Below are 53,292 nucleotides of genomic sequence, written 5' to 3'. Positions count from 1 at the left end.
GCAGACGGCCGACGAACACGCCGTCCACGGCTTTCAGCGCATGGCCCGGATCGGCCCGGTTGGCGACGACCTGCCGGCTCTGCGGATCCACGAACATCATCGGCCCGCACAGCGAAACGCCCCAGAGCCGCGCACCGTCGGCCCGGCACAAGGCATCCGCCTCGGCGAAATAGGCCCGTGCCGCCGCGGGCGGAATGGCCGTGGCCGCCCGCACTGGCGAGGCAAGGGCGGCGGCGCCCAGGAGCGGCAGCGCGGCGAGTGGCAGACGCATCGGGAATCCTCCGGCGGAACGGTTCCGCATGCGATGTTGTCCTGCCCGATGCCTGGTTTCATCCCTGACTGATAGCAGGGGACTCCGGCGCCGCCGCGGGTCGCGCAGTCCCGGCGAGCGGACCCGCGATGGAGTGGGGACGCGGCATGAATGGCGGGGCGGGGCCGCCGGCCGACCGGGTTGGAATCCGGGCACGGGGCCCTATCTTTTCAGTATCTTGCCTTTCAATATCTTGATGACCTGATCGACAGGCGTGGAGGTTTTCATGGCTACGGGTTGGGCAGGCGATGGCGCTGTGCAGGACCAGATCGATGCCACCGTCAGCGATGCGGTCAAGCGGGCGCGCCGGCAGTTGCGGCAGGGCCCGGGCCTGACGCACTGCGAGGAATGCGGCGAGGCGATACCGGAGGCGCGGCGCCAGGCCGTGGCGGGCGTGCGCCTGTGCGTGACTTGCCAGGAAGCGCACGACCAGGAACGGCAGGCCAGCCTGTACAACCGGCGCGGCAGCAAGGACAGCCAGTTGCGCTGATCCGTGCCGGCCTGATTCGTACCGGCCCGTTCGGCGGCCGTTCGCTTGAGCGTGTGGCTTGGGCAAGGTGTGCCTGGAGCGGAGGATGGAACGCCCGCCTGCGGCAGCATCGGCTGCCGCAGGCGGTTTTTCATGGCGCGCCAGGTGCGGCGGTGCGCGCCTATCGCCCGTCGGCGAAGCCGATCCGCGTCAGCCCCTGCGACCTGGCCTGCGCCAGCACCCGCGCGACGGCCTGGTAGGGCACGCCGTCCGCCGCTGCGATGGCAAGTTCCGGCGGATTCCCGCGCGAGGCGACCACGGCCAACTGGGCCTGCAATGCCGGCTCGTCGACGGGTGTGCCGTTCCATGACATCGCGCCATCGGCGCGGATCGCCAGGCGGATCGGCTCGATGGAGGGCGGGGGCGTGCCGCTGGAGGATTGCGGCAGGTCGATCTTCAGTTTGTGGGTGAGTACGGGCGCCGTGATCATGAAGATCACCAGCAGTACGAGAAGAACATCCACCAGTGGCGTGACGTTGATGTGCGCGATGGCGTCGCCGGACGTGCGTGCAGAGAAAGCCATGGTTCTTCCTCCTGGTGCAGCAGGTTGTCGATGTCGGATTGCCTGGCGTGGATCGGGGAAGCCGAGGCAGGGCCAGCATACTCGCGCCCGGCGCCACTGGCACGGCGGATACGAGCCACGCACCATCGCAGGAAAGATGGCGCCATGCCCTAGCCCTTAGCGAAGAACGCCCAGGCCGGATCTGCAGGCCGCGACGGACGGGCCGAAGCGCGACCGGGATCTGCACGGCGGGGCGCCGGCAGGCGCAAGATGCGCGACGGATCCATGACCGAGGGGGTTTGCCGATGACCGCATTGCTCAGCGCCGAACTGGCCTGGTACGTCACCGGGCGCTTTTACCGCGCCAACGACGGATCGCTGGCCGACTACGGCTATTTCCTCCATCTCGCCGGCATCGAGGCGGACCTGTTCGACGGCCGGAGGCACAGCGCGGCGACGGCGCATTTCACCTTCGCCGCGAGACCCTTCGTCGCGCATACCCACGCCAACGGCGCGCTGTGCCTGGCGTTCGACGCGGACGGCGATTTCTCGGTGTACCTGCAACGCGCGCCGGCCGGCAACTTCGACGATCCGGCATCGTTCGCCGCCGGCGAGCGCATCGCCACGTTCCGCCGCGTCGGCGTGGTCGTGGGCACCACGGTGGAAGCCGGCACGGCGGAGCAGCCGCTGGTTTCCTCGAATGTCTTCTCGGCGCGGCTGGTGGACAGCGTGCCGTTCGAATTCGCGGGCCGGCGGTACGACCTCGCCCGGATCCTCGGCCGCGGCGTCACCCAGTTCGGCACCGCGGCCACCACGCCGGTCGTGCCCGCGCCGCCGGGCTACCAGCTCGTCGTGCCGTTCGCGGGCTCGGCGGTCGCGCTGGGCGGCGCCTGAGACGGGGCCGCGCTCAGCGCGGCAGCCCCTGCCGGATCGCGTGGAGCAACTCGCCCTGCGGATCCTGCGACTGCTCCCAGTACATGATGCCGCCGAGCCGCTGCGCCCTGACGTAGGCGGCCTTGGCGGCGAGCGACTGCGGGTCGTCGTAGCTGATGAAGCGTCGCGTCTGCGCATTCCACAGCCACGGCGCCTGCGCGTCGGCGTCCCAGTAGCGCACGTAGCCCTGCTTGCCGATGAAGTCGGCCTTGAGCTGGGGCCACAGGTGCTCGCCCTGGTACTTGCCGTAGCGCTGGTACAGGCCGTGCCCCACCGGCTGCACGTCGGCGAATTCGCGGCCGTAGAAGGCGGCGCCGATCACCAGCTTGCGCGCGGGCGCGCCCGCGGCGAGGAACTGCCGCACGGCGCGGTCGACGGTGCGCGCATCGGCCGGCGCCGACGCGGCCGGATGCAGGCCGGTGTGGTGCCCGGTGGTCGGCGTCATGCCGTTGACGAAGTCGTAGGTCATCAGGTTGAACCAGTCCAGCAGCGGCGCCACCGCGGCGATGTCGATGCCGCTGGCGAAGGGGCCGTCGGCGGCGGCGATGCTGAGCGTGTAGCGGCCGGCGCCGCTGCGCGCGTGCAGGGCGCCGACCCGGTCGAGGCTGGCGCGCACGGCCTGCAGCAGCAGGGTGAAGTTGGCGCGGTCCTGCGGGCTGGAGCGGATGCCGGATTCGCCGTGGCCCGGGTATTCCCAGTCCACGTCGAAGCCGTCCGCGCCCTGCGCCGCGACCAGCTCGGCGGCGCTGTCGGCGAAGCGGCGGCGCCCTTCCGCACTGCCGGCCGCTTCGGAGAAACCGCCGACGCCCCAGCCGCCCACCGAGATCGCCACCTTCAGCCGCGGGTTGACCGCCTTCAGCGCGATCAGCCTGCGCAGCTTTCCGGCGCCGGCCTCGTCGAGGACGACGCGCCCATCGACCAGCCGGGCGAAGGCGAAGATCAGCGTGTCGATCTGGCGAACCTGCCCGTCCTGCGCCGCGTTCCAGCCGGTGGCGTAGCCGATGACGCGGTAGTCTGCCGGGGCCGGGCGGGTGTTCGCCGTGCAGGCGGCGAGCAGGCCGGCGGCGAGCAGCACGGCGGCCTGGAGCAGGAAAGGCAGGCGGGAGCCTCGCATCGTCGTTCTTCCTGTGGGTGCATGGGGTGGGGAGCCCCGATCATTGCAGGTGCCGCGGATGCCGCCAATGCGCCGCCGGATCGCGGTGCGTTCGCCGGCCGGCGGCCGGAGCGGGGTCTTATACTCTGCGCCCCTATGCATTGGCTGGATCGACCCATGTCCGACATCCCCGCTTGTCCCGTGTGCGCGATGGAGAACACCTACCCGGACGGCGACAACTACGTGTGCGCCGACTGCGGCCACGAATGGCCGATCGCCGCCGCGGAAACGGCGGAGGCCGCCCTGGTGGTGCGCGACGTCAACGGCAACGTGCTCAACGGCGGCGACACGGTGACCGTGATCAAGGACCTGAAGGTGAAGGGTTCTTCCATCCCGCTGAAGCAGGGCACGGTGATCCGCAACATCCGCCTGGTCGATGGCGACGACGAGCACATCGAAGGCAACTCGGACAAGATCAAGGGACTGGTGCTGAAGGTGTGCTTCTTGAAGAAAGCCTGAGGGCCCGCCGTCACCGGTTTCGTCATTCCAGCGGGCCCCGGAAAGAGAGGCGCGCGCTGGGATTCGAACCCGTCATTCCAGCGAAAGCTGGAATCCAGCGACTTTGCTGTGCCTGGAACCCCAAGGCACTGGATCCCGGCTTTCGCCGGGATGACGGCGGGGCGGGTGGTGACGGCGAGGAATGGGGAGAGCGGAAGGCGAAGTGATGATGAGCCATAGGCGTGGCGGCCCGCTTCCATCTTCATGGCATCTTGCACCNNNTGCCTCGCACCCGTCATTCCAGCGAAAGCTGGAATCCAGCGACTTTGCTGTGTCGGAACCCCAGGGCACTGGATCCCGGCTTTCGCCGGGATGACGGTGGGGCGAGTGGTGACGGTGAGAATGAGGGGGCGGCGAGAAATGGGGAGAGCGGAAGGCGAAGTGACGGTGAGTCGTGGGTACGGCGGTCCGCTTCCGCTTCACGGCACCTTGCCCTNNNNTGCCTCGCACCCGTCATTCCAGCGAAAGCTGGAATCCAGCGACTTTGCTGTGTCGGAACCCCAAGGCACTGGATCCCGGCTTTCGCCGGGATGACGGTGGGGCGGGTGGTGACGGCGAGGGATAGGGGAGGCGGTCCACGTTTCCGGGTTTGCGTTGCTGCTGCGAACCGCATGCGCGATGGATATGGCAGCCATGCACAACCATGGCCTTCGCATCACCGGATGAACCATCGCGTCCATGCCGAGTCAGTAATAGACCGGAACGCGAAAGGGCGGTGCAGTGAGCAAGAAGCAATCCTCGATCGGAGCGTGGCTGGTGGCGGTCGTCGTGGTGCTGGCGGCGGTTGCGGCCGGTGTCTTCATCTGGCGCAAGGCGACGCACGAAGGCGTCTCCGCACCCGCATCCACGGCCAGTGCACCGGCAACGGCGGCGACGGCCTCGCCGTCGTCCGAACCTGCGGTGAAACATCCGATTTCCCAGGCGGCGGGCGAACCGTCGGAAGCCGGCAGTGCGCCGTTGCCGGCGCTGGAGGCCAGCGACGACGGCGTGGCGGCGGCGCTGCTGCGCCTGGCCGGCACCGACGAGCTGCGCGGCCTGCTGCTGTCCGATCAGGTGATCCCGCGCATCGTGGCTACCGTCGATGCCTTGCCGCGGGAAAGCGTCGGCACGCGCATCCTGCCGCTGCGCACGCCCAAGGGGGCATTCCTCGTCGAGGAGCGGGACGGCCGTACCGTTGCCAGCCCGCGCAACACGGAGCGCTACGTGCCGTACATGCGCATCGTGGAGAGGGCCGATCCGCAAGCCCTGGTGGCGTGGTACGCACGTGCGTACCCGCTGTTCCAGCAGGCCTACCAGGAGCTGGGCTATCCGAAGGGCTACTTCAACGACCGCCTGCTCGTCGCCATCGACGACATGCTGGCCGCGCCGGTGCTGCCGGCGCCGGCGGCCCTGGTCCAGCCCAAGGTGTTCTACCAGTACGCCGATCCCAACCTGCAGTCGCTGTCGGCGGGGCAGAAGCTGATGCTGCGCGTCGGCCCGGACAACGAGGCGAAGCTCAAGGCAAGGCTGCGCGCGATCCGTGCGGCACTGACCGGGACCAGGCTGCCTGCGGCGTCGGCGTCAACGGCCCGCTGAACCGGCGTACGGGACGGCTCCCAGGCGGGTATCGGTAAGAGTCATGCGCGGCCCGGTGCGCCACGCCAAACGAGCCGCCCAAGGTTGCCCGCCACGTCGGCGTCGGCAGCCTGTTGAACCGGCGTACGGGGCTTCCGGGCAGTATGCCGGTGTGCCGCGTGCGACCCGATGCCCACACCGAGCGGGTTGGCACCAGGTTGCCTGCTACGTCGGGCGTCAGCGGCCCGCTGAACCGGTATATGGGACTCCCGGGCAGTATGCCGACGTGCCGCATGCGACCCGGCGTCCCGCGCCAGGCGGGAGAGTGGCCTGCCGCGCCAGGCCGTGCGGGCAGCACGGCAGGACAGGCGGGGGCGCACAGGCCGGACCGTGGCAGGACAGCGGTTGGCGAGACAGGGGATAGCGTTTAGAGTCGCCTGCTTTCCATCCGACGTGCGCCCATGTCTGCCGGCCATCGCTTCCTCAAGTTCGCCCGCCAGCTCCACCTGTACCTCGGGGTGTTCACGGCGCCGATGCTGCTGTTCTTCGCCGTCACCGGCGGCCTGCAGACCTTCAGCCTGCACGAGACCACCCGCGGCAGCAGCTACGCGCCGCCGGCCTGGCTGGCGAGCATGGCGCAACTGCACAAGAAGCAGACCACGGTGGTGCCGGCGCGCAAGCTGCGCCCGCCGGAGCGGGCCGCGGGTACGGAGCCGCGCGTGGCGAGGAGCGCGTCGGTCGCGCCGCCGCCGGGCGATATCGCTCCCGCCGCGCGAGCCGCGACGGATCGGGGCGATACGGCGCGTCCGCGCAAGAACCTGTGGCCGATGAAGGTTTTCTTCGGCCTGGTCGCACTGGGCCTGTTGCTGTCGGTGCTCACCGGCTTGTACATGGCCTACCGCTACAGCCGCAAGCCGGTGCTGGTCAGCGCCGTCCTGCTGGCCGGCATCCTCGTGCCGCTCCTGCTCCTGCTGTTCTGACGCTCGCGGCCCCGCCGCCGCGCCGTCGGTTTCCAAGGAAGCGACTTCCGCGGCACAGCGACGACGAAAAAGCCGGGACCATGGGCATGCCCCACGGTCCCGGCCGCGAGACCTGCGCCGTCAGTTCGCCTTGCCCGGCTTCACGTCGGCGGGTTCGCCGCCGCCCGGCACCACGGTGATGACGATCTGCGACGGATGCGCCTTGTCGTGGTGCACGGCATTGTGCGCGACCACGCCCTTCGTTTCGTCGTAGTTGTTGCCGCCGGTGTTGAGGTTGCGGTCGAAGCGCGGGAAGTTGCTGCTGGAGATCGCCACGCGCAGCCTGTGGCCGGCCTCGAAGTAGTTGCTGGTGTCGATCGGCTGGAAGGCGACCTTGTACACCTTGTCCTTCTCCATCCACACCGGCGGCTTGTCGTAGCCCTCGCGGTAGCGCATGCGCTGGATGTTCTCGGTGAGGTTGAACGCCTTGCCGTCGGGATGCACGTCCATCACCTTGAAGGTGAAGTCGGTGTCCTTCGCATCCGAGGACACGTACAGCGTCACCGTGATCGGGCCGCTGACCTCGGTGCCCTGGGCGAACGGCTCGGAGTCGTAGACCAGCACGTCGTTGCGGCTCTCCTCGGGGCGCTGGTCGTACGAGCCGAACTTCACCGCGCTGCCCTGGCAGCAACCGCCGCCGCCGAAGGTAGGCACCGGGTTGGCCGGGTCGTAGACGAAGGCATCGGGACGGTCGGCCTCGTCGGGCTTCGTGGTCAGCCGGCCGTCGCCGTACATCGTGTTGGCCTTGCCGCCGCTGCTGAAGTAGAAGCTCCGCGTGGTGGCGCCGGCCGGCGGCCAGGTGGACGACTGCCGCCACTTGTTCTCGCCCATCACGTAGTAGAGCACCCTGGGCTGCCTGCGCAGGAGGCCGTTGTCCTCGCCCTTGAGGAAATGGTCGAACCAGCCGTAGACCAGGCTGTCGTAGTCGAGCCGCGCGTCGCCCACGTCGAGGTCGCCGATCGTGGTGTGCTCGGTGGCGCGCTTGTAGGCGCAGTGCAGCACCGGCGCGATCACCGCGTACTGCTGGTCGGCGACGGCCTTGGGCGCGGTCTGCCGCACGTGGTTGTAGGCGGCCAGGTTGGGCGACACCGACACGTCGAACCAGCTCATCAGCCACAGGCCGGGCTTGCGGATCTTCATGTCCTCGTGCCACAGCCCGCCCTTGGACCAGGCCGGGTCGCCGGGCGTGCGCGCGATCATGTTGCCGCCGGTGGCGACCGGCATGCGCGTCTCGAAGATGCCCGGCGGACCGCCCACGGCCTTGATGATGTCCTTCTCCGGCAGGTGCCAGAACGCCTTGTTCCAGTCCACCGGGGGCATCTGCGGTGCCAGGTCGAAGTAGCGCGAGGCGCGCACCAGGTCCGCCTGCGGCGTATCGGCGGGGAACATCGGCCGCACCTGGTTCTGGATGCCATAGTCGTAGATCCAGGAGATGAACAGCATCTGCACCGCGCCGCCGCGATACCAGTTGCCTTGCTCCCAGTAGGGGCCGACCTTGCCCACGCCGGCGCCGAAGCCCTGCACGTTGAACGTGGCCAGGCCCGGGTCGTCCTCGGCGGCCACCGCCAGTTGCCATTCGGCGGTGGACGAGCAGCCGGTGGTGCCCACCTTGCCGTTCGACCATGGCTGCGAGGCCAGCCACTTGATCGCGTCGGAGCCGTCGGTGAGCGGCGGGCCGAGGATGTCGTAGTTGCCCTGCGAGAAGAAGTGCCCGCGCTCGTTCATCTCGACCAGGGCGTAGCCGCGCTTCACCGCCTCCAGCACGCTGCTCATGTCGCGCGGCGCGCCGAGCTTCACGTCCCAGTAGTTGAAGTTGTACGGCGTGCGCGAAAAGATCACCGGCACCTTGCCCTTGGCGTCCTTCGGACGGTAGACGTCGGCGGCCATCAGCTTGCCGTCGCGCATCTTCACCATCACCTTGCGGTCGATGACGGCGACCTGCTCCAACTGTTTCTCGATGTCGTTGCGCTTGGCGACCAGTTCCGCCTGCGGGTCCTTGCGCTGGGCATGGGCCGGATCGGCGAGCAGGAGGGAAAGACCGAACGGGACGGCCATGCCGGCGAAGGCGAGGCGCAGGGACGGGGATCGCATGCGGGAATCTCCTGGCGTGGTCCGCCCGAGTATGCCGCACCCGCGCCGCGCACGGGCGAGACCGGCGGCACATGCCGGCCGCGTTCCCGGCATCGATCCGCGCGCCGGCCTTGAACTGCGCGGACGTGCCTCCACGTCAACCCGGTTGAACCATCCGGCCGCGCGGCCGGGCAGGCTGCGGCCGCGCGCAAGCACCACCCGACCAGGAGCGACGATGAAGCCCACGACGAGCATGTTCCCGTGCGCCGCAGGACGGCGCGCATGACGGCGGCGGACGGCGCGGCCGACGTGCGGCCGGGCGCGGACCCGGTGATTTCCGTGCGCGGGCTGGACAAGGTCTACGCCTCCGGTTTCCACGCGTTGAAGAACATCGACCTGGAGATCCGCCGCGGCGAGATATTCGCGCTGCTCGGCCCCAACGGCGCTGGCAAGACCACCCTGATCAGCATCGTCTGCGGCATCGTCAACCCCGGCGGCGGCAGCATCACCGCCGACGGCCACGACGTCGTGCGCGATTTCCGCGCCGCGCGCTCGATCATCGGGCTGGTGCCGCAGGAGCTGACCACCGACGCGTTCGAGACGGTGTGGAACACGGTGAGCTTCAGCCGCGGGCTGTTCGGCAAGGCGCCCGATCCCGCGCACATCGAGAAGGTGCTGAAGGACCTCTCGCTGTGGGACAAGCGCAACAACCGGATCATGACGCTGTCCGGCGGCATGAAGCGGCGCGTGATGATCGCCAAGGCGCTGTCGCACGAGCCGTCCATCCTGTTCCTCGACGAGCCCACCGCCGGCGTCGACGTAGAGCTGCGCCGCGACATGTGGGAGATGGTGCGGCGGCTGCGCGCCAGCGGCGTCACCATCATCCTCACCACGCACTATATCGAGGAGGCCGAGGAAATGGCCGACCGCATCGGCGTGATCAACAAGGGCGAGATCATCCTGGTCGAGGAGAAGACCGCGCTGATGCAGCAGCTCGGCAAGAAGCAGTTGACGCTGCAACTGCACGAGCCGCTGGCGGCGGTGCCGGCCTCGCTCGCCGGCTACCGGCTGGAGCTGGGCGGCGACGGCACCGAGCTGGTCTACACCTACGACACGCAGGGCGAGCGCACCGGCATCACCGCGCTGCTGCACGACCTCGGCGAGGCCGGCATCCGCTTCAGGGACCTCAGCACGCAGCAGAACACGCTGGAGGAGATCTTCGTGAACCTGGTGAGGACGGGCGCATGAATTTCCACGCGATCCGCGCGATCTACCGTTTCGAGATGGCGCGCACCTGGCGCACCCTGATGCAGAGCATCGCCTCGCCGGTGCTGTCCACCTCGCTGTACTTCGTGGTGTTCGGCTCGGCGATCGGCTCGCGCATCACCGAGGTCGACGGCATCAGCTACGGCGCCTTCATCGTGCCGGGCCTCATCATGCTGTCCCTGCTGACGCAGAGCATCGCCAACGCCTCGTTCGGCATCTACTTTCCCAAGTTCACCGGCACCATCTACGAGATCCATTCGGCGCCGGTTTCCTACATCGAGATCGTGATGAGCTACGTCGGCGCGGCGGCGACCAAGTCGGTCATCGTCGGCACGATCATCCTCGCCACGGCGCGATTGTTCGTGGACTTCGGCATCGCCCATCCGCTGTGGATGGTGGCGTTCCTGGTGCTCACCGCGGTCACCTTCAGCCTGTTCGGCTTCATCATCGGCATCTGGGCGGACAACTTCGAGAAGCTGCAGGTGATCCCGCTGCTGGTGATCACGCCGCTGACCTTCCTCGGCGGCAGCTTCTACTCCATCCACATGCTGCCGCCGTTCTGGCAGAAGGTGACCCTGTTCAACCCGGTGGTGTACCTGATCAGCGGCTTCCGCTGGAGCTTCTACGGCATGTCGGACGTGGGCGTGGGGGTGAGCCTGGGGGCGACCGTGGGCTTCCTCGCCGCCTGCCTCGCCGCGGTGTGGTGGATCTTCCGTACTGGCTACCGGCTGAAGTCGTAGGGCGCCGGCGCGGCGGATGCCGCCGTCAGGCCGGGTCCGGGTCCAGCAGGCGCGGTCCGGAGCCTTGCTGCGCCAGCCGGTCGTGCGGGTTGCGCAGCGGGCAGGCCGCCATCGACAGGCAGCCGCAGCCGATGCAGTCCTGCAACTGGTCGCGCAGGCGGACCAGCCGCTCGATGCGGCCGTCCAGCTCGGCCCGCCAGGCGGCGGACAGGCGCTTCCAGTCTCCGGCGTCGGGCGTGCGCCGGGCCGGCAGCGCCTCGAACGCGGCGTGGATCGAGGCCAGCGGGATGCCGACGTGCTGGGCCGCCTTGATGACCGCGATCCGGCGCAGCATGCCGCGCGCATAGCGCCGCTGGTTGCCGGCGTTGCGCGTGCTTTGGATCAGCCCCTTCGCTTCGTAGAAATGCAGCGCGGACACCGCCACGCCGCTGCGTGCGGCGACCTCGCCCACGCTCAGCAGCCGGTGGATCGGATCGGGCCCTGCGACCTTGGTCTTGCCCATGATGGCCTCTTGACCTCAAGTTAAGTCGAGGTTTTACCCTGGGCCGGTCCGATTCTCAACCGCAGGATGAAGCATGCCGACACGCAGCAAGATCAACGTGGCCCTGATCTATGGCAGCACGCGCGAAGGGCGCCTGTGCGACAAGGTGGCCGGCTGGGCCAGCCGGCAGGTCGCCCAGCACGGCGACTTCGCGCTCGACGCGATCGATCCGGCGGCGCTGTCGCTGCCCTCGCGGCACGAGGTGCGCGAGGCGCCCGAGCTGGCGCGGCTGCGCCAGCGGCTCGCCTGGGCCGATGCCTTCGTGATCGTGACGCCCGAGTACAACCACGGCTATCCGGCGTCGCTGAAGTTCCTGATCGATTCGGTGTACGGCCCGTGGCAGGCCAAGCCGGTCGCCTTCGTCGCCTACGGCGGCGCTTCCGGCGGATTGCGCGCGGTGGAGCAACTGCGGCCGGTATTCGCCGAGCTGCACGCGGTGACCATCCGCGACGTGGTCAGCTTCGCGCAGGCCTGGCAGCGCTTCGACGCCGACGGCAACCTGTCGGGGCAGGCGCGGGCGCACGAGGCGATGGCCGCCATGCTGGCACAGTTGCGCTGGTGGGCCGTGGCGCTGCGGACGGCGCGCCTCGCCGTGCCCTACATGCAGGCGGCCTGAAACCACGTTCGCCGATGGTTGCCGGAGGTATGGCCCCGGATCGTCGGTGGTTGCCGATGGCTTCCCGGCTTCCGCGCCGTTCGCGGCCGCGACTGCGTGCACCTGCCCCGCAAAGGCGGGTGCCGGCGGCGATCCACGCTAGCGTTCGCGCGAGGGCACCAGCCTCAGGTGGCTGCGGCGCGCTTCTCTCGCCAGGCTGTGGCGCCATTGCCTGGCCGATGCATCGAAGAACACCCAATGGTCGGGCGCGGGGCCATGCTCGGACACGCCGGCTCGGGCCAGCGCGGCCGCAGCCTGTTCTTCCAGCACGTCGGGCGGAAGCCCGTTGATCCGGCCCAGCGCGCCGGCATGGCCGCGGCCGCCCGACCGCTCCCATTCCGATGCGATGAAATCCATGATCCCGGGAGGAAAGTGGAAGGTGACCGGCGGCGCCACCTCGCCGTCCAAGGCGAACCGGCACGGCACCAGCCACGCGGACAGGTCGCCCGATGACCCGCACGCAAGCCTGCCGTCCGCCAGCGCGCCGAAACCGAACACCAGCGAGCAGTCCAGCCGGCCGTGCCGCTCGCGTGCGAATGCCAGCAGGTCGAACCCGGCGAGCGGGCACAGGCGCAGGTGGTCGCCGCAGACGGCGACGTGGTGCTGCCGGTACATCGCCGCGTCCAGCGCGCAGGCGAAGACCGCCAGGCCGCTTGCTCCGTGGGGGCCGATTTGCACGGCGCTCGCATGCCATGGATGGCCAGATGCGGCCTCGTCGCGGTCGACGAGCACCGTCAGCGGGAACGGCGAGATGTAGTCAGTGCTGCTGGCGGCAGGCGGGGTGGTTGCCATCGAGCCTTCTCCCTGGCGTGAAGCGATGCGGTGCGCATTCCTGCGCTGGCGCGCGGCCAGCCGGCTATACCTTGATAAAAGTTTGACTTACAGTCAATACAAAGTTTAACTTTCATTTCAGGGATGGCACATGACACTGCGCAGAGGCGGCCCCATCAGGCTGGGCGACAGGACTACGGGCGGCGGCGTGGTCTGCACCGTGCGCGACGGCAGCATCACGATCCTGGGCCTTCCGCCCGCCGCGCGCGGCGACATGGCGACGTGCCCCAGGCATGGCGGCGTGCAGCCCTTCGTGGAGTCGTGCAGCGGGCACGACACCTTCGGCGCGGGCGTGGTGCTGGAGGGACACAAGCTCGCCTGCGGCTGCCACGCGATCAGCAGTTGCGCGACGATGCATTGGATGGAGGACGTGATGCCGCAGGGCCTGGGCGAGGCGCTCGACCGGCACCGGCAGGCCGATGCGGCGCCCGCGCAAGCCACACCGGCGCTACGGCCTGAAAGCGAAACCGATCCCGGCGCGCCGGCGCATACGCTGCTGCAGTTGCGCATCGGCCTGTTCTTCGACGGCACCGCGAACAACGCCAACAACACCCGGCTCGGCGAGCAGTGCCGCGCGCGGCCCGCGAGCGAGGCGGAGCGGCAGGCCTTGCTGGCGTGCAAGCCGTACATGGCGGCGGACCGCAGCTATCTCGGGGGCGAGACGAATATCGGGAGGTTGTTCAAGCTGTATCCGGACAACGTCTCCAATCCGGATGAACCCTTGACGGATCGGTTCTTTATCGCGCGCTATATCGACGGCTCGGGCACCACAAGCGGCGAGCCGGACTCCGATCTCTACGGCATGGCCCAGGGCACCGGCGCCACCGGCATCGCAAGCCGAGTCGAGCACGAACTCACGATAGGCCTTCGCGAAGCCTTCAACACTTTCCAGGCCGGGCACGCAGACGCATGGATCACCGGCATCCGGTTCGACGTGTTCGGCTTCTCGCGTGGCGCCGCCGCCGCGCGCCACGCCATCCACCAGATCAACCTGCGCCAGCGCGGTCCCCTGGCCTACGCCATCGCGCCGAGCCGGCTCAGGCTGGCGCCGGATTTCGACTGGCAGGCGCACGTCAAGGTCGCTTTCGCCGGGCTCTACGACAGCGTCGCCATGCTGGGCGGCGGCCCGCGCACCGGCGAAACGTGGCGCTCGGAGGTATCCGGCGTCAGCCTGCACCTGCCCGCCGGCTGCGCCGACACCGTGGTGCGCCTGACTGCGCGTGACGAGAAGCGCATCAACTTCCCGCTCACCTCCGCCGCGCCGCCGTGGCGGGACATCCCGCTGCCCGGTGTGCACGCCGACGTGGGCGGCGGCTACCACATGGACATGGTGGAGGACGTCCTGGTGACCGAGCCGGCCATATCCGGCGAGACGGCCAGCACCCCGCTGCGGAAAAGCACCGCCTGGCGCCAGGCCAGCCGGCAGTTGGCCGAGGCCCGCGCCCGCTTCCCCGACCTGGCCGACAAGCTTGACGTGCACGCGTGGGTCGTGCCCGGTGGGGCGAACGACTCCGCCATGGCCCTATGGCTGCGCGGACCGATGCAGACCGTGGGCGCCGCGGTGCGGCTGCGCCATCGGGTGAGTGGCGCGTATCAATTGGTGACGTTACGCGTCATGCATGCGTTGGCAAAGCAGGCGCAGGTTCCATGGAGGCAGTCGCCGGATGACGTTCCTGCACTGTCTTTGCCCGGCGAACTGCTGCCCGTTTTTACACAATTGATGGCATATGCAAGAGGCGCTGCCGGCGACCGCTTGCAATTTGAGCTGGAGTGCCTGCTTCGCCAACGTTACCTGCACCACTCGGAAAACTGGAACATGATCGGCGATAGCGTCAGCCGGTTGGATGTGCTCCATATCAACCGTCCAACAGACGATGGAAGGCGGCAAGTGTTTCCCAATGAATCGGGAGTCACGTAATGCGGTTGCATGGATTGACACTATGGCTGGGCTTATCGATGTTTTGTCTTGCGGCCTGTGCACCATCGGATATGCGATTGCCTTATCCAGCATGGAAAATCGGCTTCTTCGCACCGTACAACATGGAAGTCTGGACCGAGGCAGTCAGTGTCGAGGACATGAGCGGACACCTGTTTTCTGGCATGGAGCCAGGTGTCGTATCGATGGCCTATCCGCGAGACAGCGCCGCCTGGCCAAAGAGCATCCCTATCGGAAAAGGACGCGAGGTCACTGGAGCTGCGCTGCCTAAGCGGGTTTACGTACGCTGGCAGTCGCTGGTGGAACCGCAGACCTACAGCGTCGTGCTGGAAATACCGGAGCGGGCGAGGCGGCTGATGCTCGGACCGCCAGTGCGGGACATGCCAGGAGCCGGTCCAGACGGCGACAAGTATTACTACAACGATCTGAGCATCGGCCTGGCTCCAGGCGGCATCGTGCGGGTGTGGGTCAATGGCATCGCGCGAAGACCGCAGCCGGTGCTTTGCGTCAAGGCGCAAGTAGAGCCGAAGGGGCCGGATCAAGGCAGATACGGCGGACGGTACGTGACGTTGCCTGCGGAGAGCCAGGCTTATCTACGGCATCACTCTATCCCTTATGGCAGTTGGGGATGCTGACGAACGAAGCGACTGCTCCGACGCTGCCGGCATCCAACGGCGAGCGGACGACGGTGCAGGCCGGTCGGGCGTGCGCGGAACGGCCAGCGGCTCAGGCGGGATCGCCGTAGGGCGTGCCGTCCTTGTGCACGTAGCGGCCGCCCGGCGGCAGGTGCAGGTCGATGTCCACGTAGCTGCAGGTGTCGTCGTCGTGGCGGCTGCCGATGTCCAGGTAGACGGCCGTTTCCGTGCCTCGGTTGACCAGGTGGTGGCCGTCGGCCAGGTTCTTCGGGAAGGCCGCGCAGTCGCCCGCGCGCAGCAGTCGTTCGCCGGCGTCGGTGACCAGCACCAGCTCGCCCGACAGCACGTAGGTGAATTCGTCCTCGCGGGTGTGCCAGTGCCGCTGACTGGACCACGCGCCCGGCGGCAGGTGCATCAGGTTGACGCCGAAGTCGGTGAGGCCGCCGGCATCGCCCAGGGCCTGACGGATGCGTGCGCGGACGGGCTCGTCGAACGGTGCCGGATAGCCCGAGCCCTTGCGCTCGGGAACCTGGGCGGGATCGATCTTGGGCATGGCGTGCTCGTTGGCGAGGAAGTGGGGCGTTTCAACCGGCCATGGCAAGTCTATCCGCGGTGGCGGCGACCGGGCCGAGCCGGTCGGCGAACAGCGTGGCGGCCCAGTCCGCGAATACGCGCAGGCGCATGCTCAGGTGGCGGTTGAACGGGTAGGCGAGGTGGACGGGCTGCGGCTCGGGCTGCCAGTCGGCGAGCACCGGCACCAGCTCGCCGCTCTCGACATGCGACTGCACCATGAAGCGGAAGGTCTGGATCAGCCCCACGCCGGCGATGCCGGCGGCGACGTGGGCGTTGCTGTCGTTCACCGCCAGCACGCTCGGCGGCGCGATCTCGATGCACTCGCCGTTGCGCAGGAAGCGCAGCGGCACCCGCCGGCCGTTGCGCGGCGAGAAGTAGCTGACGATGCAATAGCCGCCGGCCAGGTCGCGCGGGTGCTGCGGCATGCCGCGCCGCGCCAGGTAGCCGGGCGTGGCGCAGGTGATCCACGGCAGCTCGGCGATGCGCCGCGCGACCAGGCTGTCGTCCTGCAGCGGGCCGCCGCGGATCACGCAGTCGACGTTGTCGCCGATCAGGTCGACCGGCCGGTCCGACACGCCCAGGTCGATCCGCACCTCGGGGTAGCGCGCGTAGAAATCCCGCAGCGCGGGGATCAGCACGTGGCGGGCCATCGACGCGCCCACGTCCACGCGCAGGCGGCCGCGCGGGCTCGCCTGCTCGCCGCCGAGGCTGGTTTCCACGTCGGCGAGCTGGTTGAGCAGGCGCTGGGTCTGCTCGTAGTAGGCGGCGCCGTCGGCGGTCACCGCGACGCGCCGGGTCGTGCGCTGCAGCAGCTTCACCCGCAGGTGCGCCTCCAGCGTCTGCACCAGCTTGGTCACGGTGGCCTTGGGCATCTGCAGCGAGTCGGCGGCGCGGGTGAAGCTGCCGGTCTCGACGACCCGGCCGAACACGCGGATGGCCTGCAGGTGGTTCATGGGAGGGGCTCCGGGAAGCGCGTGCAATTATTCACAAGAGTAAACAAAGAACTCGCAAGAATCGTATTTATCCATGGAGAGACGCCAATTATCGTGCCGCCCATTCCGGCCCGCCACTCCTGTGCGGGTTGTCCCGACACAGGCAGAGGAGCGCAACGATGGACAAGGCATTGGCCGGCAAGGTGGCCCTGGTGACCGGCGGCTCGCGCGGCATCGGCGCGGCGATCGCGCAGCGGCTGGCGCGGGACGGCGCGGCGGTGGCGATCAGCTATGCCGCCTCGGCGGAGCGTGCCGAGCAGGTGGTCGCCGCGATCGCCGCGCAGGGCGGGCGCGCCGCCGCCTTCCGCGCCGACCAGGCGGATGCGGCCCAGGTGGAGGCGATGGTGCAGGCGGTGGTCGCGCAGTTCGGCCGGCTCGACATCCTGGTGAACAATGCCGGCGTGTTCGCGCTCGGCACGGTGGACGGCGACGCCGACGCCACGGAGCTGGCCCGGCAGTACGCGGTCAACGTGAGCGGCGTGGTGGCGGCCACGCGCGCGGCGGCGCCGCTGCTGGGCGAGGGTGGTCGCGTGATAACCATCGGCTCCACCCTGGGCAGCCGCACGCCGTGGCCGGGCATGGCCGATTATTCGGCGACCAAGGCGGCGGTGGCCGCGTATGCGCGCGGCTGGGCGCGCGACCTGGCGCCGCGCGGCATCACCGTCAACGCCATCGGCACCGGCTCGATCGATACCGAGATGAACCCCGCCGACGGCGAGCACGCGGACGTCCAGCGCGCCGGCGCCGCGCTGGGCCGCTACGGGCGGCCGGAGGAAGTGGCGGCGGTGGTGGCCTTCCTGGCCGGGCCGGAGGCTTCGTTCGTCACCGGCGCGACCATTCCGGTGGACGGCGGCTTCAACGCCTGACCGCGGTGCCTGCGCGAGGCGTTCCGCCGGTGGCTGCGCAATCAGGCCGGCGGCGCTTGTCGATTCCCGCGCTTCCCGCTCGTCGGTAAGGTGCCACGGTATTCCGGCCGCGGCTTATCTCCAATCCAAGGGTCGAGACAAAAATGAGCAAGCTGATCTTCGTCAACCTGCCGGTGACGGACCTGGCGCGATCGAAGGCGTTCTACGAGGCCATCGGCGCGGTCAACAACCCCGCGTTCACCGACGACACCGCGGCGTGCATGGTGTTTTCCGACACGATCCACGCCATGCTCCTCACGCACGACAAGTGGCGCCAGTTCACCGGCAAGCGGATCGTCGACGCGCATGCGGACGCGCAGGTGATGCTGTGCCTGTCGGCCGACGACCGCGACGAGGTGTCCGGGCTGGTCGACAAGGCCACCGCCGCCGGCGGCAAGGCGGACCCCACGCCCGTGCAGGACTACGGCTTCATGTACGGCCGCAGCTTCGAGGACCCCGACGGCCATATCTGGGAAGTGATGTGGATGGACCCCGGCGCCATCCCGCCGCACGGCTGAGCCTTCCTCCGGGAGCGGTCCCTTGCCGCTGCCGGAACCGATCGCCGCTCCCCCGCGATGCAGGGGAGCGGCCCGGCGGCCGCCTACGCCACGCGCAGGGACTGCTCGTACGCCATCACCTCGCGCGCCTTGTCGGCCCACTGCACGTCGGCGCCGGTCGGCGGGACGTCGCTCTGCATGGTCAGGCTCGCATCGACCTGGTCCTGGAACGTGCCCTTCCAGACCTGCGGGTTCTCAGGCAGCGCGTTGCCGAGCACGATGTTCAGGTTCTTGATCGAGTGCCGCGACAGCTCGTGCGGATACCACTCGCCCTGCACATAGAAGGCGGTGCGGAAGCCGGCGCCGACCGGCAGGTAGCCGAAGTCCGACGGCGGCAGCGCAGGCACGTAGTCCCAGTAGTTGTAGCAGCGCACGCTGGCGTCGGCGGCGATCAGGTTCTGGTAGGCCGTCTGCCAGTCGGCGGTACCGACCATCGGGCTGGCGAAGTTGATGTTCTGCGTCGCCATCGAGGCGGAGGGCCGGGACACCGCCAGGTCCAGCGAGAACAACTGGCTGAGCGCGGCGCCCAGGCTGTGGCCGGTGACGTACAGCGTGGTCGGGCTGTACTTCTGGATCAGCGCGAACAACTGGCCGCGCATCGACGCCGTCATCGAGCCGCCGAGGCTGTCGTAGATGCCGTAGAAGCCGCCGGCCACGCGCGGCGTGGGCGAGATCGGCTGGTTGTCGCTCGGCACGAAGTCCACGGTCTCGAAATGGACGTCCTCGTAGATGTCCATGTCCGAGTCGGTGCCGCGGAAGGCGAAGATGAAGGTGCCCGGCTGCGCCGTGGACTGGAACACCAGGCCGAACAGCTCTTCGGTGCCGGTGACGAGGAAGGCGTCCCAGCCGGTCCACTGGTCGACGCAGGCGTAGCCCGTGGGCGGCGTGTAGCTTTCGTTCTTGTACGCCGCGTAGGCGGCGATCGAGGCCTCGGCCAGGGCCACGGTGATCGTGGTGTCGAGCGTGGGCTGCGAGTTGCTTGAAGAAGAAGTGCTCATCGGTTCCCCCTGTGGGTAGAGATGGCGGCGACGGTCCAGTCGCCGCGGGCGAGAAAGTCCGTGGTGCCGGACGCCGCGGGGCATGGACCATGGGCCGCGCGGCGAACCGGCCACGCATCGTAAGCCCGGGGCGGGGCAGGGCATCGACAACCAGTGCGCAGATTCCCGGCGCGGCCGGCGGCGTCCGCAGGCCGGCATGGCAGGCGGGAGCGTGCGACTCCAGGCGGGCCGCGGTGGACCGTGGCGGGCAGGCTGCCTACTATGGTCCGATTTCCCCGCCGCACAGGTGTCCGCACGTGAAACGACGACCGCTCGCATCCTCTCTTTCCCTGCTGTTGGCCTCGACCCTGCTGGCATCGGCGGCGATCGCCGACGACGCGCCGAAGGCACCCACGTTCGACCCGCACCGCCTGTCCGAGGAAGTGAAGACGCTGTCCTCCGACGCCTTCGAGGGGCGCGGCCCGGCCACCGAGGGCGAGGCCAAGACCGTTGCCTACGTGGTCGAACAGATGAAGGCCGCCGGCCTGCAGCCCGGCGGCGCCATCGAGAACGGCAAGCGCACCTGGACCCAACCGGTGCCGCTGGGCCGGTTCGAGATCAGCGGCACGCCGTCGTTCGCGCTGAACGCGAACGGCAAGGCGCAGGCACTGACCCAGGGCAAGGAGATCGCGGTGCGCGCGTCGATGGACGGCTCGCGCAGCGTGGACATCGAGGGCGCGCCGCTGGTCTTCGTCGGCTACGGCGTGAAGGCGCCGGAGCGCAACTGGGACGACTTCAAGGGCGTCGACCTCAAGGGCAAGATCGCCGTGGTGCTGGTCAACGACCCGGACTTCGAGACCGGCAAGGGCGACTTCGGCGGCAAGGCGATGACCTACTACGGCCGCTGGACCTACAAGTACGAGGAAGCCGCGCGGCAGGGCGCGCTGGGCGTGCTGGTGGTGCACGAGACGGCGCCGGCCTCGTACGGCTGGAACACGGTGAAGAACTCCAACACCAACACCATGTTCGACATCGTGCGCGACAAGCCCTCCGAGGTGCACACGCGGCTGGAAGGCTGGATCCAGCGCGACCTGGCCGTCTCGATGTTCAAGCGCGCCGGGCTCGACTTCGACGCGCTGAAGAAGCAGGCGCAGACGCGCGCGTTCAAGCCGGTGGCGCTGAAGGGCGAGACGCTGTCGGCGAAGTTCGACGTGGACGCCAAGGTGATCACCTCGCGCAACATCGTCGGCCTGGTCGAGGGCAGCAAGCGCCCGGACGAGACGGTGATCTACAGCGCGCACTGGGACCACCTCGGCATTGGCGAGCCGGACGCGAAGGGCGACCGCATCTACAACGGCGCCGTGGACAACGCTACCGGCACGGCGGCGCTGATCGAGATGGGCCGCGCCTTCGCGCACGGGCCGAAGCCGGAGCGCTCGGTGGTGTTCCTCAACGTCACCGCGGAAGAGAAGGGCCTGCTCGGCTCGGAGTACTACGCCACCCATCCGCTGTACCCGGCGGGCAAGACCGTGGGCGTGATCAACATGGACGCGCTCGACCCGAACGGCCAGGCGCGCAACTTCACCACCTCGGGCAGCGCGAAGCTCGAGCTGCTCGACCAGTTGGTGGCGGTGGCGAAGACCTACGGCCTGAGCTACGAGAACGACCCGCATCCGGAGGCCGGCAGCTTCTTCCGCTCCGACCATTTCTCCTTCGCCAAGCAGGGCGTGCCGGCGTTCTCGTACGAGTCGGGCAACGACCTGGTCGTCGGCGGCAAGGCCGCCGGCGAGGCCGCGGGCAAGGTCTACAACAAGGAGCACTACCACCAGCCGTCCGACGAGTGGAAGGCGAGCTGGACCTTCGCCGGCCTGGCGCACGACCTGCCGATGCTCTACACGCTGGGCGCGCAGCTCGCCAACTCGGACCGGTGGCCGAACTGGGGCAAGGACTCGGAGTTCCGCGCGATCCGCGACAAGACCGCCGACCAGCGCAAGTAGGCGGCGGCACGCGGCACCCGACGAGCCGGCACCGTGCCGGCTCGTCGCTTTTCCGGGGCGCCATGGCCCCGGTCGTACGAGGAGAACCGCCATGCCCGCCGATACGCCGCAACTGGACCTGCTCGGCGGCGATCCCGCGAGGCCGGCCGAGGTGCACAACCTGTTCTTCGCGCTGCTCGCCGACGACGACGTGCGCGTACGGATCGCGCGGGTGGCCGATGCGCTCAAGGCGGATGGGCGGCTGCGCGGCCAGTGGGTGAAGCCGGCGAACTACCACGTCACGCTGCATTTCCTGGGCGGGCATGCCGACCTGCGCCCGGCGATGGTTGACGCTGCATCGCAGGCGGCCGCCGGCGTGCGCTGCGCGCCGTTCGAACTGGTGCTGGACCGGCTGACCGGCTTCCGCGGCAGGCGGCCGCCGTGCGTGCTGGGCTGCCTCGACACGCCCGCCGGCCTCGCCGCGCTGTGGGAAGCGTTGCGCGACCGGCTGATCCGGCACGGGCTGGGCGGCGGCCTGTCGCGCAGCTTCACGCCGCACGCCACGCTGGCCTACGCCGACCGCCTGCTCGACGCGCCGCCGCCGTTCGCCCCGGTGCACTGGCCGGTGCGCGACTTCGCGCTGGTGCACAACAAGGTCGGCAGCGGTGCCTACCGCGTCCTCGGGCGCTGGCCGCTGACCGCCGGGCCGTAGGCCGCAGCCGCCTTCCATGGCGCGGCGCGGGCGGCGCATGGCGCGGAAACCCCGCGCGGCCGGCCGGGGTGGCGATGCCCGAAAACGGCGAGTGGTCTGCGCTGGGCGTGCCTACGCTGGACCACGGGCCGCCGCCCCCATGCGGCGCGCGCCCGGACCCGCGGGCGCCCGGCGCCGGGTTGTTCCCCCGCGCGTGCGGCATGAAGGCGGCGGTCCGTTCGCATCGGCGCGGCCGCGTGGCGGATGGCGTTGCCGGGCCCGCACCGTAGGCCCGGCTGCCTGCCGGGTTCAGTGCGCCGGCTTGCGGAAGCGGTACATGAACTGGTCGGTGTGGCCGCGGATCGACTTGTCGAACACCTTGATGTCGTGCGGGTCGGCCGGGTTGCGCAGGGCATCGCTCTCGCCGTCGAACACGAAGCCGGCCGCCTGGGCCTGCCGCTTCACGATGGCCGGATCGATGCGGTGCAGGGTGTCGGTGTCGCGCAGCCCGGAGCCGGCCTGCGCGACGTGGTCGATCACCACGAACACGCCGCCGGGCTTCAGCGCCGCGAACACCTGCTTGTCGAGCACGGCCGGATCGACGCTGCCCATGAACTTGTCCGGATAGTCGTGGTAGTTCTGCGAGGTGAACACCACGTCCACCGACTCGGGCGCGCTGAGCTGCGCGGCCGGCTGGGTCAGCACGCTGACGTTGGCGTAGTGCGGGTCGCTGGCCAGCCGGCGCGAACCGGCCACGTCCGATTCCGCCTCCTTGGCGTATTCGTTCGGCCACAGCACGTAGACGTGTCCCTTCGGGCCGACGATGGCGCTGAACACGCGGGTGAAGTAGCCGCTGCCCGGGATCAGCTCCAGCACCTTCTGTCCGGGCCTGGCCCCGGCGAAGGCCATGACGTCGGCGATCTTGCGCCGCGCATCGTTGCCCGCGTCGGCCTGGCGCGCCGGATCGTGCAGGGCCGCGCCGAGATAGGCCGGCGGTTGCGGATGGGATTGGCCGGATGCGGCGGCGACCGCGCTCAGGGGAAGGGCGACGGCGATCAGTGCGGCAAGCAGGGAAGTGCGCATGACGGACTCCGTGGCGGGCATGGGTGGCGCGATTGTGCGCCCAAACCGCAGCGACGGCGCGATGACCTTCGGCATGTCCGCTGTCTTGTCCGCACGAGGCCGGCCGCTGGCCGGCGTGCCTGGCCCTTCGCGGGCCAGGCACATGCGTACCGGGGTCGTCAGTGGCTTGGCGAGCTGCTGCTGGCCGGCGGCGAGGTGGGCGGCGGCATCGTGGTGGCGGTACTCGAAGTCGCCGGCATGGTGGCGGTGCTGCCGGGGGCCGGCGTGGTTTCCGGCGCGGTCGCCGGTGGCGTGCTGGCTTCGGGCGGCGGACTAGGTTCCTTGTCGCGGTTGCACGCGGCCAGGGTCAGCGACGAGGCCAGCAACAGGCCCAACAGCAGGGGACGAAGGGATAAGGGGGCGTTCTTCATGGGGCAGTCTCCTTTTCGCATGGTGGAGAATCGAAATGGGGTGGGGCTGCCAAAGCCGGCAATTCCGCGGATTCCCGCAGACTTCGGCAGGATTCGATGTTCCGCGCCGGTGGGCTAAGGCGATGTGGCCGGCGAATGAAAACAACGTGTTCTGCGCGGCGCGCTTACGTGAGGATCTTCAGCGTATCGAACGGCAGCGGCGTGGCGCCGGCCTGCACGACCGGGGCTTCCACGCGGGCGAGCGCGTCCTTGTCGCCGTCGATCACCAGCAGGATGCGGCCAGCATCGATCTCGCTCTTGAACTTGCGCCGCACCGGATCGGGAACCGCCGCGCCTTCCATCGCGCCGGACCAGCCGCCGACCAGGGCGCTGGCCAGGGTGATGCCGGCGACGCCGGCGAAGGTGAGGCCCAGCGGCGGAATCGCGACGGCGATCAGCCCGGCCAGCAGGCCGGTGGCGCCGCCGCCGACCAGGCCGCGCAGGGCCGCCGGGTAGAAGTCGCCACCGGCCTCCTTGTGCCGATGCTCGGGCATGGTTTCCAGCTCGATGTCCGAGCGGGCGATCAGCGAAAGGTCGTCCGGATCGATGCCCGCGGCGCGGGCGGCCTGCATCGCCGCCTTGGCCGTATCCAGGTCCGGGGTGCTGAAGACGTGCCGGGTTTTCATCGGTTCCTCCCGTCGGCTGGCCCGAGTCGCCGGTGCATGGCGGTGCGCAACCATCGTGCTATGCCGCGGATAAGCGCCGCGTCGGCGCGAGGTGTCGGGGGCGTGACAGGTGCTTCCCGGTGCCGTTGCCGCGGGCTTTCCGGGGGCGCGACGGGATGCGGTAACCTGCGGTGGTCCGATGCCCTGCCGTGCCGCTGCGCCATGTCCTTGCCGAACGATCCCCTGCCGCAGCCGCCGCCCGAGCCCGATCCAGGGGATTGCTGCGGGGAAGGCTGCGTGCGCTGCATCTACGACGTGTACGAGGAGGCGCTGGAGCGCTACCGCGACGCGCTGGCGGCATGGCAGGCGCGCCACCCGGACGACCCCGCCAGCCCTCCGGCATCCTCTTCTTCCAGGGAGCCCGCATGAACCTCGCCGTCCACGCATCGTCGAACCGCCGCGGCGGTGTCGCATGCTGAGCGCGGACGATCACGACCGCCTGGCGCGTACCTGCGGCTCGGCGGCAACGGCGGGCATCGTGCTTTTCGCATTGGCCTGCGGCGCGGTGCAGTTCCTGCGCCCGGACCTGGACTGGCTGCGCGCGCCGCTGAGCTTCTACCTGCTGGGCCGTTGCGGGGCCGTGGTGCAGTCCGTGTACGTGGCGCTTGCGGCGGCGCTGGTGCTGCTCGGCACGGGCTATTACCGCGCCTTGCCGCGCACCGCGCGCAGCGCCGCGCCACTGCTGCTGTTCGCGGTCGGCGCGGTCGCGTTGTGCGTCACCGCGTTCGAGCACAGCAACCTGCCCCAGGGAGTGCCCACGCTGGAAGGCTACGTGCACGGCGTGGCCGCGCAGACGGCGTTCCTGTGCACGGGCACCGCGATGCTGCTGCAGGCGTGGCGGCTGCGCGCCGATCCGCGCTGGCGGCCGCGCTTCGCGTTCGCCTTCGGCTATGCGGCGCTGTGCTTCGCCGCGCTGTGGGTGCAGGCCGGATGGCACGGCGCGCCGCGCGGGTTGACCCAGAAGCTGCTGATCGCACTGATCCTGGGCTGGTTGCTGCTGGCCGCGCGCTGGCTGCGGCGCGGCCCTCCCGCGATGGCCGGAAGCGGGGCATGAACCTGCGCGGCGATCCCCGGGCGGCCTTGCCGCCGGCGATGTGGCAGGCGCTGGAGGCGGCCTATGCCACGCCGAAGCGCGCCTACCACCACATCGGGCACGTGAACGAGGTATTGCGCCATGCCGCCGACGTCGACGACGGCCCGGGCTGGCGGCAGCCGGCCGAGGTGCGACTGGCCGCGCTTTACCACGATGCGGTGTACGAGGCCGGGCGGCGCGACAACGAGGCGCGCTCGGCGGCGCTGGCGCTGGAGCACATCGCGCGCTGGCTGCCGCAGGCCGGGGTGGATGCGGCGCGCGTGGCCGCACTGATCGAAGCCACGGCGCGGCACGGGCGCATCGACGCCGGGGAGATCGCACGCGATCCGCAGCCGGCGGACCTGGCGCATTTCCTCGATGCGGACATGGCGATCCTGGGGGCGCCGCCGGCCGCGTTCGACGCCTATCATCGAGGCATCGCGATGGAATACCGCGGGCGGGTGCCGGCGGCGCTGTTCCGGCTCAACCGGCGGCGCTTCCTGAAGGCGCTGCTGGCGCGCGAGCGCATCTTCCACAGCGCGTTCTTCCACGAGCGCTACGATGCGAAGGCGCGCCACAACCTGCGCCGCGCGATCACCGAGAAGCGCTGAGCGCCGGCCCGAGACGGGGCAGTACACGGACAGGACAGGAAGGAACGACGGATGAGCGGATCGCAACCGACCGACGGCACGCCGCCCGCGGCGGACTTCGCGCGCCTGCGCTGGCTGGGGCGGCTGCGCCGGCATCCGTCGGCGATCCTGCTACTGGTGCAATTGGGCGGCTTGCTGCTGTACCCGTTCATCGAGGAGGCGCCGGCCGGCCGCATGCTGTTCGGCGCCTTCAGCGTGCTGGTGCTGGGCCTGGCGATCTCGATGGTGCGCCGTACGCCCGGCCGCGCATGGATCAGCGCCTGCCTCGCGGTGCCGGCGGTGCTGCTCAACGCGCTCGACGTGGCGTACGGCTGGAGCGCGCTGCTGCCGTGGTCGGCGGCGCTGGAGGCGCTGTTCTACTTCTACGCGGCCGGCTGCCTGATCGCCTACATGCTGGCCGACCGGCGCGCCACCACCGACGAGCTGTTCGCCGCGGGCGCCACCTTCACCCTGCTGGTATGGGCGTTCACCTACGTGCTGCTGCTGTGCCAGGCGCTGCAGCCGGGCAGCTTCACCGCCGCGGTGCATCCGGAGGCGCCGCGGCGCTGGACCGAGCTGCTGTTCCTGAGCTTCGCGCTGTTCTCCAGCACCGGCATCGGCGACGTCATCCCGGTCACCGTGCACGCGCGCTCGGTGGCGAGCCTGGAGATGTTCACCGGGGTGATGTACCTGGCCCTGGTCGTGTCGCGGCTGATCGGGTTGACGCTGACGCGGCGCGACGACTGATCGCGCCCGCGCGACCGGCGCGATCCGCTATGGATGGCCGGCGATTCGGAAGTCCAGGCGTCCAAATGCGCGGCGCCATGCGCCGACCGGTTCGCAGTTGGGGCATCCGGCGATTGATCGCGCGGCGCCGCGCCTGTAGATTGCAGTCCATTTGCCGGGGGGATATCCGAATGACGAAGCGTTCATGGGCAGCGGCCGCGGCCGCGTTGCTGCTGGCGGCCTGCGGCGGGGAGCAGGTGCGCACGCCGGTGGCGCTCGGCCATCTGGTGGCGCCGGTGTCGGCGCCGTGGCTGACGGTGGAGCAGTCCACCTTCGACCTGGCAGTGCGCGGCACGGACGAGCCGGTGCTGCTGGACCCGCAGCCATCGGTGCCCGCCGTGCTGCAATCGACGCTGCGCCACGAGGTGCAGCCGCTGTACTTCACCGACCTGATCGTCGGCTGCAACAACGTGGGCGCGGAGGTGCGCGTGCGGACCGAGGACGACGCGCCGAGCCGGGTTGGCCTGGACCTGTCGCTGCGTTGCCGGATCGACGCACGCGGCCTGATCTCCAGCCACGACTACCGCGTGCGCCCGGACATGCCGGTGCCGGCGGACGGGGACTACGCCAAGGCGTTCGCCTCGCTGCTCGACGGCGGCTCGCACGACATCGCGCGCCAACTGGCCGCCGACGTGGCTGCGAGCGCCAGGCGGCCCTGACGCGCGGAGCGTCGGCCCGGGATGCCGGGCCGGCTGTGCGGGCTCAGTTGCCCATGCCGAAATGGCGGCGCAGATCCTGCTGGCAGCGCTGGACCAGGGGCGCCGCGAAGCAGTCCGGCCAATGGCCGCTGACTTCCGCGTTGCCCAACGGCGAGGCGCGTTCGGCCAGCAATTGCCGCATCGCCAGCACGTCGGCGACGAGCAGGGCCTTGCCCAGTTGCGACAAAGCGTCGTCGCCGCCGGCGGCGCGCTCGTCGAGCGCGCGGATCACGTTGGCCGGCAGTTCCCAGTGCACCGCCGCGCGCGCCGAAAGCTGCGCGCCCAGCCGCAGGCAGTCGCGCAGGAAATCCATGGAGTAGTCCAGCGAGGGCGGCGCCTCCTGGTCGAGCAGCCGCACCACCGCGCCGGTGCCGGTATGGCAGACCATGCCGGCGAGGTAGGCCTCGAACCCGTCGCAGCCGTTGTTGCGGCCGAGGTACGCGCTGGCGTGCGCGCAGCGTTCCGCATGGTCCCACAGGTGCTGGCCGGCCATGTGGCCGTGCATGCCAGCGCTGGCCTGCAGGATCGGCTTCATCACGTGCTGGGTGGCGACCCGGCGCAGGCCTTCCTGGCCGAGCAGCACCACCGCCTGCTGCAGGCTGTGCACGGGCTGGGCGGTGCGGTAGTGCGCGCTGCCGGTGACCCGCATCACCTCGCCCACCAGCACCGGGTCGCGGCCGACCAGCTCGGCCAGTTGCGAGCCGGCGAGGTTGTCGTTCTTCAGCGAGCGCAGCAACTGCGGCAGCACCGTGGGCAGCCGTGGCAGGCTCTGCACGTCGAAGCGTTCGCCGATCGCCTCCAGCCGCCGGAGCGTGGCCAGTTCGGCGGCGCTGGCGGCGGCCGTCTCGCTATCCGGCAGGCCGAGCACGAGGCGGCGGAAGCGGTCCTCGATCAGCTCCACCGCGGCAGGGTCGCCGACGGCCTCGACGGGGACGGGCGGTTCGGCCGGCACGGCGAAGGCTGCCGGGAGATCGGCCATCCTCAGCATGGCCGGCTGCGCCGTCGGCCTACGGCTGGCGAAGAGACGCCCCCATATGCGTTGCATCGTTCCCGTCGTCCCCTGGAGCCGCATTGTCCATCGACCGTATCGGCCGCCGGCCGGGAAAATGTAGGCCCGGTCGGCCGACCTAGATGCGTTCGTGCGGGCCCAGGTAGCGCCACTGGCCGGGCGCCAGGCGGGCCATCGGCACCCGGCCCAGCCGGATGCGCCGGATCGCCTGCGCCTGGAGCCCCACCGCCGCGCAGATCCGCGCGAGCTGGTCCGGCTGCACGCGCTTCATCGCGAAGCGCAGGCGTTGTTCGCTCTGCCAGCTCGCCTTGATCGGCGGCAGCGCATAACTGCCGAATCGCAGGCCATGGCCGAGCCGGTCCAGGCCGTCGGGCGCGAGGGTGCCGGCGACGTCGACCACGCATTCCTGCTCGATCCGGTCGGCGTCCTCGGTGAGCCGGCGCTTCACCCGCCAGTCCTGGGTGAACACCACCAGGCCGCTGGCCTCGTCCGGCAGTGGCAGCGGCGCTTCCAGCCGCGCGAAGTGGCGCTTCAGCAGGCGCACGCCGGAAGGATCGTCGGGCGCGCGGGTGGCGGCGCCGATTAATGCGCGCGCGGCCGCCATCGTCATCCCGGCCGGCTTGTGCAGCACCAGGGTGGCCGGCTCGACCGGCACCGGCACGGCGCCCGGGTCCAGCGAGACCTGCTGGCCGGCGACCATGAACTGCGGCTCGTCGACGGTTTCGCCGTCCACCCTCACCCAGCCGCCCTCGATGTACAGCTCGGCTTCGCGGCGGGAGCAGCCGGTGAGCGCGACGACGCGCTTGGCGAGGCGGACGGGTTCGGTCATCGACGGGGCCGGCAGGGGAATGGCGGCCATTGTAGGCGCTGCGGCGGCTGGCAATCGGCCGATCCGTCCCCAACTGAGGGAGTCGGCGCTTTGCAGAGACTCCCCATGATCCCGTTTTCCATCCTCGACCTGGCCCCGGTGACCGAGGGCAGCGACACCACCCAGGCCTTCCGCAACACGCTCGACCTGGCGCAACTGGGCGAACGGCTGGGCTACACGCGCTACTGGCTGGCCGAGCACCACAACATGCCCGGCATCGCCAGCGCGGCGACCGCAGTGCTGATCGGCCACGTCGCCGGCGGCACCTCGACCATCCGCGTCGGCGCCGGCGGCATCATGCTGCCCAACCACGCGCCGCTGCAGGTGGCCGAGCAGTTCGGCACGCTGGCGTCGCTGTATCCGGGACGCATCGACCTGGGCCTGGGCCGCGCGCCCGGCACCGACCAGCCCACGGCGCGCGCGCTGCGCCGCTACTTCGACAGCGCCGACGCGTTCCCGAACGACGTGCGCGAGCTGCTCGGCTATTTCGAGCCGGCCCGGCCCGGCCAGGCGGTGCGTGCGGTGCCGGGCGCGGGCATCGAGGTGCCGGTGTGGCTGCTCGGCTCCAGCCTGTTCAGCGCGCGCCTGTCTGCCGAGCTGGGCCTGCCGTTCGCGTTCGCCTCGCACTTCGCGCCGGATGCGATGGACGAGGCGCTGGCGTTGTACCGCCGCGACTTCCGCCCGTCGGCACGGCTGGCCGCGCCCTACGCGATGCTCGGCATCAACGTGGTCGCCGCCGACAGCGACGCCAAGGCGCGCCGGCTGTTCACCACCCAGCAGCAGAGCTTCATCAACCTGCGCCGCGGCCGGCCGGGGCTGATCCCGCCGCCGATCGACGACATCGAGACGTACTGGACTCCGGTGGAGAAGTTCGGCGTGGAGCAGGCGCTGGCCTGCGCCGTGGTGGGCGGCCCGGCGACGGTGCGGGACGGGCTGGCCGCGTTCGTCGCGCGGCACCGGCCGGACGAGCTGATGATTACCGCGAACGTGTTCGACCATGCGGCGCGCCGGTATTCGTTCGAGCTGGCGATGGCCGCGCGCGCCGCGTTGTCCGGCGCCTGAGCCCCGGCCGGCGCGCACGGGGAATTCCTTGCGCGCGCCGCACGGGCGACTGGAGGTGGCTCGCCCTTGGAGCCTGTTCAAAGTCTTCCTGTCGGACTGGAATACCCTCACGCCCCCCGCTCGTCATTCCTGCGAACCCCGAAAAGGGGCAAGAGCAGGAATCCAGCGACTTTTCCTTCCCCAAATCCAGAGGCGCTGGATGACCAGCCCTTCGGCTGTTGAAAAGCACCTCCAGCTTGACCGGCCCTTCGGCCGTTGAGAGCCGCTGGGATGACGCTTCGTAGGAATGCCCGGGAGACTTTGAACAGGTTTTTAGTGCGGCGTCGCGTCCAGCAGTTCCACCTCGAACACCAGCGCGGCGTTCGGCGGGATGTCGCGGCCGGCGCCGCGCGCGCCGTAGCCCAGCTCCGACGGGATCAGCAGGGTTCGCCTGCCGCCCACGCGCATGCCGGCCACGCCTTCGTCCCAGCCCTGGATCACCCGGCCCTGGCCCAGCGTGAAGGCGAACGGCGCGCCATGGTCGTGGGAGCTGTCGAACTTCGCGCCGCGCTTGTCCGCCGCCTTCTGCTCGTACAGCCAGCCGGTGTAGTCCACCAGCACCTGCATGCCGGGCCTGGCTTCGGCGCCGGTGCCGATCTTCTGGTCGATCTTGGTCAGCCGGTCGACCTTGCCGCCTTCGTACGGCTTGGGCGCACCGCCGCAGGCGGCCAGCGCGAGCAGGGCGAACAGGGGAAGCAGCCAGCGCATACGCAACTCCGGATGTCGGGGAATTCCGCGAGGGGAAGAAGAAGGGAATACACCGGTGCGCGCGGGCATGGCCGGTGCGTGGTGGGACTTCATGCGGGGGACGCGTTCGCCGTCCGCACGCATCGTCGTCGCGTAGCGGTGTCGGCTATGCCGGAATCCGGTCGGGACGCGGCGGACGAATCCGCTTCCACGAGGAACACGGACTCAGGCGACCGCATACTCGCCCATGCGTGCGCGCGGACGGATCGCCAGCGTGGTGTCGCCGGCGATCAACTGCACCTCGCCGTCCTGGATCAGGCATTGCAGGCGCATGCCGCGGTCGCACAGGGAGGCAAGCGCACGCACGCTGGCCTCGTCGATGTCCAGCACGCTGAGGTTGTCGTTGCGGGTGAGCGCATTGCCGGCCTTGTCCCACCAGATGTCCGCCGCGCGGCCGCCGTAGGTGAACACCACCACCTGCCGCGCGCGGCCGCAGGCCTTTCGGATGCGCGCCTCGTCCGGCTGGCCCAGCTCGATCCACAGCTCGATCTCGTCGGTATAGGCCTTGCGCCACAGCGCCGGCTCGTCCTCGTCGCTGATGCCCTTGCCGAATTCCAGCCGCTCGTCGGCGTACAGCGCGAAGGCGAGCAGGCGCACCATCAGCCGCTCCTCGGTTTCCGACGGATGCCGCGCCAGGGTCAGCGCATGGGTGGCGTAGTAGTGCCGGTCCATGTCGCTGACCGAAAGCTCGGCCTTGTGGATCGTGGCGTTGAGGGCCATGTGCGGTTTTCCGTAGGACAATCGCGCATTCTACGGCGGGCGGCGGCCGCCATGGGGTTAAGCTGCCGCCTCGCCGTGCAGGACTCCCGATGACGCCAGCCACCGCCGCCAGCACCGTACACCTGCCGCCCGGGCCGTGGACCACCGTGCTCGACGCCCTGTGCGCGCGGTTTCCCGCGATCGACCGCACGCAATGGCTGGACCGGATGGCGCGCGGCCGCGTGCTGGACGCCGAAGGGTGCGCCATCGCGGCCGACGCGCCGTATCGCATCGGCCTGCGCGTGCACTACTTCCGCGAACTGGCGGCGGAGGTGCCGATACCGTTCGAGGAAAACGTGCTGCATGCCGACGAGCACCTGGTGGTGGCGGACAAGCCGCATTTCCTGCCGGTGGTGCCGGCCGGCAGCTACGTGCGCGAGACCCTGCTGGCGCGGCTGATCCGCCGGCTCGGCAACCCGCAACTGGTGCCTCTGCACCGGATCGACCGCGCCACCGCCGGGCTGGTGATGTTCTCCGCCAACCCGGCGACCCGCGGCGCCTACCAGGCGCTGTTCCCGCAGCGGCGCATCGCCAAGCGCTACGAGGCGCTGGCGCCGGCCATGCCGCACGGCGCCTTTCCGCTGGTGCGCCGCAGCCGGCTGGTGCCGGGAGAGCCGTTCTTCCGCATGCGCGAAGCCCCCGGCGGGCCGAACAGCGAGACGCGCATCGAGGTAGTGCGGCGCGGCGACGCGTATTGGCGCTACGCGCTGCATCCGGTTACCGGCCGCAAGCACCAGTTGCGCGTGCACATGGCGGCGCTGGGCGCGCCCATCCTCAACGACCGCTTCTATCCGGACCTGCAGGCCGAGGCGGACGACGACCATGCGCGGCCGCTGAAGCTGCTCGCGCGCGGGCTGGCCTTCGTCGATCCGGTCAATGGCGAGGCGCGCGAGTTCGTCAGCAGGCTCGACCTGTAGGCTTGGGGGCGATTCCCTTGATCGGCGCTGGCCGGCATTTCGGCCGGCTACGGACCAGGCCGCGTCTGCCATGGAGACATGGTGCATGGCAGTCGTGTCGTGTCGTGCGGCAGTTTTGCAAACGCCGACAGCCTTTGCGCGATTGCCACAGCAACTGACCTGGGTCGCCAGCGAAATCGACCGCGGCCGACGGCTAATCGGCCCAACATCGCCGGCGAGTTGGCTGCTGCCGCGATCGTGCCTGGCCACCATCGCCGCGGGAGTACCGGGCCCGCCAGCAGCGACGGCCCGAGGAATCGACTGGCCGGTTTCGGCAAGAGCGGCCTGCCGCCGATGTCCGCTTTCCGGGTAAGCGAAGCTTCAAAGTCGATGGTCTTGATGACGATCTTCCGGTCGATGCGAAAGGCCGCCAGATCCTCCCGGCTCCGGCCGTTTGGCTTGGCGGTCAACTCACCATATCGAGTATCGTTGGGGAGGTTCTCGCTTGACGCGCAGTTCGCCTCGTCGTCCATTGTCCGCGTAATGGACTTCGCACTGGAAGCGATAAGAGGAGAAAAAATCTTCAAATGCATCGTGCAATTCACGAGCCCACGTAAGCCTGTTTGCATCGGGATCGAAGAAGCGTCGGATTGCCTCAGGGTCTTTCCGGAGATGAAACGTCTTGTTCCGGAACTCCCGAAGCGGATTGCGGTGCCTTTTGATCAGTTTTCCCACGGCATCGCTCTTTGGAATCAATTCTTCAAAGGCTGCCGGACGACTATCGTGCAGGAGAAGGTGCATTCCGAGATTCTCGAAACCTTCGCATGTCACGGCAAGGAAGCCTAGCCAGGAGGACATGTAGATTCGCAGTTCGACGACCTTCCGATGACTCAAGGAATTGTTCTTCTTCCATTTTCGGTAGAGGTTGTCGTAGTTCTCGAGCATCAGCTCGGCAGCCTGGAAATAATGGCTATGAAGTACCAGCACGATGTCCAGATTGCGGGCAGGGAGATTGTCGCCAGGCAAGCTGCTGTCGATGTCAATGGCAAGTGCGCGCGCAAGGTTCGCGACGTAGAAGAGAGAATCGTCCGAGTGAACCAGATGCCCTTCAGAGACTGCCGCCTCGAAGCATCTCTCGAGAGTATCTCGGCTCTCGAAGCCGTATGTCGACAATTTTTCGCCGGCAAAGTGGGACAGACGCCATGCGTCGAATCCATTGATCTCTCCGAGCCTTCCGAAATCAAAATCGACCTCTCCATCGGGGAGATAGACCGTGCATCCGATGCCATGCTTGACGTACGCAATGTCGCCATCAAGCAGGCCGTTTTGCGGGATGCCGTTTTTAATCCATCGCAGGTTTGAAGCCGGCATCCGGATACCGGACCGATGCATGAGTACCAAGGCCTCATGGACCTTCGCCTGGTAATCGCTAATCAGGTCGGCCAGCTGTTTGTTCACGGAGCCATTGGCCTATGTTGTTCCCATCGGGGGCGTCGAACCGACCGCGGCCGGATGTCGAGCCGGGTTGGAAGAGCGTCGAAGCGTCGTTATTACCCCCGCTCCCACGATGCCACCGGGCCGGGTTCGGGAACGAACAGGGGATGGCAGACGGGGACGAGGTCGCGGTGGCTGGCATACAGCAGGGGACTGCGGCGGGCCAGTTTCTGCAGCAGGTGATTCCACTCGTGCTCGATCTGGCCGGTGGCGACGGCGATGGGGACAACCGGCTGCACCGGGCCGATCTTGGAGCGGTCGAACGCATAGCCGCGGGCCACGGCCTCGTCGTGGACGCCGGCGAGATAGGCATTGATGGCGAGGCGGGGAGACCCGTGCGCCTTGAAGCGTTCCAGTTGCGGATGCCGCTGGTAGCCCACCGTCTTGCCCCGAAGCACGGCGCGGGCCAGCAGCGCTTCGCGCCAAAGCGCGACCAGGCCTTGGGGGTCCAGGTACTTGGGGTGCAGGGTCCAGAGTCGCATGCGGTCCGGCGTGGGGGGAGTGGATGTCCAGGGCAGCCTATCAGGCGTCTTCGCGGGTGGGGCAGGTCGAAGGCGTGCATCGGCTTCAGGGGCCGGAGGCGTTTTCCGGCAGCGTCACCGCACAGTGTCCCTGTCCTCGGCCAGCCCACTCCCGGCCCATGGCCCGTAGCGGTTCCGTTCCGGTGGTCGGCGCTCGTCCCTTGCAGTACGTAGACGATGCCCGCTCGGTCCTTGTGGTCGTGCACCGGGCCGAAAACGCCGCCAGGCCCGATGGCGACCGTGTGCATACGGAGCCGGCGCCCTGCCATGCCCGTTTCGTTTGAACGAACCGTCAAGCACCCGGCGGCTGCAGGAGCCGAAACATGACATAGGCATCGACCAGGCCGAGTTTCCGGTGCCGGAAGGCCTTGGGCAGCGTGCCGACGATTGCGAAGCCAAGCTTCTTGTACAGCTCGACGGCCGGTGCATTCGTGCTCACCACGTAGTTGAACTGCATCGCCATGAAACCGGCATCCCGGGCCAGGGCAAGGCTGTGATTCACAAGCTCGCGGCCGATGCCTTTCCCTTGCGCCGCGGGGCTCACCACGTAAGTGGCACTCGCCACGTGGGAACCGAGGCCTGGATAGTTGGCCCCGATCTTGTACATGCCGGCAACGCCGGCTTCCGTCACGGCCACCTGCGCCGTCTGCGTGCCGAACCAGTGCTCGCGGAATGTCTCCCGGCTGAAATCGTCCGGGAAGGGCAGGGCGTCTCCGGTCGCCACGACCGACCGGAAGATGCTCCACATTGCCTCGAGATCGTCGGGAGTGGCCTGTCGAATATGCATGGAGATTTGCGGATGGCCGACGTTGAAGCCGGGTGGCGGCGGGATCGTCCGCCTTGAACGAGCAGCCGGGCGCCGCCGCACCGGGATGGGAGTAAGTGGGTTGCGCGGAAAATCAACTGCCAGCGTTTGCGATGGATGCCTCTGCGCTCGGCCAAACGATGGCTTGCGCCAAGATGACATCGCTGCCGTTGAATGTGCAGGACGGCGATCCGAACAATTTGTATCCGAGAGCCAGGGCATCGCTGACACGATGACAGAAGGCTGCATCGTCTGGGCCGGTGAGGACTCGGTAGATCGGCAGGTTGTCGGGTGGTTTCGTCATGATCTCGCATACTTGTTGGCCGAAGTCCAACGCTTGAGTTGAATGGCAGCGAAGCGGCCTGCCTTGAGCGGGGCTGCCTGCCGAGGCCGAGCAATTTCAGGCGCCACTCTGAGTTGCTCCGGCAGGAAAGGCAATGGTCTTCGAGGCTCCCCAGGCGATGGAGGGCGAACGGCTAGTTCACTCGCGCAACTCTGCCTCCATGCCGACCGTATCGAGCTCGAACACATGGTTGTCGAAGTCCTGGAAATAGAGCGCGGTGTCCGATCTGGCCAGGTGGTACTCGTGCCCCATCGCCTCCAGCTTCTTCGCTGTTTCGGCCAGTGCGGGCCGCGATACGAGAAAAGCGATGTGATCGCCCGTTATAGGACGCTCCACGTCGGCCTCGACGAGCACGAACCACGTATCGCCAAGCTGCACGTGACTTTCGTCATGCCCGTCCTCGTCGGTGCGTCGAACGGTCCTTGCGCGGAAGACTTCCGCAAACAGCGATGCCGTGCGGGACGGATCGCGGACAATCAGGGCGATGTGGCTGAGCTTGCCGAGTGTGTTCATAGGGAAATCCCGCGCTGGAGTTGGGCGGCGGCGCAGCCGTCCGCCTTGAACGAATTGCCAGGGCTTGTGCAGGCTGGGCCTGGATGGATCGTTGGAGGGCGGCCAGCGATCAATCAATGACCGCGATCGCATCAACCTCGATCAGGTAGCCTGGAGAAAGCGAGGCTACGCCGAGCACTACGTCTGCCGGTTTGTGATCCCCGAACAGCGTTTTCCGGGCCGCTTCGATAATCGGCAAGCACTTGTCCCGTTCGTAATCGACGACGTAGATGGTGATCTTGGCGACCTGTTCCGGTCCGGCGCCGGCAGCGGCAAGTGCGCGACCGAGGTTGGCGTACACCTGCCGTGCCTGGGCCGCAAGATCGCCATGCCCAACGAGATTGCCGTTGATGTCTTCGGGCTCCTGGCCCGACACAAACACCCATCGGCTACCCGTCGCGACGACGACCTGAGTGTAGGTTTGCTGAGGCGGTAGATCGCTGGGATTGATGCGCGTAAGGGTCATTGATGCCTTCTCCTTCGACTTGCCTCGAAACCGACAAGGCGCCAAGGGCTTGGCGCCGAAATTGAGCGTCCGTGCTGCCGCCCGCCTCGAACGATCCGTTAGGCAGGCGGGGCGGCCTTGCGAAATCGACGCTCGAAAAACAGATCATGCTGCAACATCGAACCCCGCCTGACCCTTGAACCAATCCTTGCCGCGCGGCATCGGCATGAATGGATTGTCAGGCGACACTGTCTTGACCGCGTTGCGCTGACACAAGCAGAAAATAAGGCCGATTCCGCTCAAGGCTCCATTCGGGGTGTTCCATGATCTGCGCTTGCGACGGCCCCCACTCTTCTAGTGCGCGCAACAGATAACCGCTGCCTATGAGCAGATTCAAGTAGGAGGCGACTGTCCGGTGTTCCTTGACGACACCGTTCACCAGCCAGTTCACTGTGCGCGGCCCTTCGTCCAGGTACCCGTCCAGCGGCCAGATCGTGGAGCCCGATTCCAGCTTCTTCCATCCCGGGTCACTCGGGGCGAGAAGAATGGGGTGCTCGACAGAGAAGACGAGGCGGCCGTTTCCGCGCAGGCTGCGATGGATCTTATTGAAAAGCGATGCGAGATCTTTCACGTAATGGAGCGCCAACGAGCTGAACACAAGATCGAACCTGTCTGGGGCGAGTTCGATGGAGTCAAGGTCGGCCTTGAGGTACTCGATACTCCCGTCGCTTTCCTCCGATCTTGCCCGCGACAGCATCCTCTCCGACAGATCGACGCCGAGGACCGATGCCGCGCCGGCATCTGCGGCCCAGCGGCTGAACCAACCGAAGCCGCAGCCGAGATCGAGGACGCGCAGATGCTCCATCGGCGGCAAGTAGGACTGAAGCGCCGGCCATTCCGGCGCCCCGGACAGTCCTTGCACGGAGCGATCGAGCTGGGAGTAGAGATCAAAGAACGCAACGTTGTCGTAGATGTTCTGCGGCATTGCTTGGGGATGCTATCTCGCTTGGCGCTAGGGTCGAGCGGCGCCGGTATGGCGTCTGCTTGGACGAACTGTCAGAAGTGAGGTTGCCAGGTGCTGCAGGAATTTTCTTTTTCCTGCCCTTGACGTACGTAAAATGATTCGCTGCCAGTTTTATCGCTCTTCAGAAACAGGCGCGTGCGAGCAGGATTGACCATCATATGTATCTGTATCAGGTCTCCCCTTGCGTTCACGAGTAGCAATAATTTTTCACCCGTTTCCTTGAATAGAAAAGGATATTTCGGTTTGTCTGGACGATGCTCGAAGCCGTAACCCTCTGGATGAAATGTCAAAGAATCCGGGGGTGAATGGTCGGGGTCTTGACACATCACCCACGTTCCCGTGAGTGGCTTTCCGCTCATCGTCGCACTCTCCGAATGCACCGGCACTGCTACGAGTCCCAAGAGCAAGGCTCTCGCCGCCACATGGAATTTCATGTTCACCTTCCAACGCCGGAATTAAGCGGCATCGTAGCCTTCTGTCTTCAACGAATTGCCAGGCCGCAAACCTGGCGAGGCCGAGCGCCTGTCTACTGCCGACCAAACTTGCTCCAGATGGCGCCGATTGCTAAGCCGGTTGCGAGAACGACCCAGATCATGAATGTCCCGAATGATGTAGAGCAACCAAAAGACCTTACGCCGCCACCGACCTGGCAACCTATCCGGGATCCTTCCAGCAGTGGAAAGCCATAGACATACGTGACGATGCTTGCACCAATCAGTACAGCAAGCACCAGAATCGTAAAGGTAACGGGATTCTTCAAGGGCATGTCTGCGATCTGGCACCTGAGTCAAGCCTTGCCGTTTAGCGGCGTCTGCTTGAGTGAGTGATTGGGCAATACCATCCGCTAACCCAGGATCCGCGGATTGAGTTGCCACACTGCATGGTTGAGCGCGGAAGCGAAGCTGATCCAGAGCAGGTATGGGACGAGCAACATGCCTGCCAATGGCTTGATACGCCAGAACGCAACAAGAGTTGCGATGACAAGCACCCAAAGCAGCACGATGTCCGCGAAGGCCAAGGCGCCCAGGTGCCAACCGAAGAACAGCCAGCTCCAGATCGCATTGAGCACAAGCTGCACCAGAAACAGACTGAGGGCCGTCCGCGAGGTCCGGAACCCTCCGGCACGCCAGGCCAGCCACGCCGCAATACCCATGAGCGCGTACAGGACGGTCCAGACGGGGCCGAACAGGTCGGGTGGCGGGGCCCATTGCGGGCGCGCGAGCCGTGTATAGAACGGGCCGGCCTGCACTGACGCAGCGGCGCCGATGGCAGCGGCGATGAAACTGACCGCAAGCCATGCAACCAAACCAGTGATCTGCTTGCCTTTTGACAAAGCCACGATTCACTCCTCGTGTTGCCTGACGCTGGAGTTGGGCAGCGCGTGTCGGCGCACCCGCTTGTGCGTTGTCGGGCGTTTGCTCGAAGGCTGCCTTGCGACAGCAAGGGCAAACGCCCGAAGTGATGTGACGGGGCTGACCGTTGGACGACGACCATGATGCGGCACCATGTACGACGGTGAGTAACCACGTCGCATGTTGACGACGTAGCTCTCGGGGTAAGCCGAAATCCACATGGCGTACTCGGTGTCGTCGTTGTCGAAGATTGCGATCACTTGCGACTCCGTGCCCATGGCAGCTAGCGCCTGAGTTAAGTGCGGCGAGGCCGTTGGCCTGGAGCAATGTCGGGCGACAGCGTTCCGCCCGGACCCGCAAGGAAGCTCAGTTGCCGATATTCGTAAAAACACCGATCGCAAGTTCCGCCCAGACGTAGAGGAACGCAGCGAAGACCAGGGCGCCGACTAGCAGCCGGTGCCTGGAAGAGACCTTCCTCGCGACGAGCACAAATGCCGAGCCAGCAGCAAAAAGAAGGACGCCCATTACGATAAAGTCCGCGGTCCCCCAGTTGACTTCAGTAGTGAACTGCATGGCGCCAAGCGGGATGAGCAAGAGGGCGCACGACACCAGGGCAATCCAGGCGAAAACGCTGTTGTGCGCTATGAATCGGTTGGCTGCCATGTTCATCGAGCTCACCTCTTGGCGTCTAACGTTTGAGCTAACGGTGTCGGTAGCGTCTGCCTTGAGCGAATTGTCGGGCGCCTCATGGGCTCCGCAGGCGACAGGCCGAGTAGCGGGATGGCGGTCGGCTGCGGCGCCTTGTTGGGCCAGCTTAAGCTATGGATGGCTCTTTCTGCCATTGTTCAGCATGCACGCGCACCACCGTATGACCGTGCGCCGCTTAGTCCAGAAACTTCCAGGTATTCGCGCCATCAAATCTCCGAACCCGGGTTGACTCGATCACGGTCGGGTCAAAGTTGCGGAAGTTGACGCCCATCCTGTTGCTGGCGCAATCGATGGGCTCCCAATGGGTCACGCAGCCGCAGGTGGCGCATCTGCAAAGCACAAGGCATTTGTCGCCCCAAACGTAACGGTCCAGTGCACTTCTGCGAGCAGTGATTTTCACCCTGCTCTTGTCGTAGTAGCCGAAGATGCCACCATGGCGGCGGCAGATTGAGCAATTGCAGCTTGTGAGGCGTCGTGGCTTGTACGGGACCTGGATCTTTACAGCCCCACAATGGCATGAACCTATGAGCATGGCACCCTCTACGTGCTACGTGCGGTCTGACGCTTGAACTAAGCCGCGCTTGCCCGTCATTCCGGCTCGGCCTTCAGGACTGCGGATCGAACCCGAAGACGCGCAACTCTTGATCGCAGCGACAAGCCTTGGCGATGCGCGCAGCCCACGCGACAGCCTCGTTGCGCGAAGGCAATTCCAGTACGGTGAAGCCGCCGTCAAGTGTGGGCGCCCAAGGATAGCCGCCCATTGCGACTGCGCCGTCGGCCGAGACGAGCACGGGCGGTACACTTTCGTCGATTCCGCCACCGAAGACGTACACGCCAGCGGCTTTCGCCTCGTCAATCACAGCATGCGCGTCGCGGCCTACCGTCCCCAACTCACCATCGGGCACAACCATTGCTGCGCTGGGAAAGGAGATCAGGTACTTCGCCATGGTGCTCCTCCTGGGGATTGGTGACGGTCATGAGGCTTGTGTGCTGCCCAGTGCCGGAATTAAGCCGCGCCGCGGAGTGGCATCGGCTTGAACGAATTTTATGTGCCTAGCTCGCCAGATACATATTCGGTCAGATCTTTGATGTTTCTGGCAAACTCCGCTCCCAGGTCAATGTCGCACTTGTTTGCAAGAACGATAATCGACCATAAACAGTCCGCCAATTCATGGCCAAGTTTAGCTTTGCAGTCGTCAATATTTCGGATGCCGGCGTTTGCCTGGATCAGCTTTGCCAGATCGCCTACGTCCCCTACGAAACCAAGCGCAAGTTCTTCGGTGGTCCAGATGCGCCCATACCTCTTGACCTCAAGCTGTTCATAGAGCTTGTTTAGCTGTAGTGCTGACTCTTCGAGATCACTGAGCTTCATGTTGATTGCACGCAACGTTGAGTTGAGTCGCAACGAGGCTGCTCCGCCTTTTGATGTCGGGTCACTCAATTGAGCTCTCTAAGTGACACGGTGGCCTCGTTCTTATACCAGTCTGACCGTGAGAGAGTGATTCGATACTGGGCGGATTTGTAGCTGAAATCCCATACTTCACCTGCCTTTGAGCTTGGGTGTGACTGAGTCTTTCCGTCCGGAGTCGTAATGTTTATATCCACCGTAAAATCTGGATGGAACGTTCCCACTCCGACGATGGCGCCGGTTACAGGGTCGGCCAACGATTCTCCGCGGGTAAGAACAGCCGCTCTACCCTCAGCGGTGGATATGTTGGGCTCGACTGTTGGTATCGCGGCCTTTACAGACAAAGTCAGTTCCTTGGCCTTGGCGATTTCCGATTCAAAATATGGAATCGTTCCTGGAGTTTCTGCAAGCCAGCTCCGGTATTTCTGGTTCTCGTCTTTGAGTTGTGAAATCTGGGCCTCGAGAACCTCGGTCTTTGCCTTGTACTGATCTACTTCTGCCTTTGCGGATGCAAGCTTCTTGTCGTCGAGGAGCACATTGAAAATAGTCCATGTCGTGCCAGCCACGAGAATCGTATAGAGGATGACCGACTTTGTTTGGTTGTTTTCGAACCAATTGCTCATATGGCGAAATCCCTTCACTAAATCCTGGCGCTGGAGTTAAGTGGCGACGAAGCCGTCCGTCTCGAACGAATTGTCATATTTCACTGAAGTGGGTGGTCGCGTCAAATGTGTTTCGACTATGGCTCCGCCGGATAAGCCAGGCATATACCTCTATGGAATCCTGGGCCAGTCCTGCACGGTGCCTACCTACCAAGCTGCATTGATACGGTGCAGGAGTTGTTGAGGCACATGGCGCAGACTTACGCGCATGTGCTCAACCGCAGTAGATCGGTAGCGGCAGGCCCGCTGGATCGTTGAGATTCCGGCGTACGGTTATGAGATATCTTCCGCGGTGCACCGTGGCGCGATGGTAGGGACGGCTTCAGCTGCGACACCTTGCGTTCTGGTGGCGGATCGGAAGATCGTCGCAGTTGAAGCTGCTCTCACAGGTGGCGGATGTGCCGGGGGGCTTGAATCAGTTGGAGCGTCGCGCGCCCAGCAGCACCAGCACTTCCTGCGCACTGCGGATGCGCTCGGTGGCGCCAGGCAGGTCGAGGGTGATCTTCAGCTTGTCCTGGCCGTCCAGCTTGTAGACGCGGGGCAGCTTCTGGATCAGCTTGATGATCGCCATCGGGTCGATCTCGGGTTTCTCGCGGAACACGATGCGGCCGCCGTTGGCGCCGAAGTCCAGCTTGCGGATGCCCAGCGGGGTGGCCATCAGCTTCAGGCCGGACAGCGCGAACAGGGTCTTGGTCGGTTCGGGCAGCAGGCCGAAGCGGTCGATCATTTCCACCTGCAGGTCGCGCAACTGGTCGTCGTTGCGGGCACTGGCGATACGCTTGTACAGCGTGAGGCGCGCGTGCACGTCGGGCAGGTAGTCGTCGGGGATCAGCGCGGGGAGGTGCAGTTCCACCTCGGTCTCGTGCTCGGAGCTGAGGTCGAAGTCGGGCACCTTGCCGGATTTGAGCGCGCGCACCGCGCGTTCGAGCAGTTCGGTGTAGAGGCCGAAGCCGATCTCCTGGATCTGGCCGGACTGCTCGTCGCCCAGCAGCTCGCCGGCGCCGCGGATCTCCAGGTCGTGGGTGGCGAGGGTGAAGCCGGCGCCGAGTTCCTCCAGCGAGGCCAGCGCCTCCAGGCGCTTCTCCGCGTCGGCGGTGATCGCCTTGCGGTCGGGCACGATCAGGTAGGCGTAGGCGCGGTGGTGCGAGCGGCCCACGCGGCCGCGCAACTGGTGCAACTGCGCGAGGCCGAAGCGGTCGGCGCGGTCGATGATGATGGTGTTGGCCGTAGGAATGTCAATTCCCGTTTCAATGATCGTGGTGCACACCAGCACGTTGAAGCGCTGGCGGTGGAAGTCGGCCATCACCCGTTCCAGCTCGCGCTCGGCCATCTGGCCGTGGGCGATGCCGATGCGCGCCTCGGGGATCAGTTCCTCCAGTTCGCGCGCGGTGCGCTCGATGCTCTGCACCTCGTTGTGCAGGAAGTACACCTGGCCGCCGCGCGCCAGCTCGCGCTGGAACGCCTCGCGGATGGTCGCCGGGTCCCACACCGAGATGAAGGTGCGCACGGCCATGCGGTGCGCGGGCGGGGTGGTGATCAGCGACAGGTCGCGCAGGCCGCTCATCGCCATGTTGAGCGTGCGCGGGATCGGCGTGGCGGTCATGGTGAGCAGGTCCACCTCGGCGCGCAGCTTCTTGAGCCGTTCCTTCTGGCGCACGCCGAATCGCTGTTCCTCGTCCACCACGACGAGGCCCAGGTTCTTGAACTTGATGTCCGGCTGCAGCAGCTTGTGGGTGCCCACGATCACGTCGATGTGGCCGTCGGCGAGGCGCTTGAGCGCCTCGTTCACTTCCTTGGTCGACTTGAAGCGGGACAGCACGTCCACCTTCACCGGCCAGTCGGCGAAGCGGTCGGCGAAGTTGCGGTAGTGCTGCTGGGCGAGCAGGGTAGTGGGCACCAGCACGGCCACCTGCTTGCCGGCGGTGGCGGCGGCGAAGGCGGCGCGCAGGGCCACCTCGGTCTTGCCGAAGCCGACGTCGCCGCAGATCACGCGGTCCATCGCGCGCGGCGCGGCGAGGTCGGCGAGCACGGCGTCGATGGCCTGCTGCTGGTCGGGCGTTTCCTCGAACGGGAAGCTGGCGCCGAATTCCTCCACCAACTGGCGGTCGATCGGCAGCGACTCGCCGCCGCGCGCCTCGCGCTGGGCGTAGATCGCCAGCAGTTCCGCGGCTACGTCGCGCACCTTCTCGGCGGCCTTCCTGCGCGCGCGCTCCCAGGCGTCGCCGCCCAGCGAGTGCAGCGGCGCCAGTTCCGGCGCGGTGCCGGAGTAGCGGCTGACCAGGCCGAGCTGCGCCACCGGCACGTAGAGCTTGTCGCCCTTGGCGTACTCGATGACGAGGAACTCGCCTTCCATGCCGCCCAGTTCCATCGAGACCAGGCCCTGGTAGCGGCCCACGCCGTGGTCGACGTGGACGATCGGCGCGCCCACCGACAGCTCGGTGAGATCGCGGATGATGCTTTCCGGGTCGCGCGCCGCGCCGCGCCGGCGCCTGCGCTCGGTGCGCACGCGTTCGCCGAACAGTTCGCGCTCGGTGAGGACGGTGAGCGCGGGCCTGGTCAGGGCGAAGCCCTGTTCCAGGGGGGCGATGGTGATGGCGAAGCGGGGGAGGGCGGAGCTGGCTTTCTGGCCGTCGGTGCGCTGGGAGGCGTCGTTCCGGCGGAGGCCGGCATCCAGTGCCTTTGCGGCATCCGCAGTCGCTGGATCCCGGCCTTCGCCGGGATGACGATCATGGCCGGGATGACGATCGTGGCCGGGATGACGACCATGGTCAGGGTGACGGTCGAGGCCAGGTCGGTCGTCGAGGCTCGCCTGGCCGCCCGCGAAGGCGGGCCAGCTTTCGATGTTCCCGGGTTTCAGGCCGGCGGCGGCCAGCATCTCGATCAGCGCTTCGCGCCGGCCCGCCGAGTCCGCGGCGATCAGCACGCGCCCCGGATAGCTCGACAGGAAGTGGCGCAGCGAGGTGCCCGGTTCCTCGCCCTTGCGGTTCAGCGGAAGCTCGGGTGCGGGCTGGGTGCCTGCGTTCACCGCATGCGGGTGGCCGGACTCGACCACTTCCACGCGCAGGCGCCGGTTCAGCTGTTCGCGCAACTGCTCCGGCGACAGGTACAGCTCGGCCGGGGGCAGCACGGGGCGCTCGATGTCGTGCGCGCGCTGGTCGTAGCGTTCCGCGGTCTGCGTCCAGAACTGCTCTGAGGCCTCGCCGGCGCCTTCGCCCAGCACGATCAGCGCGTCGTCGGCGAGGTAGTCGAACAGCGTGGCGGTGCCCGTGTCCGGTTCCTGCGCGCCGCGCACGCCCGCGTGGGGATTCTTCGCGGGGAAGAACAGCGGCAGGTAGTACTCGATGCCGCCGGGCGTCACGCCTTCCTTCATGTCCTGGTAGAGCGGGCAGCGGCGCACGTCGATCGGGAAGCGCTCGCGCAGGTTGCTGCGGAAATCCTTGGCGGCTTCCTCGGTGAGCGGGAACTCGCGCGCGGGCAGCAGCTCGACCTTGTCCACGGTCTGCTGCGAGCGCTGGGTTTCCGGGTCGAAGCTGCGGATCGATTCCACTTCGTCGTCGAACAGCTCGATGCGGTAGGGCTCGGCCGTGCCCATCGGGAAGATGTCGATCAGCGCGCCGCGCACGGCGAAGTCGCCGGGCTCGGCCACCTGCGGCACGTTGCGGTAGCCGGCCGCTTCCAGCCGGCGCTGCTCGGCGAGCAGGTCGAGCTTCTGGCCCTTCGCCATCACCAGGCCGGAGCCGGTGATGTGCGAGCGCGGCGCGATGCGCTGCATCAGCGTGGCGACCGGCACCACCAGCACGCCGCGCTTCACGTTCGGCAGCCGGTAGAGCGTGGCGATGCGCTGCGAGACGATCTCCGGGTGCGGGCTGAACACGTCGTAGGGCAGCGTTTCCCAGTCGGGGAAGTGCAGCACCGGCAGGCCGCCGGCGAAGATGCGCAGCTCGTCCTCCAGCGCCGAGGCGCGCTGCGTGTCGCGGGTCACCGCCACCAGCAGGCCGGCGTGCGACCGTGCGGCTTCGGCGATCAGCAGGGCGCGGGCGGAGCCGTGCGGCGGCGTCCAGTAGCGGCGCTGCTTCGGCGTGGTGGGCAGGGGCGGGTGCGGAATCGGATCGGGGATGGGCATGGGGACGCTGGCGCTTGGGGCGCGAACGTCAGGCCGCGCCGGGGAAGCGGGCAAGTGTAGCGCGATAGGCGCGGCGCATCGGGCGGGCATGCCGCATCGGCGTCAGCGGCGATGGCGGCTGCGTTCCCGTCATCGGGCAACGGCGGCCGCAGCCGCTTCCGCGGGCGTGCGTGCCCGTTACAGGCGCAGGATGATCTGCGCCGTGCCCGGTTCGTCGGGAATCATCCGTCGGGTGAAGCCGAGCTCCTTGCACAACTGCAGCATCGGCCGGTTTTCCAGCAGCACGTAGCCCCACAGCTCGGCCAGGCCGCGGCGGCGGCAGTCGTCGACCAGTCGCTGCATCAGCAGGGCGCCGAGGCCGATCCGGGACCAGTCGTGCTCCACCAGCACCGAGAATTCGGCGCTGTCGGCCGCCTCGTCGACGTAGATGCGGCCGACGCCGCGCATCTCGGCCGGGCTGATCGATTCGTCCATCAGCACGTAGGCGGTTTCGCAGGCGGGGTCGATCTGGCACAGCCGCTGCGCCATCGGCGCCGGCAGCTCGGACATCGCGTGCAGGAAGCGGCGGCGGATGTCTTCCGGCGACAGGCGGGTGAAGCAGCGCTGCATCGCGGCGACGTCGCCCGGCTCGATCGGGCGCAGCGTCAGGCTGCGGCCGTCGCGCGTCTGCACCGTCTCGCCGCGCGGCGTCGAGGACGGGCGGGGACGGAGGAAACGATCCTTGCTGCGTGGGGGCAACATGGCGGGCCTGGCGGAGATGGCGTTCGTGAGCATGTCCATACTTTAGCGTATTGTTTGCGCTGCAGCATGAATGGCATGCCCGTCGTTGAGGCGCACGGCGCGGCGTAGTGACGCAGTTTGTTCGCCCGGTCGTGGGCAGGCCGTGACGGCGCGATATTGCAGCGCAACCGGACCTGCCGGCCTGTCGGTGGCAGACAGGCGCGGCCGGCCGATCCACAATGCGGAGCTGATCCGGAGCGTGGGCGAGGCAGATGGGCAGATCGGGCAGGGGTTTGACCGCGGCGCAGCTCGACGCCTTGTGCGGGCACTGGCCGGGCGTCACGCGCGACATCAAGTGGGAGACGCGGCTGGTGTACAGCGTCGACGGCAAGATGTTCGCTATGACCGCGGCGCAAGGCGGCGGGCCGGCCTATCTCTATGCGAAGGTGCCCGACGAACGCTTCCTCGAACTCACCGACCGCGCCGGCATCGTGCCGGCACCCTACCTCGCGCGGGCGCGCTGGGTGATGATCGCCGAACCCGCGCGCTTCGCCACCGGCGAACTGGCCGCCTTCGTGCTCGGCTCGTATGCGCTGGTGCGGGCGAAGCTCGCGAAGAAACGGCAGGCGGAACTGGGGCCGCTGCCGGCCATCGGAAAGGACACGCCATGAAGCAGCATCTCGGGGCCCTGGCCCTGCTGGTCGCCGACTACGACGAGGCGATCGCCTGGTACACCGGCAAGCTGGGTTTCGAACGGGTCGAGGACACCGACCTGGGCGGCGGCAAGCGCTGGGTGCTGCTGGCGCCGCCGGGCTCGCGCGAGACGCGGCTGCTGCTCGCCAAGGCGAAGGGCGAGGAGCAGTCGTCGCGGATCGGCAACCAGACCGGCGGCCGGGTGTTCCTGCTGTTGCACACCGACGATTTCCAGCGCGACTGGCAGCGCATGCGTGCCGCGGGCGTGCATTTCCGCGAGGAGCCGCGCTACGAGGCGTACGGCACGGTGGCGGTGTTCGAGGATCTCTACGGGAATGGGTGGGATCTGTTGCAGTTGAAGGGGTAGGGGAGTTCGGTCCAGGCGTGGGGAGGCGGATGGTTTCCATGCGGAACTCCGGATCGCGCCTCTCTTGCGAAAAGCCCCTGGCCCGTCATCCCTGCGAAAGCAGGGATCCAGCGCCTTGGGGCTGGCCAACGTGCGAAGGCGCTGGATCCCGGCCTTCGCCGGGATGACGAGCATGTGTCCCCGCGAACATGGTTTCGCCCGGAATGACGAGCATGTGTCCCCGTGGACATGGTTTCGCCCGGAATGACGAGCATGCGTCCCCGTGGACATGGCTTCGCCCGGAATGACGAGCATGTGTTCCCGTGGACATGGTTTCGCCCGGAATGACGAGCATGCGTCCCCGTGGACATGGTTTCGCCCGGGATGACGAGCATGCGTCCCCGTGGACATGGCTTCGCCCGGGATGACGAGCATGCGTCCCCGTGGACATGGTTTTCGCCGGAATGACGAAGCTGGTCTTTCAGGAGGAGCGGGCCCGGTTGCCGCAGGAAGCCGTGCTGGCGCGAGGGCTCGCGCCCATGCAGCCTAGGCCGCCGACCCGCCCGAACACTCGGCGATCCGTTCGCGCAGCAACTGCCGCTCGCGTGCGTTGCGGGTGAGCGAGGCGGCGCGTTCGAATTCGGCGCGTGCTTCGTCGAGGCGCCCCAGCTTTTTCAGGAAGTCGCCGCGTACGCTGGGCAGCAGGTGGTAGTTGGCGAGGGCCGGTTCGCCGGTCAGCGTGTCGACGATGGCGAGGCCCTCGGCGGGGCCGAAGGCCATGCAGACGGCGACGGCGCGGTTCAGTTCCACCACCGGCGAGGGCGCCAGCCGGGCCAGGGTGGCGTACAGCGCGGCGATGCGCGCCCAGTCGGTGTCCTCGGCCGCCAGGGCGTGCGCGTGGCAGGCGGCGATGGCGGCCTGCAGGGCGTAGGGCCCCAGCGCGCCGTCCAGCTTGCCGGCGCGTTCGAGCGCGACCAGCCCGCGGCGTATCAGCAGCCGGTCCCACAGTGCGCGGTTCTGGTCCAGCAGCAGCACCGGCTCGCCGTCCGGGCCGGTGCGCGCCTTGGCGCGCGAGGCCTGGATCTCCATCAGCGCGACCAGGCCGTGCACTTCCGGCTCGTCCGGCGCCAGCTCGGCCAGCACGCGGCCCAGCCGCAGCGCGTCCTCGCACAGGCCCGGGCGCATCCAGTCGTCGCCGGCGGTGGCCGAGTAGCCTTCGTTGAAGATCAGGTAGATCACTTCGAGCACCGAGGCCAGGCGCTCGGCGCGCTCGGCGCCGCGCGGCACCTCGAACGGCACCTGGGCCTTGGTCAGGGTCTTCTTGGCGCGCACGATGCGCTGGGCCACGGTGGCTTCGGGCACGAGGTAGGCGCGGGCGATCTCGTCGGTGCTGAGCCCGCCGAGCATGCGCAGGGTCAGCGCCACGCGCGCCTCGGTGGACAGCACGGGATGGCAGGCCGTGAACATCAGGCGCAACAGGTCGTCGCCGATGTCGTCTTCCAGTCCCACGCCCGCCTCCGGGTCGGCCCAGTCCTGCCCGGCCTCGGGTTCGTGGCCGAGCTCCTCGTGCTTGCGCTCGATCAGCTTGTTCCGGCGCAGCATGTCGATCGCGCGGTGCTTCGCGGTGGTCATCAGCCAGGCGCCAGGGTTGTCCGGCACGCCCGTCTCGGGCCAGCGCTCCAGTGCGGTCACCAGCGCGTCCTGCGCCAGCTCCTCGGCCAGCCCCACGTCGCGCACCATGCGCGCGAGGCCGGCGATCAGCCGCGGCGATTCGATCCGCCAGACGGCGTCGATGGTGCGATGGGTGTCGGTGGCGGTCATGGCGACCGATCACACCATCGTCCCTCCGGCCTTGCAAGCCGGCCTCGCGGGCCGGTCTCGCCGGCAGGGGGCGCCGGTCAGCGCTCGGCCACCGCCTTCAGGCCGGCCAGGCCGGTCTCGAAGTCCTTGCCGATCATCTTGTCCATGTCGATGAAGATGCCCATCAGTTTGCTCAGGTACGGGCTCGGCCCGTGCATCGCCCAGCGGACCTCGGTGCCGCCGGCCTGCGGCGCCAGGGTGAATTCGGCGGTGTTGTGGGCCTCGAACGGGCGGACGAAATCCAGCCGGATCTCGATCCGCGACGCCGGCGCCGAACGGACGATCTCCATCCGTCCCTCGCCGACCTTGTTGTTGCCGCTCCAGCCGTAGACGGCGCCCAGGCCGCTGGCTGGGCCGTCGAACGCGCGCTTCATGGCGGGGTCGCGCTTCTCGTACGGCGACCACGCGCTCCAGCGGCGGAAGTCGTCGATCTGCGCGAAGACCGTTTCGGGCGCGGCCTCGATGTGGATCGTGCGCTCGACCCGGAACGTGTCCGGGCGGGCCGCGGCGTAGCCGAGCAGGGCGAGGACGATGACGGCGACGAGCAGCAGGACGGCAGTGAGCGTATTCATCGGGATTCCTTGCAGTGGTTGCGCATGGCGGTGCGTTCAGTGCCTTGCCGCGATTTCGGCACGCAGCCGTTCTTCCTGTTCGCGCAGTTCGGGGGTGAATTCGGCGCCGAAGTCCTCGGCCTCGAACACCCGGCGGATCTCGATCTCCGATTCCTGCCCGCCCTCGAACGGGGCGGGGCAGCGCTTCATCCATTCGATCGCCTCTTCCAGCGATTTCGCCTGGATCAGCCAGAAGCCGGCGATCAGTTCCTTGGTTTCGGCGAACGGGCCGTCGATCACGCGTTGCCGGCCGCCTGCGAACCTGATCCGCGCGCCTTTCGAGCTGGGATGCAGCCCTTCGCCGGCCAGCAGCACGCCGGCCTTCACCAGTTCCTCGTTGAAGCGGCCCATCTCGGCCAGCAGCGTCTCGCTCGGCATCATGCCGGCCTCGGAATCCTTGTTCGCCCTGACCATCACCATGAATCGCATGTCGTCTCTCCTGTCGGGTGGCGAGCGGGGAATGCGGCCGCGGCCGTCCGCGCTCTATCCGGGCGACGAACGGGAAACCGCGGAATCGACAAGGGAGGCGATGGGCGGGCACGCGGCCGCGGCGGCCGGATGGCCGCTCTGCGCGCGACAAGGTCGCCGGGCGGCCGGGCGGGGCCGGCCGCGGCCGCTCAGTCGGCGTTGTCCGGCTCGAAGAAGCTCCAGCGCACGTCCGGGAAACGCGCCTTCATCGCGCGCTCGACGGTGTTGATCGCCTCGATCAGGGCGCGGTTGTCGGCGGTGGGCGTCATCCGCGCCTTCACCGAGACCATCACGTCCGGACCCATCTGCAGGGTGATCAGGTTGAGCACGTCATCGACCTCGGCGCGGCTCTTGAGGAAGGTCAGCAGCTCGGCGCGGCGGCGCGGTTCCACGCCCTGGCCGATCAGCAGCGCCTTCACCTCGACCGCGACCAGCACCGCCACCACGATCAGCAGCACGCCGATCGCGACGGTGCCGAGCGCGTCGAACAGCAGGTTGCCGGTGAGCATGGTGGCGCCGATCGCCAGCGCCGCCAGCATCAGGCCGAGCAGGGCGGCGAGGTCCTCGCCGAAGATCACCAGCAGCTCGCTGGAACGCGTTTCGCGGAACCACTCCCACAGCCCCTGTTGGCCGCGCGCCTTGTTCACTTCCTGCATGCAGCCGCGCATCGAGACGCCCTCGGCGACGATGCCGAACACCAGCACGCCCAGTGCCAGCCAGGGCCATTTCAGCGGCTCCGGATGGGTGAGCTTGTGCACGCCCTCGTAGATCGAGAACATGCCGCCGACGCTGAACAGCAGGATCGCCACCAGGAACGACCAGAAGTACATCGCGCGGCCCCAGCCCAGCGGGTAGTCGTCGGACGGCGGCCGCCTGGCCTGGCGCATGCCGAGCAGCAGCAGGCCCTGGTTGCCGCAGTCGGCCAGCGAGTGCACCGCCTCGGCCAGCATCGCGCCGGAGCCGGTGGCGACCGCGGCGACCAGCTTGGCGACGAAGATGGCGAAGTTCGCGCCGAGTGCGAGAAAGATGGCTTTCGGCGAATTGGCGTGGCCGGACATGGACGGTTCCCTGTGTGCTGGCCGCGTAGTGTAGGGCACGCGAAAGAACTTCCGGTGCCTGCGCTGCCGCGCCGTGCGGCCGTGGCACGGACAGCGCGACATCGCGCAAGATGGCGGGTATGAGCTACCGCGAAACCCTGCCGGCCCCCGCGTTGCGGACCCTGGTCGCCGCCTACTGGGGCATCGACAGCGCGCCCGCCGGCTCGACGTCGGCGCGGCGCATCCTGCCCGACGGCTGCGCCGACCTGATCTGCGATTTCGCGGCGAGCCCGCCGCGCATGCGCTGGGTCGGCACCATGACGCGCGCGATCGAGGTGCCGTCCGGCGGCCGGCAGGCCCTGTTCGGCATCCGCTTCGCCCACGGCGCCCTGTTCGGCCTGCTGGGAGCGCCGCTGTCGCTGCTGACCGACAGCACCATCGGCGTCGACGACCTGCCGGCGCGGCGCTGGCGGCCGCCGCTCGACGGCTGGTGCGGGGATCGCGGTTTCGCCGCCCGCTGCGCCCGCGCCGATGCGAGCCTGCTGGCGGTGCTGCCGCGGCTGCCGTCCTCGGACACGGCGCGGCTGCTGCGCCACCTGCAAGGCCGGCGGCTGTTGCCGACCGCGACGGTGCTGGGCGAGGAGACCGGCATGGGACTGCGCACCTTGCAGCGGCGCTTCATGGATCACCTCGGCGTCAGCCCGCGCCAGCATCTGCGCTACCTGCGCTTCGCGCAGGCGCGGCGGCTGCTGGAACGCCCCGGCGCGCGCGCGGCCGACGTCGCGCTGGCCGCGGGCTACAGCGACCAGGCGCATTTCGTGCGCGAGTTCCGTCGTTTCGCCGGGGTCACGCCGGGGCGCTGGCGCTGACGCGTTCGTTCAATACGGGGTGCCTTGCCGGCGGCATGCTGACGCCTCCATCCATCGAGGAGCCATGCCATGGCGCCGCCCGTCTGCCGCAAGGCCACGTCCGTGCTGTACGTCGAAACCATCGCCCCCAGCCTCGCCTTCTGGCGCGACAGGCTGGGCTTCGCGGTCACCGCCGAGGTACCCGGCGAGGATGGCCCGGTGTTCGTGATCCTCGCCCTTGGCGGAGTCGAGTTGATGCTGCAGACCACCGCGGCGCTGGCGGCCGATCCGCACGCTGCGGACATGCACTGGCGGGACGACCGCAGTTGCCTGTTCGTGGAGGTGGACGACATCGACGCACTGGCCGCGGCGCTGGAGGAATGCGAGATCGTGGCGCCGCGCCACGAAACGTTTTACGGCGCCACCGAGATCGGCTACCGGGAACCGGGCGGCCATTTCGTGACGTTCGCTCAGTTCCACCGCTAGGCGGTTTCGCCGGGAGGGTTGCGCCAGCGTGCTGGCTAGCGGTGCGCGAGAGGGTGAGATTGTGGCGCCGTGCCAGGTGATCTTCCGCAAGAGCCTGTTCACGCCCTCAAGGTATCCCCTCCATGAAACGTCATCCCGGCGAACCCCGAAAGGGAGCAAGAGCTGGGATCCAGTGCCTTTGG

At 68.0% G+C, this 53,292-nt stretch carries 61 protein-coding genes (1 of these 61 only partly in view); 25 read left to right on the top strand and 36 right to left on the bottom strand.

All coding sequences use genetic code 11. The features are described 5' to 3' along the window. Window positions 1-271 carry the 5' portion of a hypothetical protein gene (locus ASG87_RS12760; protein ID WP_056005632.1) on the bottom strand. It extends 1,037 nt beyond the left edge of the window, so the window shows 271 of its 1,308 coding nt (coding positions 1-271); its start codon is at window positions 269-271; its stop codon lies beyond the left edge, outside the window. A 265-nt stretch (window positions 272-536) separates the two neighbouring features. On the opposite strand from ASG87_RS12760, the gene ASG87_RS12755 reads away from it, so the two are divergent. Beyond that, window positions 537-800 carry a DksA/TraR family C4-type zinc finger protein gene (locus ASG87_RS12755; protein ID WP_056006467.1) on the top strand — a complete coding sequence of 88 codons (264 nt, stop codon included), beginning with the start codon at window positions 537-539 and terminating at the stop codon, window positions 798-800. Between the two features lie 160 nt (window positions 801-960). Here ASG87_RS12755 and ASG87_RS12750 read toward each other — a convergent pair whose 3' ends face one another. Then, a complete protein-coding gene (locus ASG87_RS12750) occupies window positions 961-1,362 on the bottom strand; it encodes a biopolymer transporter ExbD (RefSeq protein WP_056005630.1) in 402 nt (133 codons plus the stop codon). A 284-nt stretch (window positions 1,363-1,646) separates the two neighbouring features. Here ASG87_RS12750 and ASG87_RS12745 point away from each other — a divergent pair, with 284 nt between their 5' ends. Continuing rightward, the gene (locus tag ASG87_RS12745; protein ID WP_056005627.1) at window positions 1,647-2,234 is read left to right on the top strand and encodes a hypothetical protein; all 588 of its coding nucleotides are present in this window, start codon (window positions 1,647-1,649) and stop codon (window positions 2,232-2,234) included. A 13-nt stretch (window positions 2,235-2,247) separates the two neighbouring features. Here the strand turns inward: ASG87_RS12745 and ASG87_RS12740 are convergent, their stop codons facing one another. Beyond that, window positions 2,248-3,387, bottom strand: coding sequence for a glycoside hydrolase family 18 protein (locus ASG87_RS12740; RefSeq protein WP_235499645.1), 1,140 nt, complete (start codon window positions 3,385-3,387; stop codon window positions 2,248-2,250). A gap of 156 nt (window positions 3,388-3,543) precedes the next feature. Here ASG87_RS12740 and ASG87_RS12735 point away from each other — a divergent pair, with 156 nt between their 5' ends. The 3 genes from ASG87_RS12735 (at window position 3,544) to ASG87_RS12725 (ending at window position 6,458) form a co-directional block, all read left to right on the top strand. After that, complete coding sequence (locus ASG87_RS12735; protein WP_056005624.1) at window positions 3,544-3,885, top strand: zinc ribbon domain-containing protein YjdM; 342 nt, start codon at window positions 3,544-3,546, stop codon at window positions 3,883-3,885. A gap of 759 nt (window positions 3,886-4,644) precedes the next feature. Then, complete coding sequence (locus ASG87_RS12730) at window positions 4,645-5,499, top strand: DUF3014 domain-containing protein (protein ID WP_056005621.1); 855 nt, start codon at window positions 4,645-4,647, stop codon at window positions 5,497-5,499. A gap of 440 nt (window positions 5,500-5,939) precedes the next feature. Continuing rightward, window positions 5,940-6,458, top strand: a complete 519-nt coding sequence (locus ASG87_RS12725) for a PepSY domain-containing protein (RefSeq protein WP_056005618.1) — start codon at window positions 5,940-5,942, stop codon at window positions 6,456-6,458. Between the two features lie 120 nt (window positions 6,459-6,578). Here ASG87_RS12725 and ASG87_RS12720 read toward each other — a convergent pair whose 3' ends face one another. Next, window positions 6,579-8,588: a CocE/NonD family hydrolase gene (locus ASG87_RS12720; RefSeq protein WP_200949092.1), complete on the bottom strand. Its 2,010-nt coding sequence runs from the start codon at window positions 8,586-8,588 to the stop codon at window positions 6,579-6,581. Window positions 8,589-8,849: 261 nt separating this feature from the next. On the opposite strand from ASG87_RS12720, the gene ASG87_RS12715 reads away from it, so the two are divergent. Both ASG87_RS12715 and ASG87_RS12710 read left to right on the top strand, forming a co-directional pair. After that, entirely contained in the window at window positions 8,850-9,815 is a 966-nt protein-coding gene (locus tag ASG87_RS12715; RefSeq protein ID WP_056005613.1) for an ABC transporter ATP-binding protein, read from the top strand. Continuing rightward, window positions 9,812-10,573, top strand: a complete 762-nt coding sequence (locus ASG87_RS12710) for an ABC transporter permease (protein WP_056005610.1) — start codon at window positions 9,812-9,814, stop codon at window positions 10,571-10,573. Before ASG87_RS12715 ends, ASG87_RS12710 begins: the two co-directional genes overlap by 4 nt. Window positions 10,574-10,598: 25 nt before the next feature. Here ASG87_RS12710 and soxR read toward each other — a convergent pair whose 3' ends face one another. Next, window positions 10,599-11,075: a redox-sensitive transcriptional activator SoxR gene (soxR, locus tag ASG87_RS12705; RefSeq protein WP_056005607.1), complete on the bottom strand. Its 477-nt coding sequence runs from the start codon at window positions 11,073-11,075 to the stop codon at window positions 10,599-10,601. A 73-nt stretch (window positions 11,076-11,148) separates the two neighbouring features. Between soxR and ASG87_RS12700 the strand changes: the two genes are divergently transcribed. Then, on the top strand, window positions 11,149-11,730 hold the full coding sequence (locus ASG87_RS12700; protein WP_056005604.1) for an NAD(P)H-dependent oxidoreductase: 582 nt from the start codon (window positions 11,149-11,151) through the stop codon (window positions 11,728-11,730). Between the two features lie 138 nt (window positions 11,731-11,868). Here the strand turns inward: ASG87_RS12700 and ASG87_RS12695 are convergent, their stop codons facing one another. Beyond that, window positions 11,869-12,561: a hypothetical protein gene (locus tag ASG87_RS12695; RefSeq protein WP_056005601.1), complete on the bottom strand. Its 693-nt coding sequence runs from the start codon at window positions 12,559-12,561 to the stop codon at window positions 11,869-11,871. A 130-nt stretch (window positions 12,562-12,691) separates the two neighbouring features. Here ASG87_RS12695 and ASG87_RS12690 point away from each other — a divergent pair, with 130 nt between their 5' ends. Together ASG87_RS12690 and ASG87_RS19510 are read left to right on the top strand one after the other, a co-directional pair. Further along, window positions 12,692-14,518, top strand: a complete 1,827-nt coding sequence (locus ASG87_RS12690; RefSeq protein ID WP_082582949.1) for a PAAR domain-containing protein — start codon at window positions 12,692-12,694, stop codon at window positions 14,516-14,518. Window positions 14,519-14,589: 71 nt separating this feature from the next. Then, window positions 14,590-15,171: a DUF2931 family protein gene (locus ASG87_RS19510; RefSeq protein ID WP_200949091.1), complete on the top strand. Its 582-nt coding sequence runs from the start codon at window positions 14,590-14,592 to the stop codon at window positions 15,169-15,171. Between the two features lie 91 nt (window positions 15,172-15,262). Here the strand turns inward: ASG87_RS19510 and ASG87_RS12685 are convergent, their stop codons facing one another. Both ASG87_RS12685 and ASG87_RS12680 read right to left on the bottom strand, forming a co-directional pair. After that, window positions 15,263-15,724, bottom strand: coding sequence for a cupin domain-containing protein (locus ASG87_RS12685; protein WP_056005595.1), 462 nt, complete (start codon window positions 15,722-15,724; stop codon window positions 15,263-15,265). Window positions 15,725-15,755: 31 nt separating this feature from the next. Further along, window positions 15,756-16,697 (bottom strand): LysR family transcriptional regulator, encoded by a 942-nt coding sequence (locus ASG87_RS12680; RefSeq protein ID WP_056005592.1) that lies wholly within the window; start codon window positions 16,695-16,697, stop codon window positions 15,756-15,758. A gap of 158 nt (window positions 16,698-16,855) precedes the next feature. Here ASG87_RS12680 and ASG87_RS12675 point away from each other — a divergent pair, with 158 nt between their 5' ends. Together ASG87_RS12675 and ASG87_RS12670 are read left to right on the top strand one after the other, a co-directional pair. Continuing rightward, a complete protein-coding gene (locus tag ASG87_RS12675) occupies window positions 16,856-17,602 on the top strand; it encodes an SDR family oxidoreductase (protein ID WP_056005589.1) in 747 nt (248 codons plus the stop codon). A gap of 143 nt (window positions 17,603-17,745) precedes the next feature. After that, the gene (locus ASG87_RS12670) at window positions 17,746-18,159 is read left to right on the top strand and encodes a VOC family protein (RefSeq protein WP_056005586.1); all 414 of its coding nucleotides are present in this window, start codon (window positions 17,746-17,748) and stop codon (window positions 18,157-18,159) included. A gap of 83 nt (window positions 18,160-18,242) precedes the next feature. On the opposite strand, the gene ASG87_RS12665 is transcribed toward ASG87_RS12670, so the two are convergent. Next, a complete protein-coding gene (locus ASG87_RS12665; protein WP_056005583.1) occupies window positions 18,243-19,196 on the bottom strand; it encodes a lipase family protein in 954 nt (317 codons plus the stop codon). 347 nt (window positions 19,197-19,543) lie between these two features. On the opposite strand from ASG87_RS12665, the gene ASG87_RS12660 reads away from it, so the two are divergent. Then, window positions 19,544-21,172: a M28 family metallopeptidase gene (locus ASG87_RS12660; protein ID WP_235499657.1), complete on the top strand. Its 1,629-nt coding sequence runs from the start codon at window positions 19,544-19,546 to the stop codon at window positions 21,170-21,172. A 91-nt stretch (window positions 21,173-21,263) separates the two neighbouring features. After that, window positions 21,264-21,863 carry a 2'-5' RNA ligase family protein gene (locus ASG87_RS12655; RefSeq protein ID WP_056005580.1) on the top strand — a complete coding sequence of 200 codons (600 nt, stop codon included), beginning with the start codon at window positions 21,264-21,266 and terminating at the stop codon, window positions 21,861-21,863. A gap of 288 nt (window positions 21,864-22,151) precedes the next feature. Here the strand turns inward: ASG87_RS12655 and ASG87_RS12650 are convergent, their stop codons facing one another. The 3 genes from ASG87_RS12650 to ASG87_RS12640 form a co-directional block, all read right to left on the bottom strand. Continuing rightward, window positions 22,152-22,925 carry a class I SAM-dependent methyltransferase gene (locus ASG87_RS12650; protein WP_056005575.1) on the bottom strand — a complete coding sequence of 258 codons (774 nt, stop codon included), beginning with the start codon at window positions 22,923-22,925 and terminating at the stop codon, window positions 22,152-22,154. A 158-nt stretch (window positions 22,926-23,083) separates the two neighbouring features. Further along, on the bottom strand, window positions 23,084-23,335 hold the full coding sequence (locus tag ASG87_RS12645; RefSeq protein ID WP_157511072.1) for a hypothetical protein: 252 nt from the start codon (window positions 23,333-23,335) through the stop codon (window positions 23,084-23,086). Window positions 23,336-23,499: 164 nt separating this feature from the next. Next, window positions 23,500-24,000: a hypothetical protein gene (locus tag ASG87_RS12640; protein WP_056005568.1), complete on the bottom strand. Its 501-nt coding sequence runs from the start codon at window positions 23,998-24,000 to the stop codon at window positions 23,500-23,502. A gap of 201 nt (window positions 24,001-24,201) precedes the next feature. On the opposite strand from ASG87_RS12640, the gene ASG87_RS19505 reads away from it, so the two are divergent. The 5 genes from ASG87_RS19505 (at window position 24,202) to ASG87_RS12620 (ending at window position 27,185) form a co-directional block, all read left to right on the top strand. Next, a complete protein-coding gene (locus ASG87_RS19505; protein WP_082582946.1) occupies window positions 24,202-24,408 on the top strand; it encodes an oxidoreductase-like domain-containing protein in 207 nt (68 codons plus the stop codon). 43 nt (window positions 24,409-24,451) lie between these two features. Continuing rightward, complete coding sequence (locus ASG87_RS12635) at window positions 24,452-25,093, top strand: DUF998 domain-containing protein (protein ID WP_056005564.1); 642 nt, start codon at window positions 24,452-24,454, stop codon at window positions 25,091-25,093. Further along, entirely contained in the window at window positions 25,090-25,722 is a 633-nt protein-coding gene (locus ASG87_RS12630; RefSeq protein WP_056005561.1) for a hypothetical protein, read from the top strand. Before ASG87_RS12635 ends, ASG87_RS12630 begins: the two co-directional genes overlap by 4 nt. Before the next feature lie 51 nt (window positions 25,723-25,773). Next, window positions 25,774-26,487 carry an ion channel gene (locus tag ASG87_RS12625; protein ID WP_056005559.1) on the top strand — a complete coding sequence of 238 codons (714 nt, stop codon included), beginning with the start codon at window positions 25,774-25,776 and terminating at the stop codon, window positions 26,485-26,487. Window positions 26,488-26,657: 170 nt separating this feature from the next. Next, window positions 26,658-27,185, top strand: a complete 528-nt coding sequence (locus ASG87_RS12620) for a hypothetical protein (protein WP_056005556.1) — start codon at window positions 26,658-26,660, stop codon at window positions 27,183-27,185. A gap of 43 nt (window positions 27,186-27,228) precedes the next feature. Here the strand turns inward: ASG87_RS12620 and ASG87_RS12615 are convergent, their stop codons facing one another. Next, the gene (locus ASG87_RS12615) at window positions 27,229-28,212 is read right to left on the bottom strand and encodes an HDOD domain-containing protein (protein WP_235499644.1); all 984 of its coding nucleotides are present in this window, start codon (window positions 28,210-28,212) and stop codon (window positions 27,229-27,231) included. A 139-nt stretch (window positions 28,213-28,351) separates the two neighbouring features. Then, window positions 28,352-29,062, bottom strand: a complete 711-nt coding sequence (locus ASG87_RS12610) for an rRNA pseudouridine synthase (protein WP_056005550.1) — start codon at window positions 29,060-29,062, stop codon at window positions 28,352-28,354. Window positions 29,063-29,167: 105 nt separating this feature from the next. Between ASG87_RS12610 and ASG87_RS12605 the strand changes: the two genes are divergently transcribed. After that, entirely contained in the window at window positions 29,168-30,163 is a 996-nt protein-coding gene (locus ASG87_RS12605; RefSeq protein ID WP_056005547.1) for an LLM class flavin-dependent oxidoreductase, read from the top strand. Between the two features lie 312 nt (window positions 30,164-30,475). Here ASG87_RS12605 and ASG87_RS12600 read toward each other — a convergent pair whose 3' ends face one another. Beyond that, a complete protein-coding gene (locus ASG87_RS12600) occupies window positions 30,476-30,910 on the bottom strand; it encodes an FKBP-type peptidyl-prolyl cis-trans isomerase (RefSeq protein ID WP_056005544.1) in 435 nt (144 codons plus the stop codon). Between the two features lie 204 nt (window positions 30,911-31,114). Next, complete coding sequence (locus tag ASG87_RS12595; RefSeq protein WP_056005541.1) at window positions 31,115-31,669, bottom strand: YaeQ family protein; 555 nt, start codon at window positions 31,667-31,669, stop codon at window positions 31,115-31,117. Window positions 31,670-31,758: 89 nt separating this feature from the next. Here ASG87_RS12595 and ASG87_RS12590 point away from each other — a divergent pair, with 89 nt between their 5' ends. Next, window positions 31,759-32,625 carry an RluA family pseudouridine synthase gene (locus ASG87_RS12590; protein WP_056005539.1) on the top strand — a complete coding sequence of 289 codons (867 nt, stop codon included), beginning with the start codon at window positions 31,759-31,761 and terminating at the stop codon, window positions 32,623-32,625. Window positions 32,626-33,075: 450 nt separating this feature from the next. Here ASG87_RS12590 and ASG87_RS19495 read toward each other — a convergent pair whose 3' ends face one another. The 16 genes from ASG87_RS19495 to ASG87_RS12530 form a co-directional block, all read right to left on the bottom strand. Beyond that, the gene (locus ASG87_RS19495) at window positions 33,076-34,062 is read right to left on the bottom strand and encodes a hypothetical protein (RefSeq protein WP_082582943.1); all 987 of its coding nucleotides are present in this window, start codon (window positions 34,060-34,062) and stop codon (window positions 33,076-33,078) included. 92 nt (window positions 34,063-34,154) lie between these two features. Continuing rightward, complete coding sequence (locus tag ASG87_RS12575) at window positions 34,155-34,580, bottom strand: pyrimidine dimer DNA glycosylase/endonuclease V (RefSeq protein WP_056005529.1); 426 nt, start codon at window positions 34,578-34,580, stop codon at window positions 34,155-34,157. Window positions 34,581-34,911: 331 nt separating this feature from the next. Continuing rightward, window positions 34,912-35,406 carry an N-acetyltransferase gene (locus ASG87_RS12570; RefSeq protein ID WP_056005526.1) on the bottom strand — a complete coding sequence of 165 codons (495 nt, stop codon included), beginning with the start codon at window positions 35,404-35,406 and terminating at the stop codon, window positions 34,912-34,914. Between the two features lie 112 nt (window positions 35,407-35,518). After that, window positions 35,519-35,728: a DUF1737 domain-containing protein gene (locus ASG87_RS19485; RefSeq protein ID WP_082582989.1), complete on the bottom strand. Its 210-nt coding sequence runs from the start codon at window positions 35,726-35,728 to the stop codon at window positions 35,519-35,521. 177 nt (window positions 35,729-35,905) lie between these two features. After that, window positions 35,906-36,280: a VOC family protein gene (locus ASG87_RS12565; protein WP_056005523.1), complete on the bottom strand. Its 375-nt coding sequence runs from the start codon at window positions 36,278-36,280 to the stop codon at window positions 35,906-35,908. A 109-nt stretch (window positions 36,281-36,389) separates the two neighbouring features. Beyond that, complete coding sequence (locus ASG87_RS12560) at window positions 36,390-36,785, bottom strand: RidA family protein (protein WP_056005520.1); 396 nt, start codon at window positions 36,783-36,785, stop codon at window positions 36,390-36,392. 217 nt (window positions 36,786-37,002) lie between these two features. After that, a complete protein-coding gene (locus tag ASG87_RS12555; RefSeq protein ID WP_056005517.1) occupies window positions 37,003-37,749 on the bottom strand; it encodes a class I SAM-dependent methyltransferase in 747 nt (248 codons plus the stop codon). Between the two features lie 71 nt (window positions 37,750-37,820). Continuing rightward, complete coding sequence (locus tag ASG87_RS20205) at window positions 37,821-38,222, bottom strand: hypothetical protein (RefSeq protein ID WP_157511071.1); 402 nt, start codon at window positions 38,220-38,222, stop codon at window positions 37,821-37,823. A 410-nt stretch (window positions 38,223-38,632) separates the two neighbouring features. After that, window positions 38,633-39,121, bottom strand: coding sequence for a TspO/MBR family protein (locus tag ASG87_RS12550; protein WP_056005514.1), 489 nt, complete (start codon window positions 39,119-39,121; stop codon window positions 38,633-38,635). 9 nt (window positions 39,122-39,130) lie between these two features. After that, on the bottom strand, window positions 39,131-39,400 hold the full coding sequence (locus ASG87_RS20200; protein WP_157511070.1) for a hypothetical protein: 270 nt from the start codon (window positions 39,398-39,400) through the stop codon (window positions 39,131-39,133). A gap of 106 nt (window positions 39,401-39,506) precedes the next feature. Beyond that, window positions 39,507-39,809 (bottom strand): hypothetical protein, encoded by a 303-nt coding sequence (locus tag ASG87_RS12545; RefSeq protein WP_200949090.1) that lies wholly within the window; start codon window positions 39,807-39,809, stop codon window positions 39,507-39,509. A gap of 644 nt (window positions 39,810-40,453) precedes the next feature. Continuing rightward, window positions 40,454-40,795 carry a hypothetical protein gene (locus ASG87_RS12540; RefSeq protein WP_056005511.1) on the bottom strand — a complete coding sequence of 114 codons (342 nt, stop codon included), beginning with the start codon at window positions 40,793-40,795 and terminating at the stop codon, window positions 40,454-40,456. A 98-nt stretch (window positions 40,796-40,893) separates the two neighbouring features. Continuing rightward, window positions 40,894-41,220 carry a MazG nucleotide pyrophosphohydrolase domain-containing protein gene (locus tag ASG87_RS19475; protein WP_082582941.1) on the bottom strand — a complete coding sequence of 109 codons (327 nt, stop codon included), beginning with the start codon at window positions 41,218-41,220 and terminating at the stop codon, window positions 40,894-40,896. A gap of 65 nt (window positions 41,221-41,285) precedes the next feature. Then, on the bottom strand, window positions 41,286-41,879 hold the full coding sequence (locus ASG87_RS20195; protein WP_157511069.1) for a hypothetical protein: 594 nt from the start codon (window positions 41,877-41,879) through the stop codon (window positions 41,286-41,288). A gap of 454 nt (window positions 41,880-42,333) precedes the next feature. After that, window positions 42,334-46,041: a transcription-repair coupling factor gene (gene mfd / locus ASG87_RS12535; RefSeq protein WP_056005508.1), complete on the bottom strand. Its 3,708-nt coding sequence runs from the start codon at window positions 46,039-46,041 to the stop codon at window positions 42,334-42,336. Between the two features lie 177 nt (window positions 46,042-46,218). Next, window positions 46,219-46,821, bottom strand: coding sequence for a GNAT family N-acetyltransferase (locus ASG87_RS12530; RefSeq protein WP_056005505.1), 603 nt, complete (start codon window positions 46,819-46,821; stop codon window positions 46,219-46,221). A gap of 212 nt (window positions 46,822-47,033) precedes the next feature. On the opposite strand from ASG87_RS12530, the gene ASG87_RS12525 reads away from it, so the two are divergent. Beyond that, on the top strand, window positions 47,034-47,432 hold the full coding sequence (locus ASG87_RS12525; protein ID WP_056005502.1) for an MmcQ/YjbR family DNA-binding protein: 399 nt from the start codon (window positions 47,034-47,036) through the stop codon (window positions 47,430-47,432). Further along, window positions 47,429-47,821 carry a VOC family protein gene (locus tag ASG87_RS12520; RefSeq protein WP_056005500.1) on the top strand — a complete coding sequence of 131 codons (393 nt, stop codon included), beginning with the start codon at window positions 47,429-47,431 and terminating at the stop codon, window positions 47,819-47,821. The genes ASG87_RS12525 and ASG87_RS12520 overlap by 4 nt, the downstream gene beginning before the upstream one ends. 525 nt (window positions 47,822-48,346) lie before the next feature. Here the strand turns inward: ASG87_RS12520 and ASG87_RS12515 are convergent. The 4 genes from ASG87_RS12515 to ASG87_RS12500 all read right to left on the bottom strand — a co-directional run bounded on the left by ASG87_RS12515 (window position 48,347) and on the right by ASG87_RS12500 (window position 51,797). Continuing rightward, a complete protein-coding gene (locus ASG87_RS12515; RefSeq protein WP_056005498.1) occupies window positions 48,347-49,621 on the bottom strand; it encodes an RNA polymerase sigma factor in 1,275 nt (424 codons plus the stop codon). Window positions 49,622-49,698: 77 nt separating this feature from the next. Continuing rightward, window positions 49,699-50,232 (bottom strand): SRPBCC family protein, encoded by a 534-nt coding sequence (locus tag ASG87_RS12510; RefSeq protein WP_056005496.1) that lies wholly within the window; start codon window positions 50,230-50,232, stop codon window positions 49,699-49,701. Window positions 50,233-50,268: 36 nt separating this feature from the next. Then, complete coding sequence (locus ASG87_RS12505; RefSeq protein ID WP_056005493.1) at window positions 50,269-50,700, bottom strand: YciI family protein; 432 nt, start codon at window positions 50,698-50,700, stop codon at window positions 50,269-50,271. A gap of 188 nt (window positions 50,701-50,888) precedes the next feature. Further along, window positions 50,889-51,797, bottom strand: a complete 909-nt coding sequence (locus tag ASG87_RS12500; protein ID WP_056005490.1) for a cation diffusion facilitator family transporter — start codon at window positions 51,795-51,797, stop codon at window positions 50,889-50,891. Window positions 51,798-51,916: 119 nt separating this feature from the next. Between ASG87_RS12500 and ASG87_RS12495 the strand changes: the two genes are divergently transcribed. Beyond that, window positions 51,917-52,645: a helix-turn-helix domain-containing protein gene (locus ASG87_RS12495; protein ID WP_056005487.1), complete on the top strand. Its 729-nt coding sequence runs from the start codon at window positions 51,917-51,919 to the stop codon at window positions 52,643-52,645. 69 nt (window positions 52,646-52,714) lie between these two features. Next, window positions 52,715-53,110, top strand: coding sequence for a VOC family protein (locus ASG87_RS12490; RefSeq protein ID WP_056005485.1), 396 nt, complete (start codon window positions 52,715-52,717; stop codon window positions 53,108-53,110). Window positions 53,111-53,292: the final 182 nt, after the last annotated feature.

Origin of the sequence: Frateuria sp. Soil773 (assembly GCF_001428405.1) — a bacterium.
In the GTDB taxonomy this organism is placed as follows: Bacteria; Pseudomonadota; Gammaproteobacteria; order Xanthomonadales; family Rhodanobacteraceae; genus LMSL01.
This window is presented reverse-complemented; position numbering and strand designations above follow the sequence as displayed.

Bases quoted from the DNA above. Each gene is read 5' to 3' on its own strand.
- ASG87_RS12645 (WP_157511072.1), bottom strand. From the start codon at position 23,335: ATGAAGAACGCCCCCTTATCCCTTCGTCCCCTGCTGTTGGGCCTGTTG.
- ASG87_RS12490 (WP_056005485.1), top strand. From the start codon at position 52,715: ATGGCGCCGCCCGTCTGCCGCAAGGCCACGTCCGTGCTGTACGTCGAA.
- ASG87_RS19475 (WP_082582941.1), bottom strand. From the start codon at position 41,220: ATGAAGCTCAGTGATCTCGAAGAGTCAGCACTACAGCTAAACAAGCTC.
- ASG87_RS12575 (WP_056005529.1), bottom strand. From the start codon at position 34,580: ATGCGACTCTGGACCCTGCACCCCAAGTACCTGGACCCCCAAGGCCTG.
- ASG87_RS12720 (WP_200949092.1), bottom strand. From the start codon at position 8,588: ATGCGATCCCCGTCCCTGCGCCTCGCCTTCGCCGGCATGGCCGTCCCG.
- ASG87_RS19485 (WP_082582989.1), bottom strand. From the start codon at position 35,728: ATGACGAAACCACCCGACAACCTGCCGATCTACCGAGTCCTCACCGGC.
- ASG87_RS12540 (WP_056005511.1), bottom strand. From the start codon at position 40,795: ATGGCGAAGTACCTGATCTCCTTTCCCAGCGCAGCAATGGTTGTGCCC.
- ASG87_RS12755 (WP_056006467.1), top strand. From the start codon at position 537: ATGGCTACGGGTTGGGCAGGCGATGGCGCTGTGCAGGACCAGATCGAT.
- ASG87_RS12590 (WP_056005539.1), top strand. From the start codon at position 31,759: ATGACGCCAGCCACCGCCGCCAGCACCGTACACCTGCCGCCCGGGCCG.
- ASG87_RS12595 (WP_056005541.1), bottom strand. From the start codon at position 31,669: ATGGCCCTCAACGCCACGATCCACAAGGCCGAGCTTTCGGTCAGCGAC.
- ASG87_RS12650 (WP_056005575.1), bottom strand. From the start codon at position 22,925: ATGCGCACTTCCCTGCTTGCCGCACTGATCGCCGTCGCCCTTCCCCTG.
- mfd (WP_056005508.1), bottom strand. From the start codon at position 46,041: ATGCCCATCCCCGATCCGATTCCGCACCCGCCCCTGCCCACCACGCCG.
- ASG87_RS12750 (WP_056005630.1), bottom strand. From the start codon at position 1,362: ATGGCTTTCTCTGCACGCACGTCCGGCGACGCCATCGCGCACATCAAC.
- ASG87_RS12710 (WP_056005610.1), top strand. From the start codon at position 9,812: ATGAATTTCCACGCGATCCGCGCGATCTACCGTTTCGAGATGGCGCGC.
- ASG87_RS12670 (WP_056005586.1), top strand. From the start codon at position 17,746: ATGAGCAAGCTGATCTTCGTCAACCTGCCGGTGACGGACCTGGCGCGA.
- ASG87_RS12600 (WP_056005544.1), bottom strand. From the start codon at position 30,910: ATGCGCTGGCTGCTTCCCCTGTTCGCCCTGCTCGCGCTGGCCGCCTGC.
- ASG87_RS12715 (WP_056005613.1), top strand. From the start codon at position 8,850: ATGACGGCGGCGGACGGCGCGGCCGACGTGCGGCCGGGCGCGGACCCG.
- ASG87_RS12565 (WP_056005523.1), bottom strand. From the start codon at position 36,280: ATGAACACACTCGGCAAGCTCAGCCACATCGCCCTGATTGTCCGCGAT.
- ASG87_RS12530 (WP_056005505.1), bottom strand. From the start codon at position 46,821: ATGGACATGCTCACGAACGCCATCTCCGCCAGGCCCGCCATGTTGCCC.
- ASG87_RS12555 (WP_056005517.1), bottom strand. From the start codon at position 37,749: ATGCCGCAGAACATCTACGACAACGTTGCGTTCTTTGATCTCTACTCC.
- ASG87_RS19510 (WP_200949091.1), top strand. From the start codon at position 14,590: ATGCGATTGCCTTATCCAGCATGGAAAATCGGCTTCTTCGCACCGTAC.
- ASG87_RS12685 (WP_056005595.1), bottom strand. From the start codon at position 15,724: ATGCCCAAGATCGATCCCGCCCAGGTTCCCGAGCGCAAGGGCTCGGGC.
- ASG87_RS12680 (WP_056005592.1), bottom strand. From the start codon at position 16,697: ATGAACCACCTGCAGGCCATCCGCGTGTTCGGCCGGGTCGTCGAGACC.
- ASG87_RS12735 (WP_056005624.1), top strand. From the start codon at position 3,544: ATGTCCGACATCCCCGCTTGTCCCGTGTGCGCGATGGAGAACACCTAC.
- ASG87_RS12635 (WP_056005564.1), top strand. From the start codon at position 24,452: ATGCTGAGCGCGGACGATCACGACCGCCTGGCGCGTACCTGCGGCTCG.
- ASG87_RS12630 (WP_056005561.1), top strand. From the start codon at position 25,090: ATGAACCTGCGCGGCGATCCCCGGGCGGCCTTGCCGCCGGCGATGTGG.
- ASG87_RS12725 (WP_056005618.1), top strand. From the start codon at position 5,940: ATGTCTGCCGGCCATCGCTTCCTCAAGTTCGCCCGCCAGCTCCACCTG.
- ASG87_RS12570 (WP_056005526.1), bottom strand. From the start codon at position 35,406: ATGCATATTCGACAGGCCACTCCCGACGATCTCGAGGCAATGTGGAGC.
- ASG87_RS12700 (WP_056005604.1), top strand. From the start codon at position 11,149: ATGCCGACACGCAGCAAGATCAACGTGGCCCTGATCTATGGCAGCACG.
- ASG87_RS12695 (WP_056005601.1), bottom strand. From the start codon at position 12,561: ATGGCAACCACCCCGCCTGCCGCCAGCAGCACTGACTACATCTCGCCG.
- ASG87_RS12545 (WP_200949090.1), bottom strand. From the start codon at position 39,809: ATGAACATGGCAGCCAACCGATTCATAGCGCACAACAGCGTTTTCGCC.
- ASG87_RS12745 (WP_056005627.1), top strand. From the start codon at position 1,647: ATGACCGCATTGCTCAGCGCCGAACTGGCCTGGTACGTCACCGGGCGC.
- ASG87_RS12625 (WP_056005559.1), top strand. From the start codon at position 25,774: ATGAGCGGATCGCAACCGACCGACGGCACGCCGCCCGCGGCGGACTTC.
- ASG87_RS12675 (WP_056005589.1), top strand. From the start codon at position 16,856: ATGGACAAGGCATTGGCCGGCAAGGTGGCCCTGGTGACCGGCGGCTCG.
- ASG87_RS12505 (WP_056005493.1), bottom strand. From the start codon at position 50,700: ATGCGATTCATGGTGATGGTCAGGGCGAACAAGGATTCCGAGGCCGGC.
- ASG87_RS12615 (WP_235499644.1), bottom strand. From the start codon at position 28,212: ATGCTGAGGATGGCCGATCTCCCGGCAGCCTTCGCCGTGCCGGCCGAA.
- ASG87_RS12560 (WP_056005520.1), bottom strand. From the start codon at position 36,785: ATGACCCTTACGCGCATCAATCCCAGCGATCTACCGCCTCAGCAAACC.
- ASG87_RS12605 (WP_056005547.1), top strand. From the start codon at position 29,168: ATGATCCCGTTTTCCATCCTCGACCTGGCCCCGGTGACCGAGGGCAGC.
- ASG87_RS20195 (WP_157511069.1), bottom strand. From the start codon at position 41,879: ATGAGCAATTGGTTCGAAAACAACCAAACAAAGTCGGTCATCCTCTAT.
- ASG87_RS12640 (WP_056005568.1), bottom strand. From the start codon at position 24,000: ATGAAAACCCGGCACGTCTTCAGCACCCCGGACCTGGATACGGCCAAG.
- ASG87_RS12510 (WP_056005496.1), bottom strand. From the start codon at position 50,232: ATGAATACGCTCACTGCCGTCCTGCTGCTCGTCGCCGTCATCGTCCTC.
- ASG87_RS20205 (WP_157511071.1), bottom strand. From the start codon at position 38,222: ATGAAATTCCATGTGGCGGCGAGAGCCTTGCTCTTGGGACTCGTAGCA.
- ASG87_RS12665 (WP_056005583.1), bottom strand. From the start codon at position 19,196: ATGAGCACTTCTTCTTCAAGCAACTCGCAGCCCACGCTCGACACCACG.
- ASG87_RS12690 (WP_082582949.1), top strand. From the start codon at position 12,692: ATGACACTGCGCAGAGGCGGCCCCATCAGGCTGGGCGACAGGACTACG.
- ASG87_RS12515 (WP_056005498.1), bottom strand. From the start codon at position 49,621: ATGACCGCCACCGACACCCATCGCACCATCGACGCCGTCTGGCGGATC.
- ASG87_RS12610 (WP_056005550.1), bottom strand. From the start codon at position 29,062: ATGACCGAACCCGTCCGCCTCGCCAAGCGCGTCGTCGCGCTCACCGGC.
- ASG87_RS12655 (WP_056005580.1), top strand. From the start codon at position 21,264: ATGCCCGCCGATACGCCGCAACTGGACCTGCTCGGCGGCGATCCCGCG.
- ASG87_RS12500 (WP_056005490.1), bottom strand. From the start codon at position 51,797: ATGTCCGGCCACGCCAATTCGCCGAAAGCCATCTTTCTCGCACTCGGC.
- ASG87_RS12525 (WP_056005502.1), top strand. From the start codon at position 47,034: ATGGGCAGATCGGGCAGGGGTTTGACCGCGGCGCAGCTCGACGCCTTG.
- ASG87_RS12740 (WP_235499645.1), bottom strand. From the start codon at position 3,387: ATGCGAGGCTCCCGCCTGCCTTTCCTGCTCCAGGCCGCCGTGCTGCTC.
- ASG87_RS12520 (WP_056005500.1), top strand. From the start codon at position 47,429: ATGAAGCAGCATCTCGGGGCCCTGGCCCTGCTGGTCGCCGACTACGAC.
- ASG87_RS12495 (WP_056005487.1), top strand. From the start codon at position 51,917: ATGAGCTACCGCGAAACCCTGCCGGCCCCCGCGTTGCGGACCCTGGTC.
- ASG87_RS19505 (WP_082582946.1), top strand. From the start codon at position 24,202: ATGTCCTTGCCGAACGATCCCCTGCCGCAGCCGCCGCCCGAGCCCGAT.
- soxR (WP_056005607.1), bottom strand. From the start codon at position 11,075: ATGGGCAAGACCAAGGTCGCAGGGCCCGATCCGATCCACCGGCTGCTG.
- ASG87_RS12620 (WP_056005556.1), top strand. From the start codon at position 26,658: ATGACGAAGCGTTCATGGGCAGCGGCCGCGGCCGCGTTGCTGCTGGCG.